The sequence below is a fragment of the Streptomyces sp. NPDC026062 genome, from assembly GCF_055568375.1.
The window spans coordinates 1-54,977 of the sequence record NZ_JBVHOQ010000040.1 but is presented as its reverse complement, the minus strand read 5'-3'; the positions used below and the strand labels follow the sequence as shown (position 1 = coordinate 54,977).

The window sequence follows — 54,977 nt, the reverse complement described above, 5'->3', positions numbered from 1 at the left end:
CCCGCGCCCGCAGCGCCGTACGCCTGCTCGCCTGGTCGTCCGTCGCCCAGGCCGGCTACCTCCTGGTGCCGATCGCCGCGGCCGCGTACGCCGGAGAACGTCAGATCGGTTCCACGGTCGCGTACGCCCTGATGTACGCGGTCGTGAACCTGGGCGCCTTCGCGGTGGCCGCCCTGGTCGCCCGTACCCACCCGGGCAACCGCGTCGCGGACTACCGAGGGCTGTACACCACCCGCCCGCTCGCCGCCCTCGCGATGGGCTTCTTCCTGCTCTGCCTGGCGGGACTGCCGCCGGGCATCATCGGACTCTTCGCCAAGGTCACGGTCTTCTCCTCGGCCGTCGACGCCGGACTGGGCTGGCTGGCCGTCGTCATGGCCGTCAACGTCGTGATCGCGCTCTACTACTACCTTCGGTGGACCGCGGCCCTCTTCCGCGGCCCCGCCGAGGAAGGTACGGAGCAGCCCGCCACCCGCCACCGCACCCCGGCACCGCTCACCGTCGCGATCGTCCTCACCGCCGTCGCCGGCATCGCCCTGTCGGGCGCCCCGCAGACCGTCCTCAGATTCGCCGGCGTCAACCTGTTCTGACGAGTCCGCGAGACGACACCACGAGACGGGTCCGCGAGACGGTCCAAGATCGGTTTGCCCCCGGCGGTCCGCACAGGGCAGGGTCATGCCCGCGCGCGGCGCGCACAGCCTTCCCATCACAGAAGAGGAGCCACAAGCGGTGCTGAACGGGTTCAAGGAATTCATCCTGCGCGGAAACGTGATCTCCATGGCGATCGGCCTCGCCGTCGGAGCCGCGTTCACCGCGGTCGTCACCGGGTTCAGCAACGCGTTCATCGTGCCGCTGATCGGCATCATCACCCGGGGAACGGGCGACTTCAGCAAGGCCCACTTCAGGTTCGACGGTGTGACCTTCCCCTACGGCCTCTTCGTCAGCGCCGCCATCGCCTTCCTGATCACCGCCGCGGTCCTCTACTTCTGCGTCGTCGTGCCCATGGCCAAGGTCCAGGACCGCTTCACCGCGAAGAAGGACCAGGAGCAGGTCGACATCAAGGCCGCCCTGCGCGACTGCCCCCGCTGCTACACGGAGATCCCCGCCATCGCCTCCCGCTGCGCCCACTGCACCAGCGAGGTCGAGCCCGACCCCGAGGCCCTCGCGCTCGCGAAACTGCCTGCCCAGCGCTGACCCGGAGGCACGCCTCCACCCGTACGGCCTACGGCCTCCTCCGGTGCGAACACCCGGAGCGGGCCGGGCTTCGCGGCAGTGAGCACAAGGGAACTAGCTCTCCTCGCCTGGCGTTGACCAGTACGGGAGGCTCCACTGGGGAGTGGAGCACCACCAAGCAAGGGTTCCCCTGCTGCACCACTTGGAGGGCGTACCGTGCACCGCCGGCACAACGGGCTGAGAACCGCCGTACTCCTCGGAGGCCTCTCCGCACTCATCATCGTCATCGGCAGCTTCTTCGGACGTACGGGCCTGATCGTCGCGCTCTTCGTAGCCGTCGCCACCAACGCCTACGCGTACTGGAACAGCGACAAGCTGGCGCTGCGGGCCATGCGCGCCCGCCCCGTGAGCGAGTTCGAGGCGCCCCAGCTCTACCGCATGGTCCGCGAGCTCTCCACCGCGGCCCGCCAGCCCATGCCCCGGCTCTACATCTCCCCGACGCAGGCACCCAACGCCTTCGCGACCGGCCGCAACCCGCGCAACGCCGCCGTCTGCTGCACGGAAGGCATCCTCCAGATCCTGGACGAACGGGAACTGCGCGGCGTCCTCGGCCACGAGCTCAGCCATGTCTACAACCGCGACATCCTGATCTCGTCCGTGGCCGGGGCGCTCGCCTCCGTCGTCATGTTCCTGGTCAACTTCGCCTGGCTGATCCCGGTCGGCCGCTCCAACGACGACGAGGGCCCGGGCATCCTCGGCATGCTGCTGATCATGATCCTGGGCCCGCTCGCCGCCTCCGTGATCCAGCTGGCCGTCAGCCGCTCCAGGGAGTACGAGGCGGACGCCTCGGGCGCCCAGCTGACCGGCGACCCGCTGGCCCTGGCCGGCGCCCTGCGGAAGCTGGACGCCGGCACCAAACAGCTCCCGCTGCCCCCTGAGCCCCGGATCGAGACCGCGAGCCACATGATGATCGCGAATCCGTTCCGCCCCGGCCAGGGCATGTCCAAGATGTTCTCGACCCATCCGCCCATGGCGGAACGCATCGCCCGACTCGAGCAGATGGCAGGTCATCGCCCGTGAAGACAATTCTGAACGTCATTTGGCTGGTCCTGTGCGGCTTCTGGATGTTCCTCGGCTACCTTCTCGCGGGACTCCTGCTGTGCATCACGATCATCGGCATCCCGTTCGGCCTGGCGGCCTTCCGCATCGGCCTCTACGCCCTCTGGCCCTTCGGCCACCGCGTCGTCGACCGCCGGGACGCCGGCGCGCCCTCCTGCGTGGGCAACGTCCTCTGGCTGATCCTCGCGGGCTGGTGGCTGGCCCTCGGCCACATCACCACCGGCATCGCCCTGTGCCTCACGATCATCGGCATCCCGCTGGGCATCGCGAACTTCAAGCTGATCCCGGTGTCCTTGATGCCGTTCGGCAAGGAGATCGTCTCCACCGACGACGAGTTCGCCGGCTGGTAGTCCAACGGCTGGTGACGAAACGGGCGATCGGCGGAGTACGGCCAGTTCACACCCGGTGCACAGCAACCGCCCGAGCGGCTGCGACGTCTTGGATTCCAAGACCGAGTGACGGGTAGGTTCGCACGCATGACCATTATTGGCTGGATCATTCTTGGGCTTGTCGCAGGCGTCATCGCCAAGATCCTGCTGCCGGGCCGCGACCCCGGCGGTCTCGTGGGGACCACCCTCATCGGGATCGTCGGCGCGTTCCTGGGCGGCTGGATAGCGACGCGCTTCCTGGACCGCACGATCGACAACGAGGACTTCTTCGACCCGGCGACCTGGGTCTCGGCCATCGGCGGTTCGCTCATCCTGCTGATCGCCTACCGGCTGCTGTTCGGGAACTCCCGCGAGCGCCGCTGACCCGTTCAGGGCCCCGCTGCGCCGAGCCCCGTCTCGCGCAGCGTCAGATTGAGCCGTCCACCACTCATCCCCGTCCCGGGAACCGCTGTCCCGGGACGGACCCTCGGCACCCCGTGAAAGGCGTGACGCGACGGACCGCCGAAGACGAACAGGTCCCCGGAGGCCAACTCCACGTCCGTGTAGGGCCGTCCCCGGTTCTCCGTGTTCCCGAAGCGGAAGACGCAGGTGTCGCCGATGCTGAGCGAGACGACGGGGGCACCGGACCGTTCCTCCTTGTCCTGGTGCATGCCCATCCGCGCCGCGTCGTCATAGAAGTTGATCAGCGCGGCATCGGGGGCGTACGTCCGTACCGGACCCTCCGGCCCGTACGCCTCCGCCACCGCCGCCCGCCCCAACTCCGCGAGCCACTCCGGAAACGGGGCGACCGGCGCACCGTTCACATCGTCCGCCGTGCGTGTGTACCGGTACGGCTGCCAGTGCCACCCCAGGCACACGGTCCGCACGGACATCACCCCACCGCCCGGCAACGCCGTGTGCCGCAGCGGCACGGGCCCGCGCGCCCACGCACGGCACGCCGTCACCAACTCCCGCTGCTGCTCGGCGGACAGCCACTCCGGTACGTGCACGGCGCCCGGTGCGACCACGGCCCGGGGCCGGGGGAAGAGCCCGGTCATCAGCGTGCCGCCAGGGCGCCTTCGAGCCCGAGGAGCCGCTCCTTGCGCTCCAGGCCGCCCGCGTAGCCCCGCAGCGCCCCGTCCGCGCCGATCACTCGGTGACAGGGCCGCACGACGAGCAGCGGATTGCGGCCGATCGCCGTACCCACGGCCCGCACCCCCGCGCCGGAGGAACCGATCCGCGCGGCGATCTCCCCGTAGGACACCGTCTCTCCGTACGGAACACCGTCCAGCGCGGCCCACACCCGGCGCTGGAACGCCGTCCCCCTGCCGTCGGCGTACACGAGGTCGAAGCGGGTCCGCCGGCCGTCGAAGTACTCCCGCAGCTGAGCGGCGATCCCGCCGAACGCCGCAGGCTCGTGGACCCAGTCGTCCTGGACGACCGCCGCGCCCTTCTGGCCCGGCAGGGAGAGCGAGACGAGCGCGATCCCCGCCGAGGTCCCTGCGGGTCCGGCGGTCTTCTCGCCGACCAGCAGCAGCTCACCCAGCGGGCTGTCGACCGTCGCGTACATGGTCATGACTCGTCCCTCTCCTCGTCCGTCGGCCGCCGGACCGCCGGCTGCCACGGACCAGTCTGCGTCGCCCGAACCGCCGGGACCGGCGGTATTCGGACATGCAGTCCGGGCCCGGAGCGGCACATTCCGCCCGGGCCCGGACCGACGCGTCCTACCGGTAGTTCGCGAACTGGACGTCGAAGTCGAAGTCCTGGCCCTTCAGCAGCGCCTGGACGGCCTGGAGGTCGTCCCGGCTCTTCGAGCTGACCCGCAGCTCGTCGCCCTGGACCTGGGCCTTGACGCCCTTGGGGCCCTCGTCGCGAATGATCTTCGCGACCTTCTTGGCGTTCTCCTGGGAGATGCCTTCCTCGATCGTGCAGAACAGCTTGTACTCCTTGCCGGACAACTGCGGCTCGCCCGCGTCCAGCGACTTCAGCGAGATGCCGCGCTTGATCAGCTTGGACTGGAAGATGTCGAGGATCGCCTTGACCCGCTCCTCGCCGTTCGCCTCCATCAGGATCTTCTCGCCGGACCAGGAGATCGAGGCTCCGGTGCCCTTGAAGTCGTAACGCTGGGAGATCTCCTTGGCGGCCTGGTTGAGGGCGTTGTCGACCTCCTGCCGCTCGACCTTCGAGACGATGTCGAAACTGGAGTCGGCCATGACGTGTGGCTCCTTGTATCGGGGTGCTGGAAAGGAAGTGCTTACAGGGGCGGACGCGGCGCCCACCGGCGCCACACCGCCACCAAAGCCTAGCCACCCGCGCCCGTCCCGGCCGCTGGTCAATCCAGTGGCGTAGCACCCCTGGGCATCAGGTATCGTTTACGTCGTTGCCACAGAGCGCCGCCGCAAGGCGGAACTCAACGGCAGCATCCCTTGGCGGTGTGCCCGAGTGGCCAAAGGGAGCAGACTGTAAATCTGCCGGCTCAGCCTACCCAGGTTCGAACCCTGGCGCCGCCACATAGCAAGGCCCCCGTCCTCTGGACGGGGGCCTTCTCTTTTGTCCGACGTTGTACTGCGGCGAGGAGCGCGAACATGGAATCCGTGCTGGTCAGCGCATGTCTGCGCGGTGTTCCCTGCCGGTTCGACGGACGCGGCAAGGCCTCCGCGGAGATGGCCGCGGCCCTCGGTGGGCGACGGCCGGTGGTCTTCTGTCCCGAGGTCGCCGCCGGGCTGTCCACGCCCCGCCGCCCCGCCGAGATCGTCGGGGGCGACGGGCACGACGTGCTGGACGGCCGGGCCCGCGTCGTGGACGACACCGGACACGAGGTGACCGAGGCATTCATGGACGGCGCCAGGCGGGCGCTGGAGGCCGCGCGCGGGTCAGGGTGCACCGAGGCGCTGCTGATGGCGCGCAGCCCGTCGTGCGGGCGCGGAGCGGTCTATGACGGTACGTTCACCGGCGGGCTGCGCGAGGGCGACGGGGTCACCGCCGCCCTGCTGGAACGGCATGGCATCACGGTCCGCCCCGCTTCGGGGGACTGACCGGGGCGGCCGGTGACACCTGAACGGGCCCGGCGACAGGGTCAGTTCCCCGCGATGTCCTTCACGGCGACCGACACCGGCACATTGCCCGAGATCAGTTCCAGCGTCAGCCCGGCCGTGGCCGAGGTGTCCAGCAGCTCCAGGAGCGTCGCCGCCACGTCGTCGCGCGGCACCGGACCGCGCCCGGTCGACGCGGCGAGCAGGACCTGCCCGGTGCCCGCGTCGTTGGTCAGCATCCCGGGGCGCAGGATCGTCCAGTCGAGGGCCGGCTGTGAGCGCACGTACGCGTCCGCCGCGCCCTTGGCCCGCAGGTAGACGTCGAACACCTCGTCGCCGGGGTGGTCCGGGTCGGCGCCCATGGACGAGACCACGACGTAACGCCGGACCCCCGCCCGCTGTGCCGCGTCCGCGAAGAGCACCGCGGCGCCCCGGTCCACGGTGTCCTTGCGTTCCGTGCCGCTGTTGGGACCCGCGCCGGCGGCGAAGACGGCGGCGTCGGCGCCGCGCAGCACCTCGGCGGTCTCCTCGACGGTGGCCGATTCGAGGTCCAGGACCACGGGTTCGGCTCCCACGGCCCGGAGGTCCTCGCTCTGTTTCGGATTGCGGATGATGCCCGCCGCCTCATCTCCGCGCGCAGCGAGCAGCCGCTCCAGCCGCAGTGCGATCTGACCATGTCCACCTGCGATGACAATGCGCATGGTGTCGACGGTACGCCGGAGAGGGCCGCCGCGCTCAAGGCCCGCCGACGGTCCCCGCATCAGGTCTTCCCTGGCGCGGCAGGCCGAACGTGCCGTCCGTCTCCGAATCGCAGTACTCGCGCACCGCACTCGTCCGGGCGACCACTCTGCCGCGGTGCACCACGATCCGGCTGTACGCAAGCGAGAGCACCCCGGACAGCTGCTCCCCGCGTACGGCGAGCAGTTCGGCGGGAAAGCCCGCCTCGACCCTCACCTCGGGCAGCCCCATGGCACGCCTGGCCCCTGCGGAGACGGCCTCGTAGGCGTGTGCGGCCGCCAGTCCGCTCTGTGAGGCCAGCAGGAAGGCGGCCTCCAGCGGGTCGCCGCGTCCCACCGGGTTGGCGAGGTCGCGCAGGGCTCCGCTGCCCGCCGCCACCCGCACCCCGGCCGCGCGCAGCAGCCGCACCGGGGCGGTGCCCCGGAGTTCCGACCCCGAGCAGCCGCCCTGGGGGAGACAGATCACCGTCACACCGGCGGCGGCGAGCTGGTCGGCGGCGCGGGCGGCGGCGTCCCCCGGGAGCCGGGAGAGGCCGGCACAGGGGCCGATGGAGACCCTGTGCCGCATTCCGCCGGCCATCGCGGCGAACCGGGCCAGCCGGGCGGGATCGTCACTGTCCGTGTGCAGATCCACGGGGCAGCCGTGCTCGGCGGCGACCTCCAGGACGGCCTCCGCGTATCCCGTCGGGTCCGGATCCAGGTCGGGACAGCCACCGACGGCGCCGGCCCCCATCTTCAGCGCGTCGCGCAGCATCGCCAGATTGCCGGCGCCCGCGACGCCGGTGAGCAGCCGGGGGACCGCGACCGCGGTCAGGTCGGCGAGCCCGCGCAGCGAGCGGCGGGCCTGGAGAACGGCTTCGAGAGCGCCGAGGCCCTGTATGTCACCGATCCGTACGTGTGAGCGCAGGGCGGTCGCTCCGTGGCCGAGTTGCATCAACGCGGCCTCGGTGGCGCGCTGCTGGACATCGTCGGGGTGCTGGGAGGCGGGCCCGGGGGCATCGGGTCCGGCGCCGGCGGCGGTGAGCGCGGTGTCGCTGTGGGCGTGCGGTTCGGCGGGTGCGGGGAGCAGCAGGTGGCCGCGGAGGTCCACCCGGGCGCCGGGTGCGACGAGGCTTCCGGCGGTGCCGACGGCCTCGATGCGGCTGCCGGCCAGCCGTACGTCCACGACGCGGCCGTCGGCCAGACGGGCGCCGCAGAGGGTCAGCGCGGAGCCCTCCGCGCTGCAGGCGGCATCGGCCGCGTGGTCGTCCGGCTGCCGCGGCTGACTGTCGGGCATCGCGGCTCCTGGAAGGGGGCAGGATCACTCAGAGTGAGTCGAGCCTAGGGGTGCTTCCGGCAGGGTTCGAGAATGAGCGAAATAGTCATACCGGCGTGGTCTCCAGGTGCGCGGGGGACCGAGGGGCACGTGCGGGGCCGAGGGCGGAGGAGTCGCTGATCAAGGGCCCGCGGAGGGGGCGGCCGAGCGGCTCGGAGCCGTGCCGTTCATGGGCTCGGGATGGGGCTTCGAAACGGATTTGGGCGATCGGCAACCAACCGTGTAATGTCTTCATCGCTCGCCCCAATAGCTCAGTCGGTAGAGCGTCTCCATGGTAAGGAGAAGGTCTGCGGTTCGATTCCGCATTGGGGCTCTGGTGATCGGGAAACCCCGCTTCGGCGGGGGGACTCATTCATCAAAGCGGTGTAGCTCAGTCGGTAGAGCAAGCGGCTCATAATCGCTGTGTCACCGGTTCAAGTCCGGTCACCGCTACTAACAGTAGCCGATTGTGGGGTCGGTCCTCCGATCGGCTACTCTTTTTTTGCGTTCATCCGTCCACCGTCCGTCCAAGGAGCACTCACGTGGCTGCCACCGACGTCCGCCCGAAGATCACGCTGGCCTGCGTGGAGTGCAAGGAGCGGAACTACATCACCAAGAAGAACCGGCGTAACAACCCGGACCGTCTTGAGATGAAGAAGCATTGCCCGCGCTGCAACTCGCACACCGCGCACCGCGAAACGCGCTGAATCAGGCTCGTACACGAGGCCGCCCCCATTGGGGGCGGCCTCGTGTCGTTGTACGGGGCCGCAGCTGTACTGCGGCCCCTTCGTCTTTCATCAGGAGGTTGCGAGCTCATGGCGCTCGACCAGTCCTTCGTGGGACGGACCTATCCGCCCACCCCGCCGTACGAGGTGGGCCGGGAGAAGATCCGAGAGTTCGCCGAAGCGGTGGGCGACGCCAATCCCGCGTACGTGGATCCCGAAGCGGCCAGGGCGCTCGGTCACAGCGATGTGATCGCGCCGCCGACGTTCGTGTTCTCGATCACTTTCAAGGCCGCCGGGCAGGTCATCCAGGACCCCCAGCTGGGCCTGGACTACAGCCGGGTGGTGCACGGTGACCAGAAGTTCGTCTACGTGCGCCCGGTGCGGGCGGGGGACCGGCTGACGGTCACCTCGACGATCGAGGCGGTCAAGTCCATGGCGGGCAACGACATCCTGGATGTGCGTGGCGAGGTCCACGACGAGTCCGGTGAGCATGTCGTGACGGCGTGGACGAAGCTGGTGGCGCGCGCCGCCGAGGAGGCGTGATGACGGCGAAGGTGAGTTACGACTCGGTCGAGGTCGGTACGGAGCTGCCGCCGCAGTCCTTCCCGGTGACCCGGGCGGCGCTGGTGCAGTACGCGGGCGCTTCGGGCGACTTCAATCCGATCCACTGGAACGAGAAGTTCGCCCGCGAGGTCGGGCTGGACGATGTGATCGCTCATGGCATGTTCACCATGGCCGAGGCGATCCGCGTGGTCACGGACTGGGCCGGCGATCCGGCTTCGGTCGTCGAGTACGGGGTGCGGTTCACCAAGCCGGTCGTCGTGCCCAATGACGACAAGGGTGCGCTGATCGAGGTCAGTGGCAAGGTGGCCGCCCTGCTGGACGACAAGCGGGTGCGGGTCGACCTGACGGCGATGAGCGCCGGCAAGAAGGTGTTGGGCATGTCCCGCGCCGTGGTGCAGCTCGGCTGATGTCGTAGCGGTGTGTGGTGGGGGCACGGTTCAGGGGGCCGTGCCCCTCAGCTGTGGGGAGTGGTGGGCCCGCTTGACCAAGCGCTTCATGGCCGCCCTCGACAACCTCGTCGTCACCACCGCACTGAAGCTCCGCCAACTTGATCTGCGCTGGTCGCGGGGGCTGGTGTGATCGTTGGGGGTGCTGCTCGGGCTGGGCGTGGGCGGTAGTCCTGCTTCTTGATCGTCTGCCGGGTTCAGCGGTTGCTCTCCAGGTCTGTCGGGACGAGGAGGGCCCGCGGCAGGACAGTGGCCCTGGCGGCGGCGATGCGGAGCTTGGTAAGGATCCGCCGGCATTTCAGCGCGGCGAAGCCGTGCTCGACGGGAGCACGGGCGGCAGCGAGGACCTGGTTGGCCTGCTTCTGGGCGGGGCTGAGCTTTCGGGCGCGGGTGGTCTTGAAGCAGGTGACGACGACCGGGTCGTCCGGGTCGGCCTCGGGGCTGTTGACGAGGCCGACGAGTCCGAGGTCGGCCAGGGCTCCCGGGCTCACCCGCGCAGATGCTCCACGATGTGGTCGCGGCGGGCGGTGGTGGTGTCGTGGGCGCTGCCCGGCCGACGGCGTGTCGCCAGGGCGCGCCGGCCCCGTCAGGCCGCGCTCAGACGGTATGCGAGACGCTCAGGCGCGAGGGTTTCGGGGCACCCGATGGGGTCGGTTCGATAGTCCGAACGGGGGACTCCGGGGCCAGGGCTCTCGGGTCGGCGGATGTGCGGCAGCGATGCTCGCCGCGTCCCCGAACCGTGAAAGGCCACCTCCATGAGGGCTCGCAAGCTCGCCCCTTCTTTTGCCGCCGCCGCAACCCTGGCCCTGGCCCTGCCGGTCACCGTGTCGGCTGCCGTCACCCCCGGCCAGGCTCCCGTGCCCGCACCGCGGTTCAACACCTTCCACAGCGCCTTCGCCTACAGCCTGATCCACCCACAGGCGTACCCCCAGGGCGCCAACGACTTCTCGTGCAAGCCCAGCGAGGCCCACCCCAGGCCCGTCGTGCTGGTCCACGGAACCGCAGCTGACGCCCTGTCCTCGTTCGGGCGCCTCGCCCCCGTACTGAAGGACGCGGGGTACTGCGTCTTCGCCGAGCACTTCGGCGACACCAACGGCAGCGGCCTCAAGGCGCTCAAGTCGGTGCCCAAGACCGCAGAGGAGGTGGCCGCCTTCGTCGACAAGGTCCGTACCGCCACCGGCAGCGACACGGTCGACATGGTCGGATACTCCCAGGGCGGCGGCGTGCTGCCCCGCTGGTACCTGAAGTACGAAGGCGGTGCCGCCAAGGTCGACCGGCTCATCGGCATCTCACCGAGCAACCACGGTACGACCGCGAGCGGTCTGGCGACCCTGGGCCGGGCCCTCAACGCGGTCCAGCCCATCGCGGACATCGCGAACGCGCAGTCACTGCAGGACCAGACCCAGTGCTCGGAGGTGAACGTCGCCCTCGACGAGAGCGGCGACATCCGCCCCGGGGTCCGCTACACCACGATCGTCACCGACCAGGACATGGTCGTGACGCCCTACGACAACCAGTACCTGCGTGACAACAAGAACGCCCCGCGCACCCGCTGCCACAACACGAACCCCGCCCTGACCCCCGCCAAAATCGCCAAGCCGGACAACCGAGGGATCGTGGCCCCCTCCGCCGACAGTCCGATCACCAACATCCTCCTGCAGGACGTCTGCCGCACGGACCTCTCCGGCCACCTGCGCAGCCCCTACTCCCCGGCCGTCGGCGGCCTCGTCCTCAACGCCCTCGACCCCGAGCACGCCACCGCCGTGCCCTGCACGACCGTGCTGCCCCTCGGGCCCCTCGGCTGACGCCACTCCCGCCTGGGTCCGCCGCAGTCGGCTATGGAACCCGACGTTGGCATCGACGCCGCCCTGCCGTTCCGACTCGGCGGGCCCTTCCAGGTACGGACCACCTGTGGGGCTGGGAGCGTGCACCACGTCGAGCAACGGCTCCTGGCCACCTACGAAGCCTGGCGGTGGCCGGCGGCCCGCTGATCGGCGGCAGTCTCACCGAGCACATGTCCTGGCAGTGGATCTTCTGGCTGAACATCCCGGTCGGCCTGGTCCTGCTGCCGCTGGCCCGGCTGTGCCTGGCCGAGTCGGACGCCCCCGGCCCCGGTGAACAAGGCATCGCCGGCGCCAACAACGCGCTCCGCGAGGTCGGCGGCGCCCCCGGGATCGCGGTGTTCGCCACGGTCTTCTCCTCGCAGGGGGTTACGGCTCCGCGCGGTCCTTCACGGACGGCACCGTTCCCGCGGTCCGGATCGGCGCAGGGGTGGTGGCGCTCGCCGCACTGGTCGCCCTGCTGATCCCGCGCCACCGCGGCGGCGCCCCGGTGCTGGAGCCCGACCGGGCCGAGGCGCCGGTCCCCGTGGCCGCCCGAGAGCCCGGCACGCCCCCGCGGTCCGCCGCCCCGCCCGACGGCGGGGCGGCGGACCGTACTCTTGTCCCCGTGCAGGAACTCCACGACGCGCCCCTCGCCCCCCTGACCACCTTCCGGCTCGGCGGCCCCGCCACCCGCCTCCTCACCGCGACGACCGACGCCGAAGTGGTCGAAGCCGTGCGTGAGGCGGACGACAGCGGCACCCCGCTCCTGGTCATCGGTGGCGGCAGCAATCTGGTCATCGGCGACAAGGGCTTCGAAGGAACCGCCCTGCGCATCGCGACCAAGGGATTCGTGCTCGACGGGGCCACGCTCGAACTGGCCGCCGGAGAGGTCTGGACGGACGCCGTGGCCCGCAGCGTGGAGGCCGGTCTCGCCGGTCTCGAATGCCTGGCCGGAATCCCGGGCTCCGCCGGCGCGACGCCGATCCAGAACGTCGGGGCGTACGGACAGGAGGTGTCGTCCACCATCACGGAGGTCGTCGCCTACGACCGGCACACCCGGGAAACCGTCACCGTCCCGAACTCCGAGTGCGCCTTCGCGTACCGCCACAGTCGCTTCAAGGCCGAACCCGACCGGTTCGTGGTGCTGCGTGTCCGCTTCGGGCTGGAGGAGGCGGGCGGACTGTCCGCGCCTCTCAAGTACCCCGAAACGGCCCGCGCCATGGGCGTCGAGGAGGGGGAACGCGTTCCCGCCGCGGCCGCCCGCGAAACCGTGCTCCGGCTCCGCGCCGGCAAGGGCATGGTGCTCGACCCCGAGGACCACGACACCTGGTCGGCCGGGTCCTTCTTCACCAACCCGATCCTGGACCAGGAGCAGTTCGAGGCGTTCCTCGACCGGGTGGCGCAGCGCCTCGGACCGGACGTGACGCCCCCCGCCTTCCCCGCGGGCGAGGGACGTACCAAGACCTCGGCGGCCTGGCTCATCGACCGGGCCGGTTTCACCAAGGGGTACGGCTCGGGCCCGGCCCGTATCTCCACCAAGCACACCCTCGCCCTCACCAACCGGGGCGCGGCGAGCACCGAGGACCTGCTGGCACTGGCGCGAGAGGTCGTCGCCGGGGTCCACGAGACCTTCGGCGTCACGCTCGTCAACGAACCGGTGACCGTCGGCGTCAGCCTCTGACGGAGCCCGTCCCTCAGTACGCCACGCCCACCCCCTGCTTCACCGCGGCGGGGTCGTCGATCAGTGCCAGCATCGCGTGCGCGACATCGGCCCGGGAGATGGACCGGCCGCTGCGCGGATTGCCGCCGACGACTGTCCGGTAGGTGCCCGTCAGCGGGCCGTTGGTGAGCTTCGGAGGGCGTACGGACGTCCAGTCCGTCGCGGAGGCCGCGAGCGCGGCCTCCATGGCGGTGAGATCCGTGTAGACCTCCTTGAGGACCGCGCCGATCACCGCGCGCGTCATCCGGTCGAGCAGCGGATCGTCCGCGGGCTTCGGGGCGACCGGGGCCGCGCTCACCACGAGCAGCCGACCGGTCCCCTCCGCCTCCATGGCCGCCAGCACACTCCGGGTCAGCCGCTCGGTGGTCCCGTCGGCCTTCCGGCCCCGCGAGCCCAGGCCGGAGAGCACCGCGTCGCGGCCCGCGACCGCCTCGCGCAGTTCCTCCGGATCGTCGATACGGGCCGCCGCGTGGACGGTGACCTCGGAGAGCGGCACGGGCAGTCGCGCGGGGTCACGGACCACGGCCGTCACCTCGTGACCCGCCGCCAACGCCTGGCGGACGATCTCCTGGCCGATACCGCCCGTGGCACCGAACACTGTGAGCTTCACGGCACACTCTCCTCGTGTGGGGTGAGCAGTCACTCACCGTGGTCGTGCTCAAGGAACGGCTTCGGGTTCCTGCGCCCAGCGGGCCTTCGCGTACAACGCCACGAAGACCGGTCGGCCGCCGCAGTCGCCCGACGACTTCGCCGCATCGGTCGTCCGGACGCTGCTGGGCGGTCTCACGCCCTGAGGGGTGCCCCGGAGCCTCGGGCCACCGGCTCGGCCAGCCAGTCGTCGACGCCCGCCAGGAGCTCCGCCCGCACCGCTTCGGGCGCTGCCGACCCCCGTACCGACTGACGCGCCAGCTCCGCCAGCTCCTCATCGGTGAACGCGTGGTGGCGGCGCACGAGGTCGTACTGCGCGGCCAGCCGGGAGCCGAAGAGCAGCGGGTCGTCCGCGCCGAGCGCCATCGGCACACCGGCGTCGAACAGAGTGCGCAGGGGGACATCGGCCGGCTTCTCGTAGACGCCGAGCGCCACGTTCGACGCGGGGCACACCTCGCAGGTCACCCCGCGCTCGGCCAGCCTGCGCAGCAGCCGGGGGTCCTCGGCGGCCCGTACGCCGTGACCGACCCGGGACGCGTCGAGGTCGTCCAGGCAGTCGCGGACGCTGGAGGGGCCCGACAGCTCACCACCGTGCGGGGCCGCCAGCAGACCGCCCTCCCTGGCGATGGCGAAGGCCCGGTCGAAGTCGCGCGCCATGCCGCGCCGCTCGTCGTTGGAGAGGCCGAATCCGACGACGCCCCGGTCCGCGTAACGCACCGCGAGCCGTGCCAGGGTCCTGGCGTCCAGCGGATGCTTCATCCGGTTGGCCGCGATCACCACCCGGATCGGCAGCCCGGTCTCGCTCGACGCGCTGTCCACCGCGTCCAGGATGATCTCGATCGCCGGAATGAGGCCGCCGAGCAGGGGCGCGTACGAGGTGGGATCGACCTGGATCTCCAGCCAGCCGGAGCCGTCGGCCACGTCCTCCTGGGCGGCCTCGCGCACCAGCCGCTGGATGTCCTCGGGCGCCCGCAGACAGGAGCGGGCGATGTCGTAGAGCCGCTGGAAACGGAACCAGCCGCGCTCGTCGGTCGCACGCAGACGGGGGGGCTCACCGGCGGTCAGCGCCTCGGGCAGCCGCACGCCGTACTTGTCGGCGAGTTCGAGCAGCGTGGTGGGCCGCATCGACCCGGTGAAATGCAGGTGCAGGTGGGCCTTGGGCAACAGCCGTACATCGCGCTCCATCCAAAGATCTTGCCGCATGGACGGGGCGCCGCGGTAGCCGCTTTCCCCATCGAGTTGCTCATCGAACGAAGAGGCGAACGAAAGAGCGGCCCCCGGCCGAAGCCGGGGGCCGCTCTCCGGGATGAGGGAGACGTCAGGCCTTGGCCTCGCCCAGGAGCTTCTGGAGCCGCGAGACACCCTCGGTCAGGTCGTCGTCGCCCAGGGCGTACGACAGACGCAGGTAGCCCGGCGTGCCGAAGGCCTCGCCCGGTACGACCGCGACCTCGGCCTCGTCCAGGATCAGGGCCGCCAGCTCGACCGAGGTGGCCGGGCGCCTGCCGCGGATCTCCTTGCCGAGCAGCGCCTTCACCGACGGGTACACGTAGAACGCGCCTTCGGGAACCGGGCACACGACGCCGTCGATCTCGTTGAGCATCCGCACGATGGTCTGCCGGCGCCGGTCGAAGGCGGTGCGCATGTCGGCGACCGCGTCCAGGTTCCCGGAGACGGCGGCCAGCGCGGCGACCTGGGCGACGTTGGAGACGTTGGAGGTGGCGTGCGACTGCAGGTTGGTCGCGGCCTTCACGACGTCCTTGGGGCCGACGATCCACCCCACGCGCCAGCCCGTCATCGCGTACGTCTTGGCGACCCCGTTGACCACGATGCACTTGTCGCGCAGCTCGGGCACGATCGCCGGCAGCGAGGTGAACTTCGCGTCGCCGTAGACCAGGTGCTCGTAGATCTCGTCGGTCAGCACCCAGAGGCCGTGCTCGACGGCCCAGCGGCCGATCGCCTCGGCGTCGGCCTCGCTGTAGACCGCGCCGGTCGGGTTCGACGGGGAGACGAACAGGACGACCTTCGTACGCTCGGTACGGGCCGCCTCCAGCTGCTCCACGGAGACCCGGTAGCCGGTGGTCTCGTCGGCGACGACCTCCACCGGGACACCACCGGCGAGGCGGATCGACTCGGGGTAGGTGGTCCAGTACGGCGCCGGGACGATGACCTCGTCGCCCGGGTCGAGGATGGTGGCGAAGGCCTCGTAGATGGCCTGCTTGCCGCCGTTGGTCACCAGGATCTGGGAGGCGTCGACCTGGTAGCCGGAGTCGCGCAGCGTCTTCTCTGCGATGGCGGCCTTGAGCTCGGGGAGCCCGCCCGCCGGGGTGTAGCGGTGGTACTTCGGGTTGCGGCAGGCCTCGACCGCGGCGTCGACGATGTAGCCGGGGGTCGGGAAGTCGGGCTCGCCCGCACCGAAGCCGATCACCGGACGGCCGGCGGCCTTGAGGGCCTTGGCCTTGGCGTCGACGGCGAGGGTGGCGGACTCGGAGATGGCACCGATGCGGGCGGAGACCCGACGCTCGGAGGGAGAAGTGGCAGCGCTCATGCCCCCATGTTCCCAGAACGGATTCCCCGTCGGCACAGGGGTTTCAGGGACCGGACAGCGCTCGGACAGCATGCGGACAGCCAACCGGAACGGCGCCGGACGGCATAGGACAGGAACGGTCGGGGGCTTTCTGTTCGACGCCGGGCCGCCGAGCACGTACACTCACCTGTCGTTGGCCTTCACCAGCCGCACCGTTCCTGCACCCGAGGCATTCGGGGACATGCGGTAGGTTGGTGGAAACCACAAAGGGTCGTAGCTCAATTGGTAGAGCACTGGTCTCCAAAACCAGCGGTTGGGGGTTCAAGTCCCTCCGGCCCTGCTACACACTCCTTCGCCAGGATGTGTGCGCATGTACGTACTTCAATGCACTGCCGTGCGGCTTCACCGGGCGCGGCACGGCCATGACCCGGAATCAGGTGAGAAGCGTGACGGACGCCGTGGGCTCCATCGACATGCCTGATGCCGAGGATGAAGTCCCCGAGTCGAAGAAGAAGACCCGGAAGGGCGGTAAGCGCGGCAAGAAGGGCCCTCTGGGCCGTCTCGCGCTCTTCTACCGCCAGATCGTCGCCGAACTCCGCAAGGTTGTCTGGCCGACTCGCAACCAGCTGACGACATACACCTCCGTGGTGATTGTGTTCGTAGTCGTCATGATCGGTCTCGTCACCGTGATTGACTTCGGTTTCCAGCGGGTCATCAAGTACGTCTTCGGCTGATCCCGCGGAGGGCGCCTCACAGGCGCCCCTTTCGCATGTTCCACCCATTTGTATCCAGGAAGAAGCAGCCACCGTGTCTGACCCGAACCTGAACGACGCCGTCGAGCCGACGGCGGGCGCCTTCGAGTCCGCCGAGGACGAGCTCGACATCGTCGAGGCGGCGGACGCTGTGGAGCCGGACCAGGCTGAAGCTGCCGACGCTGCCGCGGGCAAGCCCGCCGAGCAGGCCGCCGTGCACACCGAGAACGCCGCCGAGGAAGCCGACGACGAGGCCGCCGAGGCCGAAGCCGGTGACGAGGACGAGGCCGACGAGGAAGCGGCCGAGCCGGCCGAGCCCGTCGACGCCGTCGCCGCCCTGCGCGAGGAGCTCCGCAGCCTCCCGGGCGAGTGGTACGTCATCCACACATACGCCGGTTACGAGAAGCGCGTGAAGGCCAACCTGGAGCAGCGCGCCGTCTCGCTGAACGTGGAGGAGTTCGTCTATCAGGCCGAGGTGCCTGAGGAGGAAATCGTCCAGATCAAGAACGGCGAGCGCAAGAACGTCCGTCAGAACAAGCTCCCGGGTTACGTCCTGGTGCGCATGGACCTGACGAACGAGTCCTGGGGCGTCGTCCGCAACACTCCCGGCGTCACCGGCTTCGTGGGCAACGCCTACGACCCGTACCCGCTGACGCTGGACGAGATCGTCAAGATGCTCGCCCCGGAGGCCGAGGAGAAGGCGGCCCGCGAGGCGGCCGAGGCCGAGGGCAAGCCGGCTCCGTCCCGCAAGGTCGAGGTCCAGGTGCTGGACTTCGAGGTGGGCGACTCCGTCACCGTCACCGACGGCCCGTTCGCGACGCTTCAGGCGACGATCAACGAGATCAACGCCGACTCGAAGAAGGTCAAGGGTCTCGTCGAGATCTTCGGCCGCGAGACGCCGGTCGAGCTCAGCTTCGACCAGATCCAGAAGAACTAGCGGTTCCCGCCAGCTTCTGGACACATGCCTACCGAGCAGGTCAGACCGGCTGTCACAGCAGGTCTGACCTGCTCGGTTTTTGGTCGCGCAGCTATACCCGTTATCGTTGTGCGGTATGCCTGCATCCGGATGACCGGATGACGGCGAAAAACTCTCACTAGGACCCGGAGAGAGCACATGCCTCCCAAGAAGAAGAAGGTCACGGGGCTTATCAAGCTCCAGATCAACGCCGGTGCGGCCAACCCGGCCCCGCCGGTCGGCCCCGCACTGGGCCAGCACGGCGTCAACATCATGGAGTTCTGCAAGGCCTACAACGCCGCGACCGAGTCGCAGCGTGGCATGGTCGTGCCGGTGGAGATCACGGTCTACGAAGACCGCTCCTTCACCTTCATCACCAAGACTCCGCCGGCCGCCAAGCTGATCCTCAAGGCCGCGGGTGTGGACAAGGGCTCCGGCGAGCCTCACAAGACCAAGGTTGCCAAGCTGACGGCCGCCCAGGTCCGCGAGATCGCCACGACGAAGCTCCCCGACCTGAACGCCAATGACCTCGACGCCGCGTCGAAGATCATCGCCGGCACCGCCCGTTCCATGGGCATCACGGTCGAAGGCTGATTCAGCCCCACCCCCCTCAGTGGTAGGACCAAGCGCTGGTCCGCACCACGACTCCACACTCTGAAACCACAGGAGTAGAAGTGAAGCGCAGCAAGAACCTCCGCGCTGCGGACGCCAAGGTCGACCGGGCACGCAACTACGCCCCGCTCGAGGCCGTCCGTCTCGCCAAGGAGACCTCCTCCACGAAGTTCGACAGCACCGTCGAGGTCGCCTTCGCCCTGGGTGTAGACCCTCGCAAGGCCGACCAGATGGTCCGTGGCACCGTGAACCTCCCGCACGGCACCGGCAAGACCGCCCGGGTCCTGGTCTTCGCGACCGGTGACCGTGCTGCGGCCGCGGAAGCCGCGGGCGCCGACATCGTCGGCGCCGACGAGCTCATCGACGAGGTGGCGAAGGGCCGTCTGGACTTCGACGCCGTCGTCGCGACCCCGGACCTCATGGGCAAGGTCGGCCGCCTCGGCCGCGTGCTCGGTCCGCGTGGTCTGATGCCGAACCCGAAGACCGGCACCGTCACCCCCGATGTCGTGAAGGCTGTCAACGACATCAAGGGCGGCAAGATCGAGTTCCGCGTCGACAAGCACTCGAACCTGCACTTCATCATCGGCAAGTCCTCGTTCGACGAGACCAAGCTGGTGGAGAACTACGCAGCGGCGCTGGAGGAGATCCTCCGTCTGAAGCCGTCCGCCGCCAAGGGCCGCTACATCAAGAAGGCCACGCTGGCCACCACGATGGGCCCCGGCATCCCGCTGGACGCCAACCGCACCCGTAACCTCCTCGTCGAGGAGGACCCGGCCGCCGTCTGAGCCACCGTGCTCGTACGACCGCCGTGTCACGTGTGACATGGACGGGCCCCGCAACCTTTCGAGGTGCGGGGCCCGTCCTCGTATATACGTACCGGTGCTGTCGGTGCTGTGCGCTAGCGTGCGGTCAACGAGAGCCGAACGAGGGGTGGAAGCGGATATGAGGACCAGTACCGTGCGGCGTGTGGGTGTGGCCGTGGCTGTGGCGGCGGCGCTCACGTCGGTCGCGGCCTGCGGTGGATCGGACGACAACGGCGGCGGCACGACCAAGTCGAAGCCCAAGGCCGGCGGCGGTGTGGTGAAGACCGACGCGATCGCCGCGCTGCTCGATGTGCAGAAGAAGACCGGTGCGGCGAACTCCGCGAAGGTCGAGGGCACCACGGTCATGGGCAGCGTCATGTCCATGAAGCAGTCCGGCGCGCTCGACTGGAGTGACGGCGTCACCGGCACCATGGAGATCACCTACACCGGCGGCACGATGGCCGACAACCTGAAGAAGGTCGGCGGCAACGGCACGATGCACGCCCGCTACTTCAAGGACGGCTACGCGGCGGACATGGGCGCCGCCCTGGCCCAGCAGACCGGCGGCAAGCGCTGGATCCGCTACTCGTACGACGAGCTCGCCGAGCTCGGGGGCGCCTCCGGGGCGGCGATGAAGGACCAGATGCAGAACACCACTCCCGACCAGGGGGTGAAGTCGCTGCTGGCCTCCGGCGATGTGAAGGAGGTCGGCAAGGAGCAGGTCCGCGGTGTCGCCGCCACGCACTACTCCGGCACGGTCGACGTCGCCGAGCTGACCGCCAAGACCTCGCATCTGGACGCCGCCCAGCTCTCCGCTCTCAAGAAGCAGCTCAACGACGCCGGGATCACCACGGAGACGGTCGACATCTGGGTCGACGAGAACGACCTGCTGGTGAAGAAGAGCGAGCGCGGGCAGATGAAGACCGGGGAGCTCAACACCACGGTCTTCTACAGCGACTACGGCACCAAGGTCTCGGTCGAGCAGCCGCCCGCCGACCAGACCGTCGGGTTCAAGGAGCTGCTCCAGCAGCAGGGGGCGACCGAGGGCACTGCCTCCTAGAAGGGCCCGCCAAACCTCTCGGACCATCCGAACCGGGACGGATTTGCTCGGCGCGACCCCGGTCGCGTAGTCTTCTGCAGAAGCCAAAGACCGCTGGTCGTTGCTGAAACCCGCAAGGGGGACGGCGACCGAAGGATCCGTTGAACGCGGACGACCTGCGCAGGTGACTGTGGAAAAGCTCCCGGACTTCGTTCGGTCGAGCTTCGCCCTGGCGCCTGCGCCGGGGCGTTTCGTCTTTTCCGGCCCCTTTTGAGCGGTCCTCATCACCCGGAAGGAGGCCGACGCTCATGGCAAGGCCCGACAAGGCTGCAGCGGTAGCCGAGCTCGCGGACCAGTTCCGCAGCTCGAACGCCGCCGTGCTGACCGAGTACCGGGGTCTCACCGTCGCGCAGCTCAAGACGCTGCGTCGTTCGCTCGGTGAGAACGCCCAGTACGCCGTGGTGAAGAACACGCTGACCAAGATTGCGGCCAACGAGGCCGGGATCGACACGCTGGACGACCTGTTCGCAGGTCCGACGGCGGTTGCCTTCGTCACCGGTGACCCGGTGGAGTCGGCGAAGGGTCTTCGTGACTTCGCCAAGGACAACCCCAACCTCATCATCAAGGGCGGTGTCCTTGACGGTAAGGCGCTGTCCGCCGATGAGATCAAGAAGCTCGCGGACCTCGAGTCCCGCGAGGTTCTGCTCGCCAAGCTGGCCGGCGCCATGAAGGGCAAGCAGACTCAGGCTGCGCAGCTCTTCCAGGCTCTGCCCTCGAAGTTTGTCCGCACCGCGGAAGCGCTTCGTGCCAAGCGGGAAGAGCAGGGCGGTGCCGGTACTCCGGCTCCCGCCGAGGCCGCCGAGTAATTTCGCTCAGCGGTCCAGCGGGCTCCACGTACGCCCGCCGACATATACATCCGGCACCTGCCGAATAGTGGAAGGACGCCATCATGGCGAAGCTCAGCCAGGAAGACCTGCTCGCCCAGTTCGAGGAGCTCACCCTCATCGAGCTCTCCGAGTTCGTTAAGGCCTTCGAGGAGAAGTTCGACGTCACCGCCGCCGCGGCCGTCGCCGTTGCCGGCCCCGCCCAGGGTGGCGCCGCTGTCGAGGCCGAGGCCGAGCAGGACGAGTTCGACGTCATCCTCACCGCCGCCGGTGACAAGAAGATCCAGGTCATCAAGGTCGTGCGTGAGCTGACCTCCCTGGGTCTGAAGGAGGCCAAGGACCTCGTCGACGGCGCCCCGAAGCCGGTCGTCGAGAAGGTCGCCAAGGAGGCCGCCGAGAAGGCTGCCGAGTCCCTCAAGGCCGCCGGCGCTTCCGTCGAGGTCAAGTGACCCTGCGAGTCTTCTGACTCGTCTGGACCCCCGTGCCGCGAGGCGCGGACGTCACATCGCGAAAGGCGATCACCCGTATGGGTGGTCGCCTTTCGGCGTACCTGCGGCGGGTGCCTTGCTCTTCCCGTGCTGACGAGTATGGTGATCTTCGCCGTGCGCCTCTCGTGGGAGCACGGGCGCGCCGAGGGGCGGCGGCCGCAGGTATCGGGGCTCGTCCCGGCTGGGGGGCCTTGACGAACCGCGCGAGGCGCGCAATTCTCAAGGCGCGTTGTCACATCGGTCCGAATCCGAGGCATGGATCGATGGCGAAGAGGGCAGTAAAGAAGAGCGCAGCTCGTGCAGGGCTAGACATAGGTGTTGAGAACAGCTGTTGAGAGCAACGTGGGTCTCTGAGAACCCCGACTGGACATCAGTGTGCCGCTTGGCTACACTGACCCTTTGCGCTGCCTGTTAGCTGCCTCCTGCCCGTCACCAGGGGCATACCCATCTTGTGCACCGTGGACCGTGCCTCCCTCATCAGGGGATATCTGTCCACCTGTCCAGTTTGGGACCGGTACGCGCGTAGTGAGTCCGAGCCCTCGGAAGGACCCCCTCTTGGCCGCCTCGCGCAACGCCTCGACCGCGAATACGAACAACGGTGCCAGCACCGCCCCGCTGCGCATCTCTTTTGCAAAGATCAAGGAGCCCCTCGAGGTTCCGAACCTCCTCGCGCTGCAGACCGAGAGCTTTGACTGGCTCCTCGGCAACGCCGCCTGGAAGGCTCGCGTCGAGGCTGCTCTGGACAGTGGACAAGACGTCCCCACCAAGTCCGGCCTGGAGGAGATCTTCGAGGAGATCTCTCCGATCGAGGACTTCTCCGGGTCGATGTCGCTTACGTTCCGCGACCACCGCTTCGAGCCCCCCAAGAACTCGATCGACGAGTGCAAGGAGCGCGACTTCACGTTCGCCGCCCCGCTCTTCGTCACGGCCGAGTTCACCAACAACGAGACCGGCGAGATCAAGTCCCAGACGGTCTTCATGGGCGATTTCCCGCTCATGACCAACAAGGGCACCTTCGTCATCAACGGCACCGAGCGTGTCGTCGTGTCGCAGCTGGTCCGCTCGCCGGGTGTCTATTTCGACTCGTCGATCGACAAGACGTCCGACAAGGACATCTTCTCCGCCAAGATCATCCCTTCCCGGGGTGCCTGGCTGGAGATGGAGATCGACAAGCGCGACATGGTCGGTGTCCGCATCGACCGCAAGCGCAAGCAGTCCGTCACCGTCCTCCTGAAGGCTCTCGGCTGGAGCACCGAGCAGATCCTCGAGGAGTTCGGCGAGTACGAGTCCATGCGCGCCACCCTGGAGAAGGACCACACCCAGGGCCAGGACGACGCGCTGCTCGACATCTACCGCAAGCTCCGCCCGGGCGAGCCGCCGACCCGCGAGGCCGCTCAGACGCTGCTCGAGAACCTCTACTTCAACCCGAAGCGCTACGACCTCGCGAAGGTCGGCCGCTACAAGGTGAACAAGAAGCTCGGCGCCGATGAGCCGCTGGACGCCGGGGTGCTCACCACCGACGACGTCATCGCGACCATCAAGTACCTGGTCAAGCTGCACGCCGGTGAGACCGAGACGACCGGCGAGTCCGGCCGGGAGATCGTCGTCGAGACCGACGACATCGACCACTTCGGCAACCGTCGTCTGCGTAACGTCGGCGAGCTCATCCAGAACCAGGTCCGCACGGGTCTGGCTCGTATGGAGCGCGTCGTGCGTGAGCGCATGACGACCCAGGACGTCGAGGCGATCACGCCGCAGACCCTGATCAACATCCGGCCGGTCGTCGCCTCCATCAAGGAGTTCTTCGGCACCAGCCAGCTGTCGCAGTTCATGGACCAGAACAACCCGCTGTCGGGTCTCACCCACAAGCGCCGTCTGTCGGCTCTTGGCCCGGGTGGTCTCTCCCGTGAGCGGGCCGGCTTCGAGGTCCGAGACGTGCACCCGTCCCACTACGGACGTATGTGCCCGATCGAGACCCCTGAAGGCCCGAACATCGGTCTGATCGGTTCGCTCGCCTCGTACGGCCGCGTCAACGCGTTCGGCTTCATCGAGACGCCGTACCGCAAGGTCGTCGACGGCCAGGTCACCGACGAGGTCGACTACGTCACGGCCGACGAGGAAGACCGTTACGTCATCGCCCAGGCGAACGCGACGCTCTCCGAGGAACTGCGCTTCACCGAGCCCCGCGTCCTGGTCCGCCGCCGTGGCGGAGAGGTCGACTACGTGCCCGGCACCGAAGTCGACTACATGGACGTCTCGCCGCGCCAGATGGTGTCCGTCGCCACCGCGATGATCCCGTTCCTGGAGCACGACGACGCCAACCGTGCCCTCATGGGCGCGAACATGATGCGCCAGGCGGTGCCGCTCATCAAGTCGGAGGCCCCGCTCGTGGGCACCGGCATGGAGTACCGCTGCGCCACCGACGCCGGTGACGTGCTGAAGGCCGAGAAGGACGGTGTGGTCCAGGAGGTCTCCGCGGACTACATCACCGTGACCAACGACGACGGTACGTACACCACGTACCGGATCGCGAAGTTCATGCGCTCCAACCAGGGCACCTCGGTCAACCAGAAGGTCGTCGTCTCCGAGGGCGACCGGATCGTCGCCGACCAGGTACTCGCCGACGGACCGGCCACCGAGAACGGTGAGATGGCCCTCGGCAAGAACCTGCTCGTGGCGTTCATGCCGTGGGAGGGTCACAACTACGAGGACGCGATCATCCTGTCGCAGCGCCTCGTGCAGGACGACGTCCTCTCCTCGATCCACATCGAGGAGCACGAGGTCGACGCCCGTGACACCAAGCTCGGCCCGGAGGAGATCACCCGGGACATCCCGAACGTCTCCGAAGAGGTCCTCGCGGACCTCGACGAGCGCGGCATCATCCGTATCGGTGCCGAGGTCACGGCCGGTGACATCCTCGTCGGCAAGGTCACGCCCAAGGGTGAGACCGAGCTGACCCCCGAGGAGCGCCTGCTCCGCGCGATCTTCGGTGAGAAGGCGCGCGAGGTGCGCGACACCTCGCTGAAGGTGCCGCACGGTGAGATCGGCAAGATCATCGGCGTCCGCGTCTTCGACCGCGAAGAGGGCGACGAGCTGCCGCCGGGCGTGAACCAGCTGGTCCGCGTCTACGTCGCGCAGAAGCGCAAGATCACCGATGGTGACAAGCTCGCCGGCCGTCACGGCAACAAGGGCGTCATCTCGAAGATCCTCCCGATCGAGGACATGCCGTTCCTGGAGGACGGCACCCCGGTCGACATCATCCTCAACCCGCTGGGTGTCCCGTCCCGAATGAACCCGGGACAGGTCCTGGAGATCCACCTCGGCTGGCTCGCCAGCCGCGGCTGGGACGTCTCCGGCCTCGGTGACGAGTGGGCCAAGCGCCTGCAGTCCATCGGCGCCGACCAGGTCGCCCCCGGCACCAACGTCGCCACGCCCGTCTTCGACGGTGCGCGCGAGGACGAGATCACCGGCCTCTTCCAGGCCACGATCCCGAACCGCGACGGCGACCGCCTGGTGCAGCCCTCCGGCAAGGCCCAGCTGTTCGACGGCCGCTCCGGCGAGCCGTTCCCGGAGCCGGTCTCGGTCGGCTTCATGTACATCCTCAAGCTCCACCACCTCGTCGACGACAAGCTGCACGCTCGTTCGACGGGTCCGTACTCCATGATCACCCAGCAGCCGCTGGGTGGTAAGGCTCAGTTCGGTGGACAGCGCTTCGGTGAAATGGAGGTGTGGGCCCTTGAAGCTTATGGAGCCGCTTACGCCCTCCAGGAGCTGCTGACGATCAAGTCCGACGACGTGACCGGCCGCGTGAAGGTCTACGAGGCCATCGTCAAGGGCGAGAACATCCCCGAGCCCGGCATTCCCGAGTCCTTCAAGGTGCTCATCAAGGAAATGCAGTCGCTCTGCCTCAACGTGGAGGTGCTGTCCTCGGACGGCATGTCCATCGAGATGCGCGACACGGACGAGGACGTCTTCCGCGCGGCGGAGGAGCTCGGTATCGACCTGTCCCGGCGCGAGCCGAGCAGCGTCGAAGAGGTCTGACGGGTTGGCCGGCCGGATCCCTGTGATCCGGCCGGCTCTCCCCGGACCCGTTCAGACCATTGCTGAAGTGCCCCGATTTCTCGCGTGACGCGAGGGGGCTCGAACCCCCGAAAGAGGGATTGACGACAAGTGCTCGACGTCAACTTCTTCGACGAGCTGCGGATCGGCCTTGCCACCGCGGACGACATCCGGACCTGGTCCCACGGCGAAGTGAAGAAGCCGGAGACCATCAACTACCGCACGCTCAAGCCCGAAAAGGACGGACTCTTCTGCGAGAAGATCTTCGGTCCGACCCGGGACTGGGAGTGCTACTGCGGCAAGTACAAGCGTGTCCGCTTCAAGGGCATCATCTGTGAGCGCTGTGGCGTCGAGGTCACTCGCGCCAAGGTGCGCCGTGAGCGCATGGGCCACATCGAGCTTGCCGCTCCCGTCACCCACATCTGGTACTTCAAGGGTGTCCCGTCGCGCCTGGGCTACCTGCTGGACCTCGCGCCGAAGGACCTCGAGAAGGTCATCTACTTCGCCGCGTACATGATCACGTTCGTCGACGAGGAGCGCCGCACCCGCGACCTCCCGTCGCTGGAGGCCCACGTCTCCGTCGAGCGTCAGCAGGTCGAGAACCGTCGCGACTCGGACCTCGAGAACCGTGCCAAGAAGCTTGAGACCGACCTCGGCGAGCTTGAGGCCGAGGGCGCCAAGGCCGATGTGCGCCGCAAGGTGCGCGAAGGCGCCGAGCGTGAGATGAAGCAGCTGCGCGACCGTGCGCAGCGCGAGATCGACCGCCTCGACGAGGTGTGGAGCCGCTTCAAGAACCTCAAGGTCCAGGACCTGGAGGGCGACGAGCTGCTCTACCGCGAGCTGCGTGACCGCTTCGGCACGTACTTCGACGGCTGCATGGGCGCCGCCGCCCTGCAGAAGCGCCTTGAGTCGTTCGACCTCGACGAGGAGGCCGAGCGCCTCCGCGAGATCATCCGTACCGGCAAGGGCCAGAAGAAGACCCGCGCGCTCAAGCGCCTCAAGGTCGTCTCCGCGTTCCTGCAGACCAGCAACAAGCCCAAGGGCATGGTGCTCGACTGCGTGCCGGTCATCCCGCCGGACCTGCGTCCGATGGTGCAGCTGGACGGTGGCCGCTTCGCGACCTCCGACCTGAACGACCTGTACCGCCGTGTGATCAACCGCAACAACCGCCTCAAGCGTCTCCTTGACCTCGGTGCCCCCGAGATCATCGTGAACAACGAGAAGCGGATGCTGCAGGAGGCCGTCGACGCGCTGTTCGACAACGGCCGCCGCGGTCGCCCGGTCACCGGTCCCGGTAACCGCCCGCTCAAGTCCCTCAGCGACATGCTGAAGGGCAAGCAGGGTCGATTCCGTCAGAACCTTCTCGGTAAGCGTGTGGACTACTCCGCGCGTTCCGTGATCGTCGTCGGCCCGCAGCTGAAGCTGCACCAGTGCGGTCTGCCCAAGGCCATGGCGCTGGAGCTCTTCAAGCCGTTCGTGATGAAGCGCCTGGTGGACCTGAACCACGCGCAGAACATCAAGTCGGCCAAGCGCATGGTCGAGCGCGGCCGCACGGTCGTGTACGACGTCCTGGAAGAGGTCATCGCCGAGCACCCGGTTCTCCTGAACCGTGCGCCGACGCTGCACCGTCTCGGCATCCAGGCCTTCGAGCCGCAGCTGGTCGAGGGCAAGGCCATCCAGATCCACCCGCTCGTCTGCACCGCGTTCAACGCGGACTTCGACGGTGACCAGATGGCCGTGCACCTGCCGCTCTCCGCGGAGGCGCAGGCCGAGGCCCGCATCCTGATGCTGTCCTCGAACAACATCCTGAAGCCGGCCGACGGCCGTCCCGTCACCATGCCTACGCAGGACATGGTGCTGGGTCTGTTCTTCCTGACCACCGACGGTGAACTCCGTGACACCAAGGGCGAGGGCCGCGCGTTCGGCTCCACGGCCGAGGCGATCATGGCGTTCGACGCCGGCGAGCTGGCGCTCCAGTCGTCCGTCGACATCCGCTTCCCGGTGGGCACCATGCCGCCGCGTGGCTGGGTGCCGCCGGTCGCCGAGGAGGGCGAGCCCGAGTACCAGCCGGGTGACACCTTCCGGCTGCGGACGAGCCTGGGCCGCGCGCTCTTCAACGAGCTGCTGCCCGAGGACTACCCGTTCGTCGACTACTCGGTCGGCAAGAAGCAGCTCTCCGAGATCGTCAACGACCTCGCCGAGCGCTACCCCAAGGTCATCGTGGCGGCGACGCTCGACAACCTGAAGGCGGCGGGCTTCCACTGGGCGACGCGCTCCGGCGTGACCGTCTCCGTTGCCGACATCGTCGTGCCCGAGGCCAAGAAGGCCATCGTCAAGGGCTACGAGGAGCAGGACGAGAAGGTCCAGAAGCAGTACGAGCGCGGTCTGATCACCAAGGACGAGCGCACGCAGGAGCTCATCGCGATCTGGACCAAGGCGACCAACGAGGTTGCCGAGGCGATGAACGCGAACTTCCCCAAGACGAACCCCATCTTCATGATGGTTGACTCGGGTGCCCGAGGAAACATGATGCAGATGCGTCAGATCGCCGGTATGCGTGGTCTGGTGTCCAACGCCAAGAACGAGACGATCCCTCGTCCCATCAAGGCGTCCTTCCGTGAGGGCCTCACCGTCCTGGAGTACTTCATCTCCACGCACGGTGCCCGTAAGGGTCTGGCGGACACCGCCCTGCGTACCGCCGACTCGGGTTACCTGACCCGTCGTCTGGTGGACGTCTCGCAGGACGTGATCATTCGCGAGGAGGACTGCGGCACCGACCGCGGCCTCAAGCTGAAGATCGCGGTCAAGGGTGCCGACGGCGTGCTCCGCAAGACGGACGACGTCGAGACCTCGGTGTACGCCCGCATGCTCGCCGAGGACGTCGTCGTCGACGGCAAGGTCATCGCGCCTGCCAACGTCGACCTCGGTGACGTCCTGATCGACGCCCTGGTGGGCGCCGGCGTCGAGGAGGTCAAGACCCGCTCGGTCCTGACCTGTGAGTCCGCGGTCGGCACCTGTGCCTTCTGCTACGGACGCTCGCTCGCCACCGGCAAGCTGGTCGACATCGGTGAGGCGGTCGGCATCATCGCCGCCCAGTCCATCGGTGAGCCCGGTACCCAGCTGACGATGCGTACCTTCCACACCGGTGGTGTGGCCGGTGACGACATCACCCAGGGTCTGCCCCGAGTCGTCGAGCTCTTCGAAGCCCGTACGCCGAAGGGTGTCGCCCCGATCTCGGAGTCCGCGGGCCGGGTCCGGATCGAGGAGACCGAGAAGACCAAGAAGCTCGTGGTCACGCCGGACGACGGCAGCGACGAGATTCCCTTCCCGATCTCCAAGCGTGCCCGTCTGCTGGTGGGCGAGGGCGACCACGTCGAGGTGGGCCAGAAGCTCACCGTGGGTGCCACCAACCCGCACGACGTGCTGCGGATCCTCGGTCAGCGCGCGGTCCAGGTCCACCTGGTCGGCGAAGTCCAGAAGGTCTACAACTCGCAGGGTGTGTCGATCCACGACAAGCACATCGAGATCATCATCCGACAGATGCTCCGCCGCGTGACGATCATCGAGTCCGGCGACGCGGAACTGCTGCCGGGCGAGCTCGTCGAGCGCTCGAAGTTCGAGACCGAGAACCGTCGTGTGGTCCAGGAGAGCGGTCACCCCGCCTCCGGCCGACCGCAGCTGATGGGTATCACCAAGGCCTCGCTGGCGACGGAGTCGTGGCTGTCCGCGGCTTCCTTCCAGGAGACGACCAGGGTCCTGACGGACGCGGCGATCAACGCCAAGTCCGACTCCCTGATCGGCCTCAAGGAGAACGTCATCATCGGTAAGCTCATCCCGGCCGGTACGGGTCTCTCCCGCTACCGCAACATCCGGGTCGAGCCGACCGAGGAGGCCAAGGCCGCGATGTACTCGGCCGTCGGCTACGACGACATCGACTACTCGCCGTTCGGCACGGGCTCCGGCCAGGCCGTTCCGCTGGAGGACTACGACTACGGTCCGTACAACCAGTAGCAGTGAGTGAGAAGGGCGCCCATCCCGTCAGGTACGGGGTGGGCGCCCTTCCGCGTGTGCGCGAGCAGGCCGCCCGGAGCGGGTCAGCGCAGGGTTTCCCACAGGGCGAGGGCGAGACCGAAGGCGGCGGTGAGGACGCCGATGCTCGCCAGCGGCCAGCGGGAACGCTCCAGCGTGTCGAGGCGCGCCTCGTGGTCCGCCAGCTGTTTGTCGGTCTGGTCGCTGCGCTGCACCAGCAGGGCCAGCTGGCCGTCGGCGCGTGCGAAACCCGCCTCCAGCGTGCCGCGCAGGCGTTCCAGCTCCAGGGCGACGGCGACCGGATTGTTCGGGTCAGTCTCGGTCATGGGCGGCTCCTGTGGTCTCGTCCCCGGACGGCCCGGTGCGGAGCCAGGCGGGGAGCAGTGTCTGCACGCCGGGTACGGCCATCACCCGGGTCAGCGCCCCCGCGACGGCCAGGGCCCCGGCGACCCGGGGCAGGGTCGCCGGGAGACCGGACGCGTCGACAAGAGCGGGCAGAAGCACGGCAAGGGAGAGAGCCGTCTGGACCAGGGTGCGGGTGGTGCGGCGGGCGGCGTCGGACATGGCTGCGGGTTCCTCATTTCGTGTACGGGACCTTGAGGGCGTTCCACGAGGCACGGCCCGGTAGCCCGTCGGCGTCGCTGCCCCGGAAGCCGAGCTTGCGCTGCCAGGAGGCGTACGAACGGCGGTCGGCGTCCGTCCAGCGGGGCCCCGGGCCGACGGCGTACGACGCGCAGCCCTCGGCGGCGAGCCTGCGGCCCATGGCGGTGATCAGGGGCGAGCTGGTGCGGGCGGTGAAGAACGAGGCACCGGGGAAGGGCTGGTACCGGGGGACCGGTGACCCGCCCGCCGGACCGCCCGTGGATCCACCGCCCGCCGGGCCGGACAGCCGGGCGGCGACGCGGTCCCGCAGCGACGCCATGGTGAAGCCGCGCGGATCGACCTTCTGGTCCGACCACTCCAGGTGGCCGATGACGCTGCGCGCGCTCCAGCCGTGGGCCCGGCAGAGCGCCGCCGAGACGCGGGTGATCGCTTCGAGCTGGGCGGCCGGCCAGGGATCGTCGCCGTCGCCGAGGTTGACGCACTCGAATCCGTAGAAGTGCGCGTTGCCGTCGACGGCACCTGCACTGCCCTCGTGTTCCCGCGGTGCGGGCGGGCGGACGCCGTAGTCCTCCGCGATCACCCGCCGGAGGACGGCCGGATCGCCGCCGCCCGCGTGGTTGGCGCGGCCGTTTCCGACCAGATGGACGGTGCCGGCCTTGTCGATGACGCCGTGGCACAGAGGGCCCGGCAGGGTGGTGTGGCCGTTGTAGCAGAGCGCCACGGAGGCGTTGGTGCCGCTGCTGACGGTGTGGTGGATCAGCACGCCGTTCAGCGGCCCCCAGGCGCCCTTGTGGTTGCGGTGGTGGGTGCGCCAGCTCTCGTATTCGACGACGTCGACGCCTTCGGCGCGCAGCGCGGCGAGGAGCTGACCGGCGGTCAGGGGAGTGGCCATGGCGGTGGGCCTTTCGTAGGGGTGCGCAGGTGAGGGGCCCCGCACCGGGTGGTGCGGGGCCCCTCATCTGCGCGTGGTCAGGAGAGAGCCGCCCAGATGGCGTTGGAGTCCGCCACCACGCTGCCGGTGGTGAAGGAGGAGGGCAGCGAGGTCTGGCCGGTGGTGCTCAGGCGGCCGTGGCGGATGAACGCGCCGGGCATCCGGGCGCTGCCGCCCGGGGCCTCGCCGACGCTGGCACCCCGCAGGAAGGCGGGGCCGCTGTTGCTGGGGCTGGGTCCGTTGACGACGAGACCGATCCAGTAGTTGCCCGCCACCGCGTTGTACGGGGTCGCCAGCGGGCAGATCACCGTCTCGCCCTCGGTCTTCTTGATCAGCGTGGTGAGGTTGGCGGTCAGCCCGACCCGGGTGCCCGTGCCGGTGTAGAGACCCGCGTACGAGGACGTGCTGAGCGTTCCGCCTACGTAGCCCGGGATGTAGAACACCAGGTTCGTTACGGTGGTGGGTGCGTGCAGCGGGACGCCGATGAGGTAGACCCAGCCGTTGATGCAGTACTGCGGGGTGGCCGCGGAGCTCGCCGCGGGGTCGAACGCCCAGCCGCGGAACCCCACCGAGGCCGGGGTCCAGGTGCCGGCCGCCGACACCGTGTCGACGTAGCCGCGACGGGTCAGCTGGTCGGCGGTGACCGGGGCGGCCGTGGTGGCGGGCGGGGTGACGAACGTCTTGGCGCCCGCGATCTCCTGGGCGCCCGTGAGCAGGACCCCTTGGCCGGCCGGCACCGCGGCCACGTCCGAGGCGGTGAGGCTGACCGCGCCGGTGAGTCCGTTGACCGAGGCGACCGGGGCGCCGCCGAGCGCGAGGTAGCGGGCGTCGCCCGCCGCCTGCGTCAGCGCGCCCAGGTCGTTCGCGGTCAGCAGGACCTCACCGGTCTGCCCGTTGACGGAGGCGACGGCGCCCCCGCCCGCCGGGAGCTGCGCCGCCGGGACCAGCCCGTCGGTGCCGAGGGTGGCCACGCCGCCCGGCGCCCCCGCCGACGCGGCGGCGAGGGCCGAGACGTCCGCCGCGCCCAGCACGATGTCCGCCTCGGTGTGTCCGTTGACGGAGTGCACGGCACCGGCCGGACCGGCGGGTCCTTGCGGGCCGAGCTCCCCGGCGGGCCCCGGCGGCCCCGGTACGGCCACGTACTGCGGGGCGCCCGGATCGGCCGGGGCGATGTCGGCGAGGTCCACGGCGGGGACGGCGGCCGCCAGCGCGATCTGGTAGACGCGGCCGCCGCGGGCGAGACCGCCGAGCTTCTCCGTGACGGTGTACGTCCATGCTGTGGGGTTCCAGCCCGGGGCGTCGGTGGCGGGCAGGACGACACTGACCCTGCCCTCCGCGTCGAGCGTGGCCCGGGTGGGACCGCCCAGGAAGAGGTCCTCCTCGGCATGGGTGAGGAGCGCCGGGGGCCGGAATTCGACGGCGCCGCTCATCGGGCGGCCGTCGGGGGTCATGTAGCGGGCGGTGACGGTGACGGTGGGGATGTTTTCAGGCAGCACTCGGGTGCCCTCCTCGGTGGTGGTTGGGGTGGCTGTCCGTGTGTGGGCGTCAGGACTGGACGCCGTACAGGGAGAGCGGGCGGCACCGCAGGGTGTCGCCGGTGGCCGCGACCCTGGCCTGGATCTCGAAGGTGACCGCGGCGCCGAACGCGGCGGGCAGCCTCTCGGTGAACTCCAGTCCGTCGCCGGGAGCGCCCACCGGTCCGAGCGGTACGCCGTCCACGAGCAGCCGCACCTCGGCGCCCGTACTGCCCGAGGCCGCGACGACACAGTGCAGCCGGGGGTGCTGGACGAGGCCCCGGCCCTGGTAGAGCGTCGTCCAGGTGGTCGACCCGGTGGACTCCCAGCGCGCCGCGTCGGCCGGGCCCGGCAGCGGGTACGGGATGTAGGGGCGGGCCAGGCCGCCGTAGGCCGCGTCGTCGGCGACGACCACGTTGCCCCGGCGGTCGAAGACCTGCACCGGCTGGACGGGGAGGGTGTCCGGGGCCGCCGTCCAGACGGTCAGGGCCAGGGAACCGTCGTCGCGGCGGACGACGAAGCCCTGCTGCGGATCGTTTTCGCCGCGGTCCGGCTGGACCCGGCCCAGGTAGAGCAGGTCCTCGTCGCCCGAGGTGCGTACCCGCAGCCGGCCGCGGTCGCCGATGACGACCTCGCCGCCCATGATCTGATTCAGCGCCGGAGTGGTGTTGGCGCTGCCCATCAGCTCCCTGACCTGGCGTTCCAGCGCACGGATACGGTCTAGCAGATCGGTGGGGATGATCGCCACGGGTCAGGCTCCTTCCAGGTAGAGGACGGCGGTCTCGGCCTTGGTGCGCTGCGGCGGGGTGACGGCGATGCCGACGATCCGGTAGGCGGCGTCGAGACCCTCGTGGTGCCACAGGTCGTGGATGCGCAGCCGGATGCGGGCACCGAGGAGCGCCGGCGTGATCCCGCCGTCGAGCAGCACCGTCAGTTCCGGGATGACCTCCGGACGGTTCTGCCGGGCCAGTTCGGCGGCGGCGAGCGAACGCAGGGTCGCCGCGTCCGTGACGCCGCTGTGGTCGGAGGTCTGCTCCAGCCGGGGCCAGCCGGCCTCCAGGTCGCCGGGGGACGTCTCGCTGACGGTGAGGGGCTGGGACTCCTGGGACTGGTCGTTGTTGGCGGAGTCGCCCCGGGCCACCCAGACGTTCGCCTGCACGGTGGAGTCCGTCGGCAGGCTGTAGGTGAGCACCTGGCCCGGGTGGCTCAGCACGATGTCCGTGTGGCCCGTGCGGATCTGCGGGTGGCCGAGCTGGAGGCGTTTGACCCGGCGTCCCTCGGCGTCCCGGTAGCAGTGGACGCGCCACTCGAACCCGTCGCTCAGCCGGCCGAGGTTGTCGAGCAGTTCCCGGACGCGGGTGAGCGCGGAGTAGGCGTACGCGTAGTCCCGTATCACTCCGGAACGGTCGTGGCCCGGGCTGATGCCGATGTCGCCGCCGGGCTGCTCCTGCGCGTGGGAGATCAGGGTGTGGGCGATCTCGAACTGGTCCGTGCCGGTGCCCGCCAGGCCGTGGGCGAGGATGCGGTGGTCCAGGTAGGAGTCGAAGGTGCCGGCCTGGAACTGCACGGTCAGCCGGCCCTGTTCGTCGGAGACCGGTGTGCAGGTCCACAGGATTCCGCCCCACCAGATGTCGCCGTCGCGCTCCAGCCAGACCGCGGTGCGGCCGGGCTGGAGCGCGGCCCGCGCCCGGGCCGCGAGCGCGCCGCCGGGCAGCGGGACGGTGGCGGTGAGCGATCCGGGCTTGCCTATGTAGTCGTCGAACTTCGTCTCCGTGAGCGGCAGCACGTCCAGCAGGCGGTCGGTGCGCAGGTCGCAGAAGAGTGCCCGGTAGACGGGCGTGGTGACGGACGCGGTCATCGGCTGCCTCACACGAGCGGATCGACGCGGATGGAACGGTTGTCGTACCAGCCCTTGTTGCTGGCCGCCGACGAGCAGTAGGCGGAGACCGCCGTGTAGACGGCTCCGGGCTGGAGTCCCGTGACGCGGAAGGTGGCGGTCACCGATGTCAGCGCCTTGGACCCGACCGCCGCCGCGCGGTCCTCGTTCGCGGCGAGGACCAGGGCCCCGTCCTTGCGGATGTTCGCGCCCATCCGGGACCACTGGCCGTCGACCCCGGTGTTCCCCGTGAAGCCCACCGTCACCAGGATCGCGCCCGTCACCGGCACGGTGAAGGTGGCGGTGACGGTGGGACCGGTCGTGTCGGTGACCGCCTCGGACCAGGCGGTGGTGGCGCAGTAGCCGCCGTCGGTGTTGTACGCCCAGGCGGAGGACGGTACGGCGGGCCGCCACACGGTGCCGTCCCAGCGCTGGAGCCGGCCGGCCTCGTCGCGGTACTGGCCGGTGTACTCACCCGCGGCGAGGGCGCCCTGCGGGGCGATACCGCCTGCCTGGCGGGGGTAGTTCGCCCAGCGGGTGCCGTCCCAGCGCTGGAGGGTGCTGGACGTGTCGCGGTACTGGCCCGGGTATCCGCCGGGTGTGTCCCGGTTCCAGGAGTCGGCGACGATGCCGCCGACGGCCACCGTCGACACCCGCATGTCGTACACGGCGTCGGACCAGGCGATGCCGCCCGTGCCCACCGAGGCCCCCGCGGGCACCAGGACCCGGGCGAGCGGAAGAGAGGCGTCCGGGAGCTGCGGCGGTTCGGGAGCGGCATCGGCCTTGCCCACGACGACCTCCAGCACGGCTTCGGTGCGGCCGGTGCCGTCGAACTGCGCGTCGTACACGCGCAGGATCACCAGGTCGATGCGCGGGTTGGACGCGTCACCGTCGCCGAAGGTCACCTCGGTGTAGTCGGTGAGCACGACGGGGTACGCACCGGCCGCGCCCTGGCCCTGGATCACCGCGCGGCCCGGTGCGACGGAGGCCTTCATCCCGGCGTTCTCGCCGAAGACATACAGACCGGACATCAGGTACTCGCCGCCGGCGGAGCCGGGGATCACACCGCCGGCGGTGGTCAGGGCCCCGTTAGGGGTCATGGTGCCGACCGGGGCGAGCCGGGTGTCGGCCCGGGACTGGCCGGTCTCGGTCTCGGTGCGGTTGATCAGCCACGCGCTGCGTACGGGCATGTTGTCCTCCTGAGGAGTGATGGGCTGTGGGTGGTGGGCCGTGCGGGGATCACCAATGGGCGTCGCGCCAGCGCAGGGTGGCGGAGGCCCGGCGGTCCGGGGTGGTGTCGTCGGAGCGGAAGGCGAGCTCCGTGGCGCCCGGCGGCAGAAGGAACAGCTGCTCGGGTACGGACACGGGGGACGCGGTGTACAGCCGGGAGGTGGTGCCGTTGAGCAGGACCGTGCCCGAGTCGGTGTCCACGGTGAGTACGTCCTGCGGGCCCAGCACGATGTCGTACTGGAGCCGTCGGCCATCGGCGAGCCGGGTCAGTGCGGGGCGCCGCAGCGGGCCGCGGAACTCGATCACCGGGTGGGCGGCAGCCGCGCCGCCGTTCACGGCCGTGCAGGTGCCCGCGGCACCGGCCGACCCCCACTCCAGCGGCCACGCGAGCCCCATACCGGCGATCCCGGGCGCGTCCGGCCAGTCCAGGCCCGGCTCCATGACGGGCAGCGAGGCCTGCGCCTCCCGGAGCACGGCCCCGAACCGGCGCGGGTCGGTCGCGGTCCACTGGAGACTGGTCCGGGACGCGCCGTGCACCACGTAGGACCGGTCCTGCGGTACGACGCGGCGGCTGACCCGGGCCCGTACGGCGAGCGTCTCGCCGTGCAGCCGCACGGCCAGCCACTGCTCGCCGCCGTCCGCGCCGGTGGCGGCACGGAAGGCGGAGACGACGCCCGGGGTCTGCCCGGCCGTCCGGGGAAGCAGCCAGACGGAAGCGCCGACGAGCCGGGGCTGCGCCCAGCGGGCGCCGGGCCAGGCGCCGTGCTGGTCGGGGCGGGTGATGTCGCCGGTGTCGAGCACCGGGAGGTCGTCCCAGCCGGTGAGGCCGGTGCGGTCGATCTCGTAGGGCGTGCCCGGGCCCATCAGCAGTCCGGCCCACTGGATCTGCCCGTCGCGGGTGATCAGTGAGCCGGGTGCGGTCTCTGTGGCGTATGTGGTTGTGGTCTCGGCCATGAGGGGCCGTCACCTCGCTTCAGTCGTGGGGCGGTGGGGTGCTCATGCCACGGCCCCGTGCAGGAAGAGCAGATCGGTGGCGACGGCGAGCGGGCCGTTGCCCTCGGTCGCGTGGTACGTGCGCAGCCGTGAGCGGTCCGACGGGCTGGTGGGGCGCGTGGTGTGCGGCGCGCTTTCGGCGGGACGCAGCCGGCTCAGGGCGGACAGCGGCAGCACGGCGGACGCGGTGCCCGGTCCGGCGGGGCGGACGATGCCGCCCTCGGCGAGCTCGGGGATCCTGGGCAGGTCGACCCCGAACTTCTTGCCGAAGAAGCTGAAGCTGAGCTTGTTGAGGCCGTCGACGACCCAGTTGGCGAAGGAGATCAGCGCCTTGACCGGCCCGGTGACGGCTGCCATGACGCCCTGCATGCCGGTGCTGATGAAGCGGCCGATGCCGTCCAGGGTCCGGGACATGGCGTCCTTGACCCGGGTGAACATGCCGGGGATCTTCTTCGTGATCCAGTCCAGGACGGGCTGGATGACCGTGCGGAACCCGCTCCAGGCGCGGCGGATGAGGCCGGACACCGCGTGGGTGGCCGAGGTGACGGCGGACCGCGCGCCGCCGAAGTCCCTGGAGAGGAGTGCGCCGACGACGGCGAGGACCGCCGTGACGACCGCGAAGGCGGCCTTGAAGTAGGCAGAGATGACGGTGGCGTACGCCTTGAGGACGGGGCCGAGGAACTTCCCGATGGTCTGGAAGGCCTTGAGGACCTGGTCGAAGACCTGCTTCATGATCTTCTGGCCGGTCTGCGAGTTGAGCGCGTACTCGATCAGGTAGCCGGCCAGCGGGCTCACCAGGCCGAGGACGAACCCGAGCGGATTGGCGCGCATGGCGATGTTGACGCCGGTCATCGCGCCGGAGGCGACGGTGGTCGCGCCACCGAACAGGCCCATGAGCGCGGACACCGTGCCGGAGCCCTTGCCGAGGACGCCGACGACTCCGCTGAACAGGCCGGCCTCGGTGGCGATGGAGTTGAGTGGCGCGAGGGTGGTGCGGGCCTTGGCGGAGCCGGTACGGAGCTGGGTCGCCGTACGGCCGGCGGTGCGGCCCGCCTTGGTGAGGGACTTGCCGGCCGCGTCCGCCCCGGTCCTCAGCTGCCGGAGCTGCGTCACCGCAGCGTCGGCGGAGCCCTTGATCCGGCCGGCGGCGGCCTGGGCCCTGCCGAGGCCCTGCGCGGTGGCCCGTACGGACTGTGCGGCGCTCTTGACACGGCCGCGGAAGGAGGCCAGCGCTCCTGCCGCTTCCGCGAACGGGTCGGCGCCGATCGCCGCGGTACTCATCCGCGCGCCTTGGACAGGAACAGCAGGGCGGCGGCCGTCTCCTGGAGGTCGGCGGTGGACGCCTCGTAGTAGTTCTCGATCTGGAAGCCGGAGACCGCACCGGCCGTGGCGTTGACCGAGTCCGCCCTGGCCCGGCGGGCGGTGTGCTGGAGCAGCCGGTCCAGCTTGGACAGCGGCAGCACGGCCTCGGCCTCGCCGGCCTCGGCGACGATGGCGTGCACACCGCCGTTGCGCGGTGCCACGATGCCGCCGGCCGCCAGCTGCGGGATCTTCGGCAGGCTGATGCCGAAGGTCTTGCCGCCGACACCGGGGACCCAGCCCGGGATCGAGACCTTGATGCGGTTGAGCTTGTCGATCGCGGAGTTGATGAGCCGGATGACGGAGTTGATCGGGCCCTTCACCGCTCCCGTGATCTTGTCGAAGGCCCGTTTCGCGATGCCCTGCAGCCCGCCCCAGATGCTGGACAGTTTCTCCTTGACCTTGCTGAAGGCCTGGGGGATGACGTCACGGATCCAGTTGACGACCGGCGAGATGATCTTCTTGATGCCGTTCCAGACGCTGGAGATCACCGACTTGACGGCGTTCATCACCGTCGTGATGATCTTCTTCCAGGCGTTGAAGTAGGTCGTGATGACGGTGGCGACGGCCTTGATGACGACGGTGATCGCCTTTTTGATGCCGTCCCAGACCGTCTTGATCAGCGCGCCGGCCTTCTTCATGATCGGCCCGACGGCCTTCATGACCGAGCTGATGACCTTCTTGATCGCGTCGAAGGCGACCTTGAGGACCTTCTGCATGGTCTTCGACCGGGTGGCCATCTCGACCACCTTCTCGACCAGCGGGGCGAGCAGGGAGAGCAACTGGCCGACGAGGTTGCCCTTCATCGACTTGTTGAGCCCCTTCATGCCCTTGGACGCCTTGTCGGCCCCGGACTTGAACTTGCCGACCTGGGTGCCGCTCTTCTGACCGGTCGTGCCGGCCTTGGACATCGAGCGCTCGGCCTTGTCGGCGGACTGCTGGATCCTGGCGAGCTCGCGGGCGGAGCCCTGGGCGGAGCTCTTGAGCTTCTTGAGGCCGGTGTCACCGGTCCCGGCTCCGGAGGCCAGGGACTTCACCGATTTCCCGGCACTGTCCGCCTGCGAACGGAGCTGCGCGAGAGCGGTGGAGGACTTGCCGACGGCTTGCGTCAGACTCATTCGGAATCTCCCTTGATCCGCGATGGTTCGGGCCCGGGGGGCCGTTCATCAGGCGAACGCCGCGGTGAGTTCGTTGACGGCGCTGCGCAGGACCTTGACGTCGCTGGCGATCCCGCGAGCCAGGGGGCGGCTCCGGTGATCGATTCCCTGGTTCGTCTTGTTGTTGGGGTCGGCACGCAGCCGGTCCTGTTCCTGCTGAGCGGCGCTTCCGGCCCGTCTGATCGCGTCCTTTATCTTCTGGACGTCCTGGTCGATGTCCTTGATCTTCTCTATGTAGTCCTTGTGGTCCTCCAGGAGCTTTTCGTTCTCCTCCTTCGTCTTTCTGGCCGCTTTCTGGTGCTCGGATTCGATCTTCTTCTGAATCTTTGTGATGAGTCCTTGAGTGAGTTTCCATTCCCGGGTGGCCCCGAGGATCGTCAGCCCCTTCTCGTCGATCTTGAAGGCCGATACGCCGATCGTGAGAGCTGTGAGGCTGGCGGCGACTCCGGTCAGGCCCGCAGTCACGGCGGCGATGGTGTTGCTGACCCCCGCGAAGGTGTTCGAGAGGCCGCTCTGTGTGGTGCGGAGTGACCGATAGGAACTCTGGAGTTTCGTGATATCGGTACGGCCTGATTCGATATCTTTCTCTGCTTGGGCAAGGTCCCTGTCCAGCGCGGCAATATCTCTGGTCATGATCTCCTCGCAATTACCTTGGAGTGCTAGGATCCCCGCATGAGTCCTGAAGGTCCTCGTGTCGTTCTCGTTGCACCGATATCGCAGGAGCGGTATTTCGTGCCCCGGCAGAAGCGTTCGATCGCGTGGTACGCAGAGCGTTCCCTCGCGGTCGCCGACAAGTTCACTCCTGGTGCGGGAGTCGAGATCCTCCTCTACGGAACCGGCCACGGCGGGCCGGCTGTCGCCCGTACGGAATTGAATGCGCAGTCCCGTTCGGATTGGGTCCAGGAATGGGCTACCAGGCCGAACATGCGACGAGGTCTGCTCACGGACGCTTTTCCGCGCAGCCGCGTCGAAGAGTTCTTCGACCTGACCCACGAGTCATTGATCAGGTCCAAACCCCTGCCGGCCGCGGAGCTCGTCGTGAAGCATGCGGAAGCCGCAGGCGATGTGCCCACCCTGGTGATCTTCTGGCTGGACGGCAGGAGCCAGGCCAGGGAGATCCTTGAACTCATTCACGCATCCCGGACCGAGAACATCTTCTGGCAGTTCTTCGGGGACGAATCGGTCGTCAATTCGCTATGGCGTGAAGAGAAGGTCCACAAAGGGGAATTCCTTCCCCATGTCTCCTTCCACTTCAACACGAGCTGGGGTGTACGGAAGATCAGCAAGGCGTTCTCACGCTGGTATTCCGCACAGAACGCCTGAGCCCTTCCGCGGCGGTTCCCGAACACGCCTGGCGCGTGCCGGGCTCAGGCGAAGAACCGCATGAGTTCGCCGCGGTCGGGTGTCTCCGGCGGCGGGGGGTCCGGGGCGGAGGCATCAGGTGGTACGTCGGTGCCGCCCGGCCTCGGCACCGGCACCGGCGGCTCGGGCGGGTCGGAGTCCTCGTCCGTGTTGACGGAGGCGAACATCCAGTTGGCGGCGGCGAGATGGTCCACGGCGGCGGCCAGGAGGTAGTCGGTCACCGTCCAGTCGGCGCCTTCCCCGTGGAGCTCCTGGGCGACGGCGCTGTCGCGTGGCATGTGCTTGACCAGCACCGCGAGCCGGCGGCTGGTCAGCCGGCCGCGGTGCCAGTCGAGCAGGTCCACGCCGAAGTGCCGCAGCAGATCGGCCTCCAGAGCCTCGGCGTGTTCTTCCGCGAACGCGTCGAGGCTCAGCCTTCCCCCAGGCCGAGCCCGGTCTCCTTGCCGTACGCCTCCAGGATCGCGGCGATGTCCTGCATGGTGATGTCGTACCGCTCGAAGCGCGCGAACTGCTCGTCGCCCAGCAGGAGTTTCAGCAGGCCGTCGATGTCGTTGTCGTCGAGGGAGCGGAGCGCCCTGGCGGTGGAGCGGCTCAGTTCGGTGGGCAGTTCGAAGGTGTCGTCGTCCAGGTCGAAGGACCAGGAACGGCCGAGCGCCTCCATGCGCTGGGCGCGGGCCGCGCCGACGTCGAAGGAAGCCATGGGTGGCGATTCTCCTTGTGCAGAGGGATGAGCAGAGGGATGAAGGGGGTGCCGGGCGGGGCCGGAACGGACCGGCCCCGCCCGGCGGGGATCACGCGCCGGCCGGCACCGTGTAGGCGGCGTCCTTCATCACGAAGGTGGCGAGCGCCTGGTCATTGCCCGGGGAGAGCGCGGTGAAGGTGACACCGAGCATCGCGGCGGCCTTGCGGGCGAGCTTGATGTCGTCGGTGGCCGTCACCTGGCCGCGCGGGATGACGAAGCGGTAGGTGACCGCCGTGCCGTCGGTGAACTCCAGGCCGAGCGCACGCTCGTCGAAGGTCGGGCCGTCCGGCACGTCGAACTGGACGATGTCCGGCTTGGTCGCGTCCCTGCGGATGTCTCCCGCCGCGCCGCCGAGGAAGAACGGCAGCGTGTCCTCGTTGAACTGGAGCATCGAGAACTTCAGCGTCAGGTCGCGGTCCGCGTAGATGAACCGGGCCGGGCTGATCGACTGCCACGTCTCGACCGGGTCCAGCTTGTCCTTCTTCGAGAAGGTCACCCCGTCCGTGGAGGTGTAGCCGAGGTCCGTCCACTCCGTGCCCCAGTCGGCCGACGGGTCGTCGGTGAAGGCGGCCGGGAGCGGGGCGTTGATGTCCGCGACGAGGACGCGTCCGGTGCCGGCTACGCGGATCTCGGACGAGTTGTTGCCTGCCATGGATGACTCCTTTGGATGGATTTCCGTGGGTGGTGGTGCCTGCCGTGGATACGGCGAAGGCCCCGCCGGTGGCGAGGCCTTGTCTGTGGGGGCGCGGGATCGCGCCGGGCGGTGGTGCCGGGTCAGCCGATGCGCAGCGAGAGCCGCAGCACCGTGAGGTAGCGGTTGGCCGCCGGGTACAGGTACTCGGGCAGCCAGCGCGGCCCGTCGGCCTCGACCACGTCGGTGACCACGACGTTCGTGCCGTACGTCCGGCCGGCCGCCGCGAGCAGCTCGGCGCGGGCGGCGTTGGCGAGACGGTGCGCGGTCACCTTGTCGGGGCCGTAGGCCTCCAGTTCGATGAGCGGCTGGTCGAGGTGGAGGTCGTCGATCCAGGCGCCGCCGCGCCGGGAGACGATCACCGCCGGCTGGGTGCCGTCGAAGCCCGGCGGCGGGGTCTCGTCCACGACCGCGTCCGCGAGGTCCGGGCGGTCGGAGAGGAGCTCCACGACGATGGCCTCCACGTCGGGGAAGGTGCTCGGGGATGAGCTCATGACGGGGCGTCAACTCCTGTTCGCTGCTGCTGGCTTGTTGGCGACGGATGTACAGGTACGGCAACGGCGGGGCTGCGCCCCGGAGGGAAGGTGGGCGCAGCTCCGCCGCTGCACCAACTGTGACGCATAACGTGCGTGCGCGCAACCACCTAGTGCGAGGTTGCAATCCTGAGGGTCGGCGCAACTCCCGCATGGGTGGGGGTGAGTGCGTTAGTCTGCGGCTATCGAACAGGTATTCGAAAGGTGGCGGTTTCTGAAGCCCGGAGCGCCGTTACTGGGCGTGCGGAACGAGGAAGTGGAACAGGTGTGGACGGGAGCGCGATGGTGATCAGTGCCCAGGAACGGCTGGCCGATGTCATGGCCGCCGTGGTCGAAGTGGCCGCGGAGTCGGGGGAGTCGGGTACGTACACCGCCGACGTCGCCCGGACGCTGGCCGCCGTCGTCGGCAAGGTCGGGGCGAGGATCGCCGTGGAGGCGGAGACACGGGGGTTCCGCAGCGGCTGGGGCGAGGCGGTGGCTCTGACCTCCGGGGGTACGGGGGAGAGCGCCCAGGTGTTCCGCATGTAGGGCCCGTGCTCGGGGCCGGGGGCGGATGCGGACACGCGGGTAGGGGCGCCCCGGACGCGGACGCGGGCGCGGGGCCGGGCGCGGGCGCGCGGGCCGGGCCGGGCCGGGGTGCGGGCGCGGAGGCGCGGGCACGGGTCGGGGCACGGGTGGGAGCGGCGGCCCGGGCGCGGATACGGGCAGGGGCTTGGGGCGGGCAGGGAAAAGGGAGGGGCGGCCCGCGCGGGGCCGCCCCTCCCTCTGTCCTTTCCTCGTCCTTGCCTCGTCCTGTCCTCAGCCGGCCGTACGGGGCTTCCTCCGCGCCGCCCGCTCCGCCGCGAAGACGTCCTCCAGCCGGAACAGCTGGGCCCGGCCCCGCTTTCCCGCAGGCGTCAGGCGCCCCAGCTGGACCCACTTGCGGATCGTCGCCGGTGTCACGCCCGCCTCGTCGGCGGCCAGCGCTCCCGTGAGGAGGGTCGTCGCCGTCATCGGCGCACCTCGCGGTCCGCGGTGTCCGCCGTCGAGTCCGTCAGCTCCGCGAGATCCCCGCCGGACTCCGCGGCCAGCCGCACCCAGGCGCTCTCGCTCCAGGCGTGCCGGTGGGCCGGGTCCGTCCGGCAGTCGCAGTCCTGAGCGGTGCACCGGCACGCCGGGTTGACGCACAGCACCGCCCGCCGGGCCGGGAAGGCGCGCAGGGAGACCGAGTCGCACCACGGGCAGCGGCCTCGGACCCGTACGACCGGTTCGGCCGCGCCCAGCGCGCGTGTGCAGCGTCGCGCCATTCGGCGGGCCTCGTCCCGGATGTGGGACGTGAGCAGGGCGTCCCCGGCCGCCTGTCCGAGCAGCGTGGCGACGCGGAGCAGCCGGTCGGTCACCTGGGCGCGGCGTGGGCGTGGCAGGCGGAGCCGGTCGTGCACCGCCTCGTCGAGCTCCACCACGCCGTCGGTGATGTCGCGGATGGCATCGGAGACGTGCAGGCGCAGGGGTGCGGTGGTGGGGCCGGACGGGGTGAGGCCGTGCAGCTGCTCGGCCCGCAGCGCTTCCTGCCGCTCGGCGAGGGTACGGGCCGCCGGGGCGGAGGGCCTGGCGAGGTCCGGCGGCGGTGCGCTGGAGGAATGGCGGGACGGCGCCAGCTCGACCAGCAGCTCGGGGAACTGCCGCAGCAGCAGTTCGATCCAGAGCAGGGCCTCACGGGTGGTCCTCTCGGCCTTCTCGTCTTCGGTGCGCGCGGTCATGGGCGATCCCTTCTCCCCGGACGCAATTCGTTGCGTATCCGCACAGTCGCATGTTGCGTGCTCGCACGCAAGGATATTGGCCCGCAGAACACGCCCTTATGTCAACAGAATCCTCACAAACGAGACGGTGCCCGAGGGTAATTCCGTGCGCGCAAGCGCGATACGCTGAAGTTCGCTTCGGAGGGAGGCGACCGCTCATGACCACAGGCGAACTCGACCGCTTCGCGACCTGGATCGAGGAGCTCATCCGGCGGCGCGGCTTCGACATCGACAGCCCGCGCGGTGGCGGGAAATCGCGTCTCGCCGACGAGGCCGGAGTCCATCGGGCGGCCATCACCCGGCTGCTCCAGCGCCAGAGCATGCCAGACCTGGAGACCACGCGACGGCTGGCCCAGGTGCTCCAGGTCCCGGTGCGCGACATGCTCATCCAGTCCGGCCGTCTCACCGAGGAGGACCTGCCGCTGCCGTCGATGGGCCGGGCCGCCCCGGGCGAGCGGCGCCTCACACTGGAGGAGGCGGCCGACGGGCTCGGCATCGCGGCGGACCAGCGGGAGATGTTCATCAGGATCGCCGGCCAGTTCCTGCCCTCGGAACCGGTGGCGGCCGCCGGGCGCAGGGCGCCGCTCGCCTCCGACTGACCCACGGACGTCTCCGGGCCCGTGTCGCGGCCCGGGACGCGGTTCATGAGCCGCCTCCGGCGGGGGCTGTCGGGCAGCGGGTCGTCCGGCAGCGCACTCTCCGGCGGCGGCCCGCCTCCGGCGAACCGCTGCACTGTCCGGCGGCGGCCCGCCTCCGGCAAACCGCCCCCGGCGCAGGCCCGTAAGCTGGGTCGGCCTGTCCCCCCGCTCCAGCAGGCATACGCACAGCGGTGACGCGAGGCGTACCCGCACGCGGCGCGCCCATGCCCGCGCCGGTGTGCGGTTCGGGCCGGAGAACGGGGGCGCGTGTGGCCGGGCGGAAAGAGCGACCACGGATTCCCGCCGAAGAGCCCGCCGCCGAGGGAGCCGCCGCAGGCGTACCCGTGAGCACGCCGGTGAACGCACCCGTGAACGCATCAGCCGCGGGCTCCGTCGCCGAGGGCGTGCCCCCCGCCGACTCCCCCGCCGAGGACCTCGCTCCCGCCGGCCGAAGCGCGGGCACGGACTCACTGCCCGCCGACGGGCCGGACACGCTGTCCGGGCTCCTCGCCGCACTCGGCCGCCATCTCGAAAGCCACGCACCGGACGAAGTCGTGGTGCTGCTGCGGGAGGAGATGGAGCGACGCGAACTGCGCGCCTACTCCAGCGGCTGGCGCGATGCCGCCGCCCACTACGAGCCCGCGCTCCAGGAGGCGAGGGCCGCGGGCGGCCGCGCGTTGAAGCTGGTGAGGGGAGCGTCCGGGCAGGCGGCCGTCATACCTCTCCGGCAGCAGAGCGGCAACAATGCGGGCGGCGACGCGGCCGACCGCGGCACGGCCGGACGTCGTGGGGACGGCCACGCCGCGACCCGTCGCACGGACGAAGCGCCCGGGGAGGACAATGGGGTGCGGGCGCGTCCCGACCGGACCGGGCCGACGGCCGCCGATGAGCGCGGCGACAGATCCCCGGCTCCGGCCCTGGTCCCGAAAAGCCGCAGTTCCCGGGTCCCCACGATCCCCCGGCTGCGCCCGCCGTCACGCAGGCCCGGCACGGACGCGGCCCCCGTCACTCCCGACGGGGAGTCCCTGTGATCCGGGACACGGCATCGCGTGCCTGATGGGCGCGGCCGGCGGTCCGCCCGCGCGAGGGCCGCCCCCAGGGCATTTGTTTTGACCGGAGTCGACGAGGTGGGTACGCTCAGACCTTGTGCCTGGGGTGTGCCTGGGCTCGTGTGCGTGTCCTCAACCGCATGGCGAGTCCGTCTTTGGCCACCGCGATCTGTGCTTCCACTGCTCCAGGGGAGTGGCCCGCAGTATCCGACACACCCGACCGCGTGGGTCGGAGGCGTTCCAGGTTAGTTACAACGACGGCACACAGAAACCGGAGAAGTAGTGCCTACGATTCAGCAGCTGGTCCGGAAGGGCCGGCAGGACAAGGTCGAGAAGAACAAGACGCCCGCGCTCGAGGGTTCGCCCCAGCGCCGCGGCGTCTGCACGCGTGTGTTCACGACCACCCCGAAGAAGCCGAACTCCGCGCTCCGGAAGGTCGCACGTGTGCGTCTGACCTCCGGCATCGAGGTCACGGCCTACATCCCGGGTGAGGGACACAACCTGCAGGAGCACTCCATCGTGCTCGTGCGTGGTGGCCGTGTGAAGGACCTGCCGGGTGTTCGTTACAAGATCATCCGCGGCTCGCTCGACACCCAGGGTGTCAAGAACCGCAAGCAGGCCCGCAGCCGCTACGGCGCCAAGAAGGAGAAGTAAGAATGCCTCGTAAGGGCCCCGCCCCGAAGCGCCCGGTCATCATCGACCCGGTCTACAGCTCTCCTCTTGTCACCTCGCTGATCAACAAGATCCTCCTCGACGGCAAGCGTTCCACCGCCGAGCGGATCGTGTACGGCGCCATGGAAGGCCTCCGCGAGAAGACCGGCGCCGACCCGGTCATCACGCTGAAGCGCGCGCTTGAGAACGTCAAGCCCTCGCTCGAGGTCAAGTCCCGCCGTGTCGGTGGCGCCACCTACCAGGTGCCGATCGAGGTCAAGCCCGGTCGTGCCGCCACCCTCTCGCTGCGCTGGATCGTGGGTTACTCCCGCGCCCGTCGTGAGAAGACGATGACCGAGCGCCTCATGAACGAGCTGCTCGACGCCTCCAACGGTCTTGGCGCTGCTGTCAAGAAGCGTGAGGACACCCACAAGATGGCCGAGTCCAACAAGGCCTTCGCGCACTACCGCTGGTAGTCGCTTACCCCATCGAGACCGAGAGAAGATTGAGCCTTATGGCCACCACTTCGCTTGACCTGGCCAAGGTCCGCAACATCGGGATCATGGCCCACATCGACGCGGGCAAGACGACCACCACTGAGCGGATCCTCTTCTACACCGGCGTTTCGTACAAGATCGGTGAAGTCCACGACGGCGCAGCCACGATGGACTGGATGGAGCAGGAGCAGGAGCGCGGCATCACGATCACGTCCGCCGCGACGACCTGTCACTGGCCGCTCAATGATGTTGACCACACCATCAACATCATCGACACCCCGGGTCACGTCGACTTCACCGTCGAGGTGGAGCGTTCGCTCCGCGTCCTCGACGGTGCCGTCACCGTGTTCGACGGTGTTGCCGGCGTCGAGCCGCAGTCCGAGACCGTGTGGCGTCAGGCGGACCGCTACGGCGTGCCGCGTATCTGCTTCGTCAACAAGCTCGACCGCACCGGTGCCGACTTCTTCCGTTGTGTCGACATGATCGTCGCGCGCCTCGGCGCCGTCCCGATCGTCATGCAGCTCCCCATCGGCGCCGAGGCGGACTTCACGGGCGTCGTCGACCTCGTGTCGATGAAGGCCTTCGTGTACCCCGAAGAGGCCGCCAAGGGCGAGATGTACAACGTCGTCGAGATCCCGGACAACCTGAAGGAGGCCGCCGAGGAATGGCGCGGCAAGCTCCTTGAGGCCGTCTCGGAGAACGACGACGCCATGATGGAGCTGTACCTGGAGGGTGAGGAGCCCACTCAGGAGCAGCTGCACGAGGCCATCCGCCGGATCACCCTCGCGTCGAAGGGTTCCGCGGACTCCGTCACGGTCACCCCGGTGTTCTGTGGCACCGCGTTCAAGAACAAGGGCGTTCAGCCCCTGCTCGACGCGGTCGTCCGCTACCTGCCTTCGCCCCTGGACGTCGAGGCCATCGAGGGCCACGACGTCAAGGACCCGGAGAAGGTCATCTCGCGCAAGCCTTCGGACGACGAGCCGTTCTCCGGCCTGGCGTTCAAGATCGCGAGCGACCCGCACCTCGGCAAGCTCACCTTCGTCCGGATCTACTCCGGTCGCCTTGAGGCCGGCACCGCGGTGCTGAACTCGGTCAAGGGCAAGAAGGAGCGCATCGGCAAGATCTACCGCATGCACGCGAACAAGCGTGAGGAGATCGCGTCGGTGGGCGCCGGTGACATCATCGCCGTCATGGGCCTGAAGCAGACCACCACCGGTGAGACGCTGTGTGACGACAAGAACCCGGTCATCCTGGAGTCCATGGACTTCCCGGCGCCGGTCATTCAGGTCGCCATCGAGCCCAAGTCCAAGGGTGACCAGGAGAAGCTGGGTGTCGCCATCCAGCGCCTCTCCGAGGAGGACCCGTCCTTCCAGGTGCACTCCGACGAGGAGACCGGCCAGACCATCATCGGTGGTATGGGCGAGCTTCACCTCGAGGTGCTCGTCGACCGCATGAAGCGCGAGTTCCGCGTCGAGGCGAACGTCGGCAAGCCGCAGGTCGCGTACCGCGAGACGATCCGTAAGGCCGTCGAGCGCATCGACTTCACGCACAAGAAGCAGACTGGTGGTACCGGCCAGTTCGCGAAGGTGCAGATCGCCATCGAGCCCATCGAGGGTGGCGACGCGTCCTACGAGTTCGTCAACAAGGTCACCGGTGGCCGCATCCCCCGTGAGTACATCCCCTCGGTGGACGCGGGTGCCCAGGAAGCCATGCAGTTCGGCATCCTGGCCGGTTACGAGATGGTCGGCGTCCGCGTCACCCTTCTCGACGGTGGTTACCACGAGGTCGACTCCTCGGAGCTGGCCTTCAAGATCGCCGGTTCGCAGGCGTTCAAGGAGGGTGCCCGCAAGGCGTCCCCCGTGCTCCTTGAGCCGATGATGGCCGTCGAGGTCACCACGCCCGAGGACTACATGGGCGATGTCATCGGCGACCTCAACTCCCGCCGTGGCCAGATCCAGGCCATGGAGGAGCGCAGCGGCGCTCGCGTCGTGAAGGGCCTCGTGCCCCTCTCGGAGATGTTCGGCTACGTCGGAGACCTCCGCAGCAAGACCTCGGGTCGCGCAAGCTACTCGATGCAGTTCGACTCCTACGCCGAGGTTCCGCGGAACGTCGCCGAGGAGATCATCGCGAAGGCCAAGGGCGAGTAACTCACCGAGTTGACGCTTTAGGCTTATCACCGGAGCCTGGTGGGGCATTTGATGCGGCGCGCAAGCAATGCGTCGAATGCCCCCGGCCCCGGCATCCCAGCAAAGATCACCTGGCGCCGATGAAGCAAGGCGTACAGAACCACTCCGCAGGAGGACCCAGTGGCGAAGGCAAAGTTCGAGCGGACTAAGCCGCACGTCAACATCGGCACCATCGGTCACATCGACCACGGTAAGACGACCCTCACGGCCGCCATTACCAAGGTGCTGCACGACGCGTACCCGGACCTGAACGAGGCCTCGGCCTTCGACCAGATCGACAAGGCTCCCGAAGAGCGCCAGCGCGGTATCACCATCTCCATCGCGCACGTCGAGTACCAGACGGAGTCGCGTCACTACGCGCACGTCGACTGCCCGGGTCACGCCGACTACATCAAGAACATGATCACGGGTGCGGCGCAGATGGACGGCGCCATCCTCGTTGTCGCCGCCACCGACGGCCCGATGCCGCAGACCAAGGAGCACGTGCTCCTGGCCCGCCAGGTCGGCGTTCCGTACATCGTCGTCGCCCTGAACAAGGCCGACATGGTGGACGACGAGGAGATCCTGGAGCTCGTCGAGCTCGAGGTCCGTGAGCTCCTCTCCGAGTACGAGTTCCCGGGCGACGACCTTCCGGTCGTCAAGGTCTCGGCGCTCAAGGCTCTTGAGGGCGACAAGGAGTGGGGCCAGACCGTCCTCGACCTGATGAAGGCCGTCGACGAGTCCATCCCGCAGCCCGAGCGTGACGTCGAGAAGCCGTTCCTGATGCCGATCGAGGACGTCTTCACGATCACCGGCCGTGGCACCGTCGTCACCGGTCGTATCGAGCGTGGTGTCCTCAAGGTCAACGAGACCGTCGACATCGTCGGTATCAAGACCGAGAAGACCACCACCACGGTCACCGGTATCGAGATGTTCCGCAAGCTGCTCGACGAGGGCCAGGCCGGTGAGAACGTCGGTCTGCTCCTCCGTGGCATCAAGCGCGAGGACGTCGAGCGCGGCCAGGTCATCATCAAGCCGGGTTCGGTTACGCCGCACACCGACTTCCAGGCCCAGGCCTACATCCTGTCGAAGGACGAGGGTGGCCGTCACACCCCCTTCTTCAACAACTACCGCCCGCAGTTCTACTTCCGTACCACGGACGTGACGGGCGTTGTGACCCTTCCCGAGGGCACCGAGATGGTCATGCCGGGTGACAACACCCTCATGGACGTCGCGCTGATCCAGCCGGTCGCCATGGAAGAGGGCCTGAAGTTCGCCATCCGTGAGGGTGGCCGGACCGTGGGCGCCGGCCAGGTCACCAAGATCCTCAAGTAAGTCCTTGAGCGTCTGACCTGGTAGCTCCGCACAAGAGCACCGAGAAGGGCCCCGTCCTGCCGCGCAAGCGGTGGGGCGGGGCCCTTCTGTGTTTCTCAGACGGTGGGTACGGGCGGGCGGCGCACCATGAACACGTCGACCGGGTCCTCGCGTTCCGTGGTGAACCCGTGCCGCTCGTAGAGCCGCCGGGCCGCGCTGCCCTGGAGCACGTTGAGGCGGACCGGGGCCCCTTCGGCGTCGGTACGGTCCAGCAGGGCGCTCAGGACGGCCGAGCCGATGCCCCGCCCCTGGAGGTCCTCGTCGATGAAGAAGCTCTCCAGGCACTGACCGTCCTCGAAGGGGCGGAGCGTGACACTGCCGGCGAAACGGCCGTCGACGAGGATCACCGAGGTGTACTCGGGCAGATAGGAGTCGCGCAGCCGCCGGCGCACCCGGTGTTCGTCGTAGCGGCCGAGGCGGACCAGGTCCGGGCGCATCACGACGGCCCGGATCTCGACTATGGCCTCAAGGTCGTCGGGGGTGGCGGGGCGCAGGGCCCAGGCCTGAGTGGTACGTACACGCATGGTGGGAGTCTGTCAGGGGGCGGGTGCCGGTTCTCCGGGTGGTGGCGGCGGGGGCGGCGGTCCCCGGCGGGGTGCACGGGGGCGTGTCCTTCACCGTTCCGTCGGCAGGCCGCTGAGGAACGGAGCGAGCCGGTCGGCGATGATCCGGTCGTCGCGAGCCGAGGTGTGCCCGTCGCATCCGAGGAAGTCCAGGTCCGACAGATCGAGGAACCAGTAGTGGACCCCGCTGTCGCCGGCGGCGTTGCGCGCCTCGACCACCTGTCGCACATGCTCGGCGTTGCGGTCGAAGCCGACGGCCACGAGCGCGGTGCCGGCGCCGTAGCGCGTCCGCAGTTCCCGGAGGAACTCGTCGTAGGCGGTGCGGTAGGCGTCCGCGAGGCTGTCGTGCGTCCACGGTTCACCGGGGGCGAGGTCGGTGAAGTCGTTGGAGCCGAGGTTGACCACCACGATCTGGGGGCGCCAGGTCCCCGGGTTCTGCCAGACGTCGCCGTCCACGTTCAGCAGGGCGCGGTCGTAGTAGGTCCGGTACGTGACGTCCGGGGTGATGCCGGCGACGTTGCGCACCATGCCGAGGCCGGAGAAGCCGTTGATCTGGTAATCGGCGTCCAGTTGGCGGGCGGTGAGGGCGCCGTGGCTCACGTCGGTGTTGGTGGTCCGCTTGAGCTGCTCCGGATCGCAGTCGCGGGTGCCCGAGACATTGCCGTAGCCCACCGTGATGGAGTCCCCGATGAACTCGATCTGACGGTCCCGGGGCGCCGGCTTGCTCAGCACGGCGCCCCCGGGCGCGGCGACGAAGCCTCCGAACGTGCTGATGTCCCCAGGGGTCTCGTTGCGTTTGACGACCCGGACCGTGTGTTCGCCGTCCCGCAGTCCGTTGACCCAGTGCGTGGTGTCGCCGGGGGTGACCAGGGTGGCGAGGGTGGTCCCGTCCACCTGGACGTCGTAGTCGGCGGCCGAGCAGTCGAGCACCACCCCGAGTCCGGTCCCGCGGACGCGGCCCTCGAAGTACACCCCGGGCCAGCTGAACTGGAGTGCCTTCCCCAGGTCCTTGACCCGCCCCGTGGTGTGCACCTGCTCCGTCACCGCGGGAGTCGCCGGCCGGCGACTCCCGCGCCCCGGCTGCCCCGGGTTCCTGTCTCTCAAAGTCATCTGTGTGCCATCTCTCCGGCCCTGTGGCGCATCGGTGGGTCACGGCTGAACGTCCGGCATTCCACCCCTGAATGTCAATCAATTTGAAGAGGTGAAATGGGTCAACAGGCCCTAAAAGTGGGCTACTTGGCGCCTGTGGCGTGGACCGTGCGCGCCAGTTGTCGGCTGCGCGTGGCCGTGCTGGACGGCGCGCGGAGCCGTGCCGGGCCGGGGCCTGGCATGAAGGCGCACGGGTGGAGGGTGTCGCCGCACGTGGCGCCTTACGTAAGGCGCATATCTGGCAAAGTGGACGCATGTGTCACTACTGCGGTTGCCGTGAGATCCCGCTCATCAAGGAGTTCATCGCGGAGCACGAGTCCGTCACCGACGTGGCGGGCGGTGCCCTGCGCGCCCTGGACTCCGGCGACCGGGGCCTCGCCGCGGAGCTGGTGGCACGGATGGAGCGGGAACTGCGAGCCCACTGGCAGGGTGAGGAGCAGGGGCTCTTCGCGATGATGGGCGGCGACGCGGAGTACGCCGGCTACATCGACGCACTGGTGCGGGAACACCGTGAACTCGCCGCGTTCCTCGGCCGGGTCGATCTGAACCGCGCCGAGGACGTCGTACAGCTGCGGGAGGCGGTCGACGAGCTGTACCACCACATCGCGAAAGAGGAGGACGGACTGTTCCCGGCCTCGCTCACCGCACTGTCCGGGGACGAGTGGGACCTCTCGATGAGGGCCTGGCGCGCCGCCCATCCGGACGCCCCCGGGCAGCTCGGCCGATAGCGTGCGAACCAGGGAAAGACCCCGGGCGATGTCGGGTCGTCAGCGTGCGAACCGTGGGCAAGCCCCAGGGGGCGCACGCCCGGTCAGGGTCCGTGCGACAGGTCGGACAGGCGCACGCCGTGCAGCACGCGCAGACGCCGCAGCTGCCAGTAGGCCAGGAGGACCAGCGTCAGCGGCCCGGTGAGGCAGACGACCAGGCGCACCGGCATCGAGACCCGGTCGTACATCGGGTCTCCGATGGTGGGCAGGGTCAGGCAGAGCATGAAGAACGTCGGCAGCAGGGCCGGCAGGCAGTCGTTGACGTCGGCACTGCGCCCTCCGTTGAGGATGAGCAGCAGCAGGCCGTACAGGCCGAAGAGACCCAGCCACAGGCCGCAGACGGCGGTCACGGGGGAGTGGGGCGGCCAGTCGGAGAGGCTGGTCTGCATGAAGACCATCCAGGATGCGCAGGTGAGGACGTAGGCGAGGAGCGGGCCGCGCCACAGCTTGGTCGCGGCCCACTTCCGGCCTTTGGGCGCCATCGCCACCGCGAAACCGCAGACGTTGAAGATGATCAACATGGCGCCGGCCGTGTACGCGAAGCTCTGCCAGAACCGCCCGGGGATCTCGCTCGCGGGCACGAGTCCGAGGACCAGCCAGGCGGCGACGGTCAGGGCGACACCGAGCGCACCACGCCAGATCTGTGCCCTGCCGATCGCGCGGTCCCTGACCCGGTCGGGGCGGGTCGGCGAGCAGAGGCGGTGCGCGGTGATCACCGGCAGCAGCCAGCCCAGCCACCACAGGACGCCGCGCCGCGCCCGGGGCACGAGGCGGAAGACGGGTGCGGGGGTCGGCCGGGGCCGTGTCCCTGGTGGCGGCACAACCGGAGGTCTCGTACCTGGCTCCGCCATCGCTGCCCCCCGTGGCCGGTGTCGGCACAACTGTAGGGAAACGCGGACTCGGCGTCACCAGTGCTTACCCCGGCAGGACGGGGACCTCGGGTGGTAGCGGGGCAGCGGGCGGGCGCTCCCCCGTCGCCGTCGGAGGGCGTGGCCGGTCAGTGGTCCTTGGTGAAGACTTCCTCGGCGGTGGTGGCGGTGGCGGCGCGTTCGAGCCAGCGGTCGAGCAGGTGGGAGTCGGCGCAGGCGGTGATCTTCTGGCGGAGCTCGTCGGTGAGGGCGATGCCGCGTGCGTCGACGATCAGCAGGAGGCTCTTTGCCCGGGCTTCTGCCTGGGCTTCTGCTCGGCCCTGGGCTCGGCCTTGGGCTCGGCCCTGGGCTCGGCCTTCGTCCCGGATTTCTTCGGACATGAAGGATGTGTAGAAAGAGGTATCCACGGCCACCAGGTTCCTCCACTGTTGTGCGGCCGGGCGGTTGCCCAGGCCTTGTGCGGTGAGTTCGGCGATGGGTTCGGCGACGTTGTCGGGTACGTCGCGGAGTGCGGCGGAGAGTGTTTTCAGTATGGCATCGACGTCCGGATTGTCGGCGTGTGTGATGGCGGCGAGGGTGGCGAGTGCGAGGTCTTTGCGGGCTTCGGCGACGTTGGTGATGACGGGCATGTTGTGGGGTCCGGCGACGAGTGGGTTGAGGGTGAGGGTGGGCCATTGGGGGAGGCCGATGGTGAT

The 54,977-nt window shown here is 69.2% G+C and carries 58 protein-coding genes, 4 tRNA genes and 3 pseudogenes (1 of these 65 running past the window's edge); 35 read left to right on the top strand and 30 right to left on the bottom strand.

Translation table 11 applies throughout. The features are described 5' to 3' along the window. The 5 genes from ACZ4LX_RS29920 to ACZ4LX_RS29900 all read left to right on the top strand — a co-directional run. Nucleotides 1-587, top strand: partial view of an NADH-quinone oxidoreductase subunit N gene (locus ACZ4LX_RS29920; RefSeq protein ID WP_467649963.1) — the final stretch only. 874 nt of this gene lie to the left of the window's left edge; 587 of the gene's 1,461 nt are visible here — the last part of the coding sequence; its start codon lies off the left edge, out of view; it ends in the stop codon at nt 585-587. A 139-nt stretch (nt 588-726) separates the two neighbouring features. After that, on the top strand, nt 727-1,191 hold the full coding sequence (gene mscL, locus ACZ4LX_RS29915) for a large conductance mechanosensitive channel protein MscL (protein WP_467649909.1): 465 nt from the start codon (nt 727-729) through the stop codon (nt 1,189-1,191). A gap of 195 nt (nt 1,192-1,386) precedes the next feature. Next, nucleotides 1,387-2,250, top strand: a complete 864-nt coding sequence (gene htpX, locus ACZ4LX_RS29910) for a zinc metalloprotease HtpX (RefSeq protein ID WP_467649910.1) — start codon at nt 1,387-1,389, stop codon at nt 2,248-2,250. Further along, nucleotides 2,247-2,639 (top strand): YccF domain-containing protein, encoded by a 393-nt coding sequence (locus ACZ4LX_RS29905; RefSeq protein ID WP_467649911.1) that lies wholly within the window; start codon nt 2,247-2,249, stop codon nt 2,637-2,639. The genes htpX and ACZ4LX_RS29905 overlap by 4 nt, the downstream gene beginning before the upstream one ends. Nucleotides 2,640-2,765: 126 nt before the next feature. After that, complete coding sequence (locus ACZ4LX_RS29900; protein WP_467649912.1) at nt 2,766-3,041, top strand: GlsB/YeaQ/YmgE family stress response membrane protein; 276 nt, start codon at nt 2,766-2,768, stop codon at nt 3,039-3,041. A gap of 5 nt (nt 3,042-3,046) precedes the next feature. Here ACZ4LX_RS29900 and ACZ4LX_RS29895 read toward each other — a convergent pair whose 3' ends face one another. The 3 genes from ACZ4LX_RS29895 to ACZ4LX_RS29885 form a co-directional block, all read right to left on the bottom strand. Then, nucleotides 3,047-3,715 carry an alpha-ketoglutarate-dependent dioxygenase AlkB family protein gene (locus tag ACZ4LX_RS29895; RefSeq protein WP_467649913.1) on the bottom strand — a complete coding sequence of 223 codons (669 nt, stop codon included), beginning with the start codon at nt 3,713-3,715 and terminating at the stop codon, nt 3,047-3,049. After that, nucleotides 3,715-4,233: a methylated-DNA--[protein]-cysteine S-methyltransferase gene (locus ACZ4LX_RS29890; RefSeq protein WP_467649914.1), complete on the bottom strand. Its 519-nt coding sequence runs from the start codon at nt 4,231-4,233 to the stop codon at nt 3,715-3,717. The genes ACZ4LX_RS29895 and ACZ4LX_RS29890 overlap by 1 nt, the downstream gene beginning before the upstream one ends. A gap of 148 nt (nt 4,234-4,381) precedes the next feature. Further along, a complete protein-coding gene (locus ACZ4LX_RS29885) occupies nt 4,382-4,870 on the bottom strand; it encodes a YajQ family cyclic di-GMP-binding protein (RefSeq protein ID WP_352123418.1) in 489 nt (162 codons plus the stop codon). A gap of 215 nt (nt 4,871-5,085) precedes the next feature. Here ACZ4LX_RS29885 and ACZ4LX_RS29880 point away from each other — a divergent pair. After that, nucleotides 5,086-5,167: transfer RNA gene (locus ACZ4LX_RS29880), tRNA-Tyr, on the top strand. Between the two features lie 75 nt (nt 5,168-5,242). Next, entirely contained in the window at nt 5,243-5,692 is a 450-nt protein-coding gene (locus tag ACZ4LX_RS29875) for a 2-thiouracil desulfurase family protein (RefSeq protein WP_467649915.1), read from the top strand. A gap of 41 nt (nt 5,693-5,733) precedes the next feature. Here ACZ4LX_RS29875 and ACZ4LX_RS29870 read toward each other — a convergent pair whose 3' ends face one another. Continuing rightward, nucleotides 5,734-6,390 (bottom strand): SDR family oxidoreductase, encoded by a 657-nt coding sequence (locus tag ACZ4LX_RS29870; RefSeq protein ID WP_467649916.1) that lies wholly within the window; start codon nt 6,388-6,390, stop codon nt 5,734-5,736. Between the two features lie 34 nt (nt 6,391-6,424). After that, a complete protein-coding gene (locus tag ACZ4LX_RS29865) occupies nt 6,425-7,702 on the bottom strand; it encodes an amidohydrolase family protein (RefSeq protein WP_467649917.1) in 1,278 nt (425 codons plus the stop codon). Nucleotides 7,703-7,981: 279 nt separating this feature from the next. Between ACZ4LX_RS29865 and ACZ4LX_RS29860 the strand changes: the two genes are divergently transcribed. The 5 genes from ACZ4LX_RS29860 (at nt 7,982) to ACZ4LX_RS29840 (ending at nt 9,416) form a co-directional block, all read left to right on the top strand. Beyond that, nucleotides 7,982-8,054 (top strand) — tRNA-Thr (locus tag ACZ4LX_RS29860). A 46-nt stretch (nt 8,055-8,100) separates the two neighbouring features. Further along, nucleotides 8,101-8,173 (top strand) — tRNA-Met (locus ACZ4LX_RS29855). A gap of 89 nt (nt 8,174-8,262) precedes the next feature. Next, complete coding sequence (gene rpmG / locus ACZ4LX_RS29850; protein WP_003956487.1) at nt 8,263-8,427, top strand: 50S ribosomal protein L33; 165 nt, start codon at nt 8,263-8,265, stop codon at nt 8,425-8,427. A 108-nt stretch (nt 8,428-8,535) separates the two neighbouring features. Continuing rightward, nucleotides 8,536-8,988 carry an FAS1-like dehydratase domain-containing protein gene (locus ACZ4LX_RS29845; RefSeq protein ID WP_467649918.1) on the top strand — a complete coding sequence of 151 codons (453 nt, stop codon included), beginning with the start codon at nt 8,536-8,538 and terminating at the stop codon, nt 8,986-8,988. After that, complete coding sequence (locus tag ACZ4LX_RS29840; protein ID WP_467649919.1) at nt 8,988-9,416, top strand: MaoC family dehydratase; 429 nt, start codon at nt 8,988-8,990, stop codon at nt 9,414-9,416. The genes ACZ4LX_RS29845 and ACZ4LX_RS29840 overlap by 1 nt, the downstream gene beginning before the upstream one ends. A gap of 236 nt (nt 9,417-9,652) precedes the next feature. Here the strand turns inward: ACZ4LX_RS29840 and ACZ4LX_RS29835 are convergent, their stop codons facing one another. Then, entirely contained in the window at nt 9,653-9,946 is a 294-nt protein-coding gene (locus ACZ4LX_RS29835) for a hypothetical protein (protein ID WP_467649920.1), read from the bottom strand. A 264-nt stretch (nt 9,947-10,210) separates the two neighbouring features. On the opposite strand from ACZ4LX_RS29835, the gene ACZ4LX_RS29830 reads away from it, so the two are divergent. The 3 genes and pseudogenes from ACZ4LX_RS29830 to ACZ4LX_RS29820 all read left to right on the top strand — a co-directional run bounded on the left by ACZ4LX_RS29830 (nt 10,211) and on the right by ACZ4LX_RS29820 (nt 12,959). Further along, a complete protein-coding gene (locus tag ACZ4LX_RS29830) occupies nt 10,211-11,260 on the top strand; it encodes an esterase/lipase family protein (protein ID WP_467649921.1) in 1,050 nt (349 codons plus the stop codon). 146 nt (nt 11,261-11,406) lie between these two features. Then, nucleotides 11,407-11,565 (top strand): annotated as a pseudogene (locus ACZ4LX_RS29825) (MFS transporter); the annotation flags it as partial. A 338-nt stretch (nt 11,566-11,903) separates the two neighbouring features. Continuing rightward, nucleotides 11,904-12,959, top strand: coding sequence for a UDP-N-acetylmuramate dehydrogenase (locus ACZ4LX_RS29820; protein ID WP_467649964.1), 1,056 nt, complete (start codon nt 11,904-11,906; stop codon nt 12,957-12,959). Between the two features lie 13 nt (nt 12,960-12,972). On the opposite strand, the gene ACZ4LX_RS29815 is transcribed toward ACZ4LX_RS29820, so the two are convergent. Next, nucleotides 12,973-13,608, bottom strand: coding sequence for an NAD(P)-dependent oxidoreductase (locus tag ACZ4LX_RS29815; protein ID WP_467649923.1), 636 nt, complete (start codon nt 13,606-13,608; stop codon nt 12,973-12,975). 64 nt (nt 13,609-13,672) lie between these two features. Between ACZ4LX_RS29815 and ACZ4LX_RS29810 the strand changes: the two are divergent. Continuing rightward, a pseudogene (locus ACZ4LX_RS29810) lies at nt 13,673-13,792 on the top strand (TetR/AcrR family transcriptional regulator); the annotation flags it as partial. Here the strand turns inward: ACZ4LX_RS29810 and ACZ4LX_RS29805 are convergent. Both ACZ4LX_RS29805 and ACZ4LX_RS29800 read right to left on the bottom strand, forming a co-directional pair. Further along, nucleotides 13,782-14,831, bottom strand: coding sequence for an adenosine deaminase (locus ACZ4LX_RS29805; RefSeq protein WP_467649924.1), 1,050 nt, complete (start codon nt 14,829-14,831; stop codon nt 13,782-13,784). The pseudogene ACZ4LX_RS29810 and the gene ACZ4LX_RS29805 overlap by 11 nt on opposite strands. 133 nt (nt 14,832-14,964) lie before the next feature. After that, nucleotides 14,965-16,191: a pyridoxal phosphate-dependent aminotransferase gene (locus ACZ4LX_RS29800; protein WP_467649925.1), complete on the bottom strand. Its 1,227-nt coding sequence runs from the start codon at nt 16,189-16,191 to the stop codon at nt 14,965-14,967. A gap of 246 nt (nt 16,192-16,437) precedes the next feature. On the opposite strand from ACZ4LX_RS29800, the gene ACZ4LX_RS29795 reads away from it, so the two are divergent. The 10 genes from ACZ4LX_RS29795 (at nt 16,438) to ACZ4LX_RS29750 (ending at nt 29,773) form a co-directional block, all read left to right on the top strand. Next, nucleotides 16,438-16,510: transfer RNA gene (locus tag ACZ4LX_RS29795), tRNA-Trp, on the top strand. 106 nt (nt 16,511-16,616) lie between these two features. After that, a complete protein-coding gene (secE, locus tag ACZ4LX_RS29790) occupies nt 16,617-16,904 on the top strand; it encodes a preprotein translocase subunit SecE (protein WP_073732696.1) in 288 nt (95 codons plus the stop codon). Nucleotides 16,905-16,977: 73 nt separating this feature from the next. After that, a complete protein-coding gene (gene nusG / locus ACZ4LX_RS29785; protein ID WP_467649926.1) occupies nt 16,978-17,859 on the top strand; it encodes a transcription termination/antitermination protein NusG in 882 nt (293 codons plus the stop codon). A 177-nt stretch (nt 17,860-18,036) separates the two neighbouring features. After that, nucleotides 18,037-18,471 (top strand): 50S ribosomal protein L11, encoded by a 435-nt coding sequence (rplK, locus tag ACZ4LX_RS29780; RefSeq protein ID WP_010058817.1) that lies wholly within the window; start codon nt 18,037-18,039, stop codon nt 18,469-18,471. A gap of 80 nt (nt 18,472-18,551) precedes the next feature. Further along, a complete protein-coding gene (gene rplA / locus ACZ4LX_RS29775) occupies nt 18,552-19,274 on the top strand; it encodes a 50S ribosomal protein L1 (protein WP_467649927.1) in 723 nt (240 codons plus the stop codon). 157 nt (nt 19,275-19,431) lie between these two features. Next, nucleotides 19,432-20,352: an SCO4651 family lipoprotein gene (locus ACZ4LX_RS29770; protein ID WP_467649928.1), complete on the top strand. Its 921-nt coding sequence runs from the start codon at nt 19,432-19,434 to the stop codon at nt 20,350-20,352. A gap of 287 nt (nt 20,353-20,639) precedes the next feature. Next, nucleotides 20,640-21,197 (top strand): 50S ribosomal protein L10, encoded by a 558-nt coding sequence (gene rplJ, locus ACZ4LX_RS29765; RefSeq protein ID WP_363066981.1) that lies wholly within the window; start codon nt 20,640-20,642, stop codon nt 21,195-21,197. Nucleotides 21,198-21,280: 83 nt separating this feature from the next. Next, nucleotides 21,281-21,664, top strand: coding sequence for a 50S ribosomal protein L7/L12 (gene rplL / locus ACZ4LX_RS29760; protein ID WP_467649929.1), 384 nt, complete (start codon nt 21,281-21,283; stop codon nt 21,662-21,664). Nucleotides 21,665-22,258: 594 nt separating this feature from the next. Next, entirely contained in the window at nt 22,259-25,744 is a 3,486-nt protein-coding gene (rpoB, locus tag ACZ4LX_RS29755) for a DNA-directed RNA polymerase subunit beta (protein WP_467649930.1), read from the top strand. Between the two features lie 129 nt (nt 25,745-25,873). Further along, nucleotides 25,874-29,773: a DNA-directed RNA polymerase subunit beta' gene (locus ACZ4LX_RS29750; RefSeq protein WP_363066984.1), complete on the top strand. Its 3,900-nt coding sequence runs from the start codon at nt 25,874-25,876 to the stop codon at nt 29,771-29,773. 83 nt (nt 29,774-29,856) lie between these two features. On the opposite strand, the gene ACZ4LX_RS29745 is transcribed toward ACZ4LX_RS29750, so the two are convergent. The 11 genes from ACZ4LX_RS29745 to ACZ4LX_RS29695 form a co-directional block, all read right to left on the bottom strand. Next, a complete protein-coding gene (locus ACZ4LX_RS29745; RefSeq protein WP_467649931.1) occupies nt 29,857-30,117 on the bottom strand; it encodes a hypothetical protein in 261 nt (86 codons plus the stop codon). Further along, nucleotides 30,104-30,355 (bottom strand): hypothetical protein, encoded by a 252-nt coding sequence (locus tag ACZ4LX_RS29740; RefSeq protein ID WP_467649932.1) that lies wholly within the window; start codon nt 30,353-30,355, stop codon nt 30,104-30,106. Before ACZ4LX_RS29740 ends, ACZ4LX_RS29745 begins: the two co-directional genes overlap by 14 nt. A gap of 13 nt (nt 30,356-30,368) precedes the next feature. Beyond that, on the bottom strand, nt 30,369-31,286 hold the full coding sequence (locus tag ACZ4LX_RS29735; protein WP_467649933.1) for a peptidoglycan-binding protein: 918 nt from the start codon (nt 31,284-31,286) through the stop codon (nt 30,369-30,371). Between the two features lie 77 nt (nt 31,287-31,363). Then, nucleotides 31,364-32,821, bottom strand: coding sequence for a collagen-like triple helix repeat-containing protein (locus ACZ4LX_RS29730; RefSeq protein ID WP_467649934.1), 1,458 nt, complete (start codon nt 32,819-32,821; stop codon nt 31,364-31,366). 49 nt (nt 32,822-32,870) lie between these two features. Next, entirely contained in the window at nt 32,871-33,587 is a 717-nt protein-coding gene (locus tag ACZ4LX_RS29725) for a hypothetical protein (protein WP_467649935.1), read from the bottom strand. 3 nt (nt 33,588-33,590) lie between these two features. Further along, nucleotides 33,591-34,697, bottom strand: a complete 1,107-nt coding sequence (locus ACZ4LX_RS29720) for a hypothetical protein (protein ID WP_467649936.1) — start codon at nt 34,695-34,697, stop codon at nt 33,591-33,593. Between the two features lie 8 nt (nt 34,698-34,705). Further along, on the bottom strand, nt 34,706-35,905 hold the full coding sequence (locus ACZ4LX_RS29715) for a hypothetical protein (protein ID WP_467649938.1): 1,200 nt from the start codon (nt 35,903-35,905) through the stop codon (nt 34,706-34,708). A gap of 49 nt (nt 35,906-35,954) precedes the next feature. Continuing rightward, complete coding sequence (locus ACZ4LX_RS29710; RefSeq protein WP_467649939.1) at nt 35,955-36,899, bottom strand: phage distal tail protein; 945 nt, start codon at nt 36,897-36,899, stop codon at nt 35,955-35,957. Between the two features lie 42 nt (nt 36,900-36,941). After that, complete coding sequence (locus ACZ4LX_RS29705; RefSeq protein ID WP_467649940.1) at nt 36,942-38,219, bottom strand: tape-measure protein; 1,278 nt, start codon at nt 38,217-38,219, stop codon at nt 36,942-36,944. Then, a complete protein-coding gene (locus tag ACZ4LX_RS29700) occupies nt 38,216-39,415 on the bottom strand; it encodes a phage tail protein (protein ID WP_467649941.1) in 1,200 nt (399 codons plus the stop codon). The genes ACZ4LX_RS29705 and ACZ4LX_RS29700 overlap by 4 nt, the downstream gene beginning before the upstream one ends. Before the next feature lie 48 nt (nt 39,416-39,463). Next, entirely contained in the window at nt 39,464-40,087 is a 624-nt protein-coding gene (locus ACZ4LX_RS29695) for a hypothetical protein (protein WP_467649942.1), read from the bottom strand. A 39-nt stretch (nt 40,088-40,126) separates the two neighbouring features. Here ACZ4LX_RS29695 and ACZ4LX_RS29690 point away from each other — a divergent pair, with 39 nt between their 5' ends. Further along, nucleotides 40,127-40,777: a VWA domain-containing protein gene (locus ACZ4LX_RS29690; RefSeq protein WP_467649943.1), complete on the top strand. Its 651-nt coding sequence runs from the start codon at nt 40,127-40,129 to the stop codon at nt 40,775-40,777. A gap of 44 nt (nt 40,778-40,821) precedes the next feature. On the opposite strand, the gene ACZ4LX_RS29685 is transcribed toward ACZ4LX_RS29690, so the two are convergent. From ACZ4LX_RS29685 to ACZ4LX_RS29670, 4 genes are all read right to left on the bottom strand, one after another. Next, nucleotides 40,822-41,160: a hypothetical protein gene (locus ACZ4LX_RS29685; protein ID WP_467649944.1), complete on the bottom strand. Its 339-nt coding sequence runs from the start codon at nt 41,158-41,160 to the stop codon at nt 40,822-40,824. A 65-nt stretch (nt 41,161-41,225) separates the two neighbouring features. Further along, nucleotides 41,226-41,516: a hypothetical protein gene (locus ACZ4LX_RS29680; RefSeq protein WP_467649945.1), complete on the bottom strand. Its 291-nt coding sequence runs from the start codon at nt 41,514-41,516 to the stop codon at nt 41,226-41,228. 91 nt (nt 41,517-41,607) lie between these two features. Then, nucleotides 41,608-42,210 (bottom strand): phage tail tube protein, encoded by a 603-nt coding sequence (locus tag ACZ4LX_RS29675; RefSeq protein ID WP_467649946.1) that lies wholly within the window; start codon nt 42,208-42,210, stop codon nt 41,608-41,610. A gap of 122 nt (nt 42,211-42,332) precedes the next feature. After that, on the bottom strand, nt 42,333-42,743 hold the full coding sequence (locus tag ACZ4LX_RS29670) for a hypothetical protein (protein WP_467649947.1): 411 nt from the start codon (nt 42,741-42,743) through the stop codon (nt 42,333-42,335). Between the two features lie 306 nt (nt 42,744-43,049). Between ACZ4LX_RS29670 and ACZ4LX_RS29665 the strand changes: the two genes are divergently transcribed. After that, nucleotides 43,050-43,310, top strand: coding sequence for a hypothetical protein (locus ACZ4LX_RS29665; RefSeq protein ID WP_467649948.1), 261 nt, complete (start codon nt 43,050-43,052; stop codon nt 43,308-43,310). A 270-nt stretch (nt 43,311-43,580) separates the two neighbouring features. Here the strand turns inward: ACZ4LX_RS29665 and ACZ4LX_RS29660 are convergent, their stop codons facing one another. Next, a complete protein-coding gene (locus ACZ4LX_RS29660; protein ID WP_467649949.1) occupies nt 43,581-43,775 on the bottom strand; it encodes a hypothetical protein in 195 nt (64 codons plus the stop codon). Next, nucleotides 43,772-44,521, bottom strand: a complete 750-nt coding sequence (locus ACZ4LX_RS29655) for a hypothetical protein (RefSeq protein ID WP_467649950.1) — start codon at nt 44,519-44,521, stop codon at nt 43,772-43,774. The genes ACZ4LX_RS29660 and ACZ4LX_RS29655 overlap by 4 nt, the downstream gene beginning before the upstream one ends. Before the next feature lie 197 nt (nt 44,522-44,718). Between ACZ4LX_RS29655 and ACZ4LX_RS29650 the strand changes: the two genes are divergently transcribed. The 6 genes from ACZ4LX_RS29650 to tuf all read left to right on the top strand — a co-directional run bounded on the left by ACZ4LX_RS29650 (nt 44,719) and on the right by tuf (nt 50,895). Next, a complete protein-coding gene (locus ACZ4LX_RS29650; protein WP_467649951.1) occupies nt 44,719-45,159 on the top strand; it encodes a helix-turn-helix domain-containing protein in 441 nt (146 codons plus the stop codon). Between the two features lie 407 nt (nt 45,160-45,566). After that, nucleotides 45,567-46,229, top strand: a complete 663-nt coding sequence (locus tag ACZ4LX_RS29645; protein ID WP_467649952.1) for a hypothetical protein — start codon at nt 45,567-45,569, stop codon at nt 46,227-46,229. A gap of 300 nt (nt 46,230-46,529) precedes the next feature. Beyond that, the gene (gene rpsL, locus ACZ4LX_RS29640) at nt 46,530-46,901 is read left to right on the top strand and encodes a 30S ribosomal protein S12 (protein WP_003948652.1); all 372 of its coding nucleotides are present in this window, start codon (nt 46,530-46,532) and stop codon (nt 46,899-46,901) included. A 2-nt stretch (nt 46,902-46,903) separates the two neighbouring features. Continuing rightward, a complete protein-coding gene (gene rpsG, locus ACZ4LX_RS29635; protein WP_014154599.1) occupies nt 46,904-47,374 on the top strand; it encodes a 30S ribosomal protein S7 in 471 nt (156 codons plus the stop codon). 38 nt (nt 47,375-47,412) lie between these two features. Beyond that, nucleotides 47,413-49,542, top strand: a complete 2,130-nt coding sequence (gene fusA / locus ACZ4LX_RS29630) for an elongation factor G (protein WP_467649953.1) — start codon at nt 47,413-47,415, stop codon at nt 49,540-49,542. A gap of 159 nt (nt 49,543-49,701) precedes the next feature. After that, on the top strand, nt 49,702-50,895 hold the full coding sequence (gene tuf, locus ACZ4LX_RS29625) for an elongation factor Tu (protein ID WP_148020219.1): 1,194 nt from the start codon (nt 49,702-49,704) through the stop codon (nt 50,893-50,895). A gap of 95 nt (nt 50,896-50,990) precedes the next feature. Here tuf and ACZ4LX_RS29620 read toward each other — a convergent pair whose 3' ends face one another. Both ACZ4LX_RS29620 and ACZ4LX_RS29615 read right to left on the bottom strand, forming a co-directional pair. After that, the gene (locus ACZ4LX_RS29620; protein ID WP_467649954.1) at nt 50,991-51,458 is read right to left on the bottom strand and encodes a GNAT family N-acetyltransferase; all 468 of its coding nucleotides are present in this window, start codon (nt 51,456-51,458) and stop codon (nt 50,991-50,993) included. A gap of 90 nt (nt 51,459-51,548) precedes the next feature. After that, nucleotides 51,549-52,541, bottom strand: coding sequence for an SGNH/GDSL hydrolase family protein (locus tag ACZ4LX_RS29615; protein WP_467649955.1), 993 nt, complete (start codon nt 52,539-52,541; stop codon nt 51,549-51,551). Between the two features lie 359 nt (nt 52,542-52,900). On the opposite strand from ACZ4LX_RS29615, the gene ACZ4LX_RS29610 reads away from it, so the two are divergent. Next, a complete protein-coding gene (locus ACZ4LX_RS29610; RefSeq protein WP_467649956.1) occupies nt 52,901-53,374 on the top strand; it encodes a hemerythrin domain-containing protein in 474 nt (157 codons plus the stop codon). 83 nt (nt 53,375-53,457) lie between these two features. Here the strand turns inward: ACZ4LX_RS29610 and ACZ4LX_RS29605 are convergent, their stop codons facing one another. Continuing rightward, nucleotides 53,458-54,180, bottom strand: coding sequence for a hypothetical protein (locus tag ACZ4LX_RS29605; RefSeq protein WP_467649957.1), 723 nt, complete (start codon nt 54,178-54,180; stop codon nt 53,458-53,460). Between the two features lie 230 nt (nt 54,181-54,410). Next, a pseudogene (locus ACZ4LX_RS29600) lies at nt 54,411-54,977 on the bottom strand (hypothetical protein); the annotation flags it as partial.

Bases quoted from the DNA above. Each gene is read 5' to 3' on its own strand.
- ACZ4LX_RS29900 (WP_467649912.1), top strand. From the start codon at position 2,766: ATGACCATTATTGGCTGGATCATTCTTGGGCTTGTCGCAGGCGTCATC.
- ACZ4LX_RS29895 (WP_467649913.1), bottom strand. From the start codon at position 3,715: ATGACCGGGCTCTTCCCCCGGCCCCGGGCCGTGGTCGCACCGGGCGCC.
- ACZ4LX_RS29890 (WP_467649914.1), bottom strand. From the start codon at position 4,233: ATGACCATGTACGCGACGGTCGACAGCCCGCTGGGTGAGCTGCTGCTG.
- ACZ4LX_RS29885 (WP_352123418.1), bottom strand. From the start codon at position 4,870: ATGGCCGACTCCAGTTTCGACATCGTCTCGAAGGTCGAGCGGCAGGAG.
- ACZ4LX_RS29875 (WP_467649915.1), top strand. From the start codon at position 5,243: ATGGAATCCGTGCTGGTCAGCGCATGTCTGCGCGGTGTTCCCTGCCGG.
- ACZ4LX_RS29870 (WP_467649916.1), bottom strand. From the start codon at position 6,390: ATGCGCATTGTCATCGCAGGTGGACATGGTCAGATCGCACTGCGGCTG.
- ACZ4LX_RS29865 (WP_467649917.1), bottom strand. From the start codon at position 7,702: ATGCCCGACAGTCAGCCGCGGCAGCCGGACGACCACGCGGCCGATGCC.
- ACZ4LX_RS29845 (WP_467649918.1), top strand. From the start codon at position 8,536: ATGGCGCTCGACCAGTCCTTCGTGGGACGGACCTATCCGCCCACCCCG.
- ACZ4LX_RS29840 (WP_467649919.1), top strand. From the start codon at position 8,988: ATGACGGCGAAGGTGAGTTACGACTCGGTCGAGGTCGGTACGGAGCTG.
- ACZ4LX_RS29830 (WP_467649921.1), top strand. From the start codon at position 10,211: ATGAGGGCTCGCAAGCTCGCCCCTTCTTTTGCCGCCGCCGCAACCCTG.
- ACZ4LX_RS29805 (WP_467649924.1), bottom strand. From the start codon at position 14,831: ATGGAGCGCGATGTACGGCTGTTGCCCAAGGCCCACCTGCACCTGCAT.
- ACZ4LX_RS29800 (WP_467649925.1), bottom strand. From the start codon at position 16,191: ATGAGCGCTGCCACTTCTCCCTCCGAGCGTCGGGTCTCCGCCCGCATC.
- rplK (WP_010058817.1), top strand. From the start codon at position 18,037: ATGCCTCCCAAGAAGAAGAAGGTCACGGGGCTTATCAAGCTCCAGATC.
- ACZ4LX_RS29770 (WP_467649928.1), top strand. From the start codon at position 19,432: ATGAGGACCAGTACCGTGCGGCGTGTGGGTGTGGCCGTGGCTGTGGCG.
- rplJ (WP_363066981.1), top strand. From the start codon at position 20,640: ATGGCAAGGCCCGACAAGGCTGCAGCGGTAGCCGAGCTCGCGGACCAG.
- rplL (WP_467649929.1), top strand. From the start codon at position 21,281: ATGGCGAAGCTCAGCCAGGAAGACCTGCTCGCCCAGTTCGAGGAGCTC.
- ACZ4LX_RS29745 (WP_467649931.1), bottom strand. From the start codon at position 30,117: ATGACCGAGACTGACCCGAACAATCCGGTCGCCGTCGCCCTGGAGCTG.
- ACZ4LX_RS29740 (WP_467649932.1), bottom strand. From the start codon at position 30,355: ATGTCCGACGCCGCCCGCCGCACCACCCGCACCCTGGTCCAGACGGCT.
- ACZ4LX_RS29735 (WP_467649933.1), bottom strand. From the start codon at position 31,286: ATGGCCACTCCCCTGACCGCCGGTCAGCTCCTCGCCGCGCTGCGCGCC.
- ACZ4LX_RS29720 (WP_467649936.1), bottom strand. From the start codon at position 34,697: ATGACCGCGTCCGTCACCACGCCCGTCTACCGGGCACTCTTCTGCGAC.
- ACZ4LX_RS29715 (WP_467649938.1), bottom strand. From the start codon at position 35,905: ATGCCCGTACGCAGCGCGTGGCTGATCAACCGCACCGAGACCGAGACC.
- ACZ4LX_RS29710 (WP_467649939.1), bottom strand. From the start codon at position 36,899: ATGGCCGAGACCACAACCACATACGCCACAGAGACCGCACCCGGCTCA.
- ACZ4LX_RS29705 (WP_467649940.1), bottom strand. From the start codon at position 38,219: ATGAGTACCGCGGCGATCGGCGCCGACCCGTTCGCGGAAGCGGCAGGA.
- ACZ4LX_RS29700 (WP_467649941.1), bottom strand. From the start codon at position 39,415: ATGAGTCTGACGCAAGCCGTCGGCAAGTCCTCCACCGCTCTCGCGCAG.
- ACZ4LX_RS29695 (WP_467649942.1), bottom strand. From the start codon at position 40,087: ATGACCAGAGATATTGCCGCGCTGGACAGGGACCTTGCCCAAGCAGAG.
- ACZ4LX_RS29690 (WP_467649943.1), top strand. From the start codon at position 40,127: ATGAGTCCTGAAGGTCCTCGTGTCGTTCTCGTTGCACCGATATCGCAG.
- ACZ4LX_RS29680 (WP_467649945.1), bottom strand. From the start codon at position 41,516: ATGGCTTCCTTCGACGTCGGCGCGGCCCGCGCCCAGCGCATGGAGGCG.
- ACZ4LX_RS29675 (WP_467649946.1), bottom strand. From the start codon at position 42,210: ATGGCAGGCAACAACTCGTCCGAGATCCGCGTAGCCGGCACCGGACGC.
- ACZ4LX_RS29670 (WP_467649947.1), bottom strand. From the start codon at position 42,743: ATGAGCTCATCCCCGAGCACCTTCCCCGACGTGGAGGCCATCGTCGTG.
- ACZ4LX_RS29660 (WP_467649949.1), bottom strand. From the start codon at position 43,775: ATGACGGCGACGACCCTCCTCACGGGAGCGCTGGCCGCCGACGAGGCG.
- ACZ4LX_RS29655 (WP_467649950.1), bottom strand. From the start codon at position 44,521: ATGACCGCGCGCACCGAAGACGAGAAGGCCGAGAGGACCACCCGTGAG.
- ACZ4LX_RS29650 (WP_467649951.1), top strand. From the start codon at position 44,719: ATGACCACAGGCGAACTCGACCGCTTCGCGACCTGGATCGAGGAGCTC.
- rpsG (WP_014154599.1), top strand. From the start codon at position 46,904: ATGCCTCGTAAGGGCCCCGCCCCGAAGCGCCCGGTCATCATCGACCCG.
- fusA (WP_467649953.1), top strand. From the start codon at position 47,413: ATGGCCACCACTTCGCTTGACCTGGCCAAGGTCCGCAACATCGGGATC.
- ACZ4LX_RS29620 (WP_467649954.1), bottom strand. From the start codon at position 51,458: ATGCGTGTACGTACCACTCAGGCCTGGGCCCTGCGCCCCGCCACCCCC.
- ACZ4LX_RS29610 (WP_467649956.1), top strand. From the start codon at position 52,901: ATGTGTCACTACTGCGGTTGCCGTGAGATCCCGCTCATCAAGGAGTTC.